The sequence below is a fragment of the Streptomyces sp. NPDC053474 genome (assembly GCF_044544845.1).
Lineage (GTDB): Bacteria > Actinomycetota > Actinomycetes > Streptomycetales > Streptomycetaceae > Streptomyces.
The window spans coordinates 227,609-285,279 of record NZ_JBITXV010000001.1; the positions used below are offsets into that span (position 1 = coordinate 227,609).

The window sequence follows — 57,671 nt, forward strand, 5'->3', positions numbered from 1 at the left end:
CAGCGCCCACAGGATCAGGGGCTTCCACTTGCCGCCGACGACGTCCACGGCCGCGTCCAGACCGCACACGTACGGTCCCCTGCCCTTCGCCATGCGCCAACTCCTCGTCCGGGTACGGCCACTGCCTCACTTACCGGATCGACAGTACCGCCGGACCGCGGGTCAGCGCTTGCGCGCGTCGAAGAGGTGCCGGGTGCTGTGGGCCACGAACGGCCCTTCCTCCTGGATCAGCTCGTGCAGCTCGCGCAGGCGCGGCCGGTACGCGTCGACGGTGAACCCGGGCACCATCCACACCACCTTCCGCAGGAAGTGGACGACGGCCCCGACGTCGAAGAACTCCATCCGCAGCCGCTCGGCGCGCAGCGACACCACGTCGAGCCCGGCCGCCTCGGCCGCGGCCCGCTCGCCCTCGGGGTCCCGCGCGTTCCTGACCTCCTCCGGCTGCTCCCCCAGGAAGTACTCGACGAGCTCGAACACGCTGCTCGGGCCCACGTGCTGGGCGAAGTACGTGCCGCCGGGCCGCAGCACCCGCGCGATCTCCGCGAAGTGCGGCGTGACCGGATGCCTGCTCGTGACCAGGTCGAAGGCGCCGTCCGCGAACGGCAGCGGCGCGTCCTCAGCCGAGGCCACGACGACCGCGCCGCGCGGGTGGAGGAGCGCCGTCGCCTTCGCCACGTTCGGCGGCCACCCCTCCGTGGCCACGGCGACCGCGGGCAACGAGGGCGCCGACGCCAGTACCTCCCCGCCTCCCGTCTGCACATCGAGCGCGGCCTTGGCCCTCCCGAGCCGCTCCCCCATGGCCCGCGCGTATCCCCACGAGGGCCGCGCCTCGGTGGCCCGGCCCTGGAACCAGGAGAAGTCCCAGCCTTGGGTGGGGGCGGCCGCGGCCTCGGCGACCAGGTCGTCGAACGTACGGGAACCGGTGGGCGCGCTGTGACGGGAGGTGCTCATGCTCCGATGCTCTCAAGCACGGCCGAGCCCTGCCCGGAATTACGTGCGGGCCGCCGAGAGGTGCCGGGTGAGCCGGTCGACGTCGCCCCAGGCGGCGGGGTCCGTGCCGTCGCCGAAGCGGTAGTGCAGCGCGGGCTCGGCCGCGGGCCCGAGCGCGGTGGGCCGCTGCGGCAGCGGTGCGCGACGGGCGTGGGCGCCGCCGACCGCGCGCACGTCGGCGGCGCCCAGGGTGAAGGAGACGGGTGCGGGCGGGTGCTGGAGATGGGCGGGGGCCGTGAGGTCGGCGCGGGCCGGGTGCAGCGTGACGAGCAGGGTGCGCAGACCGTGCCGGGTCACGAGGGCCTCGGCGAGCGGCTCGACCGCGTCCAGGGGCGCCGGTGTGCCGGCGGCGAGGCCGAGGGCGAGGGTGACCTCCTGGGCGAGGCCGGTCCTGGTGCGCTGGACGCGGAGGGTGGCGAGCGCGGGCCGGTCCCGGTGGCCGACGGCGAGCAGATGGCTGGGGTCCGGGGCGCGGTCGCGGGCCAGCGCGGTCAACTGCCGGGGCGACCAGGGCAGGTTGATGGGCTCGGCGGTGCCCCACCCCGCGGGGGCGGCGCCGGTGAGGTGCTGCCAGGCGGCCTCCAGGCCGCGGCCAAGGACGAGGTCGGGCGCCGGGGCGTGGTGGGTGCGGAAGGAGACGGTGAGCTGCCGCTCGGCGGTGGACCCGGGTGGCCTGAAGGCCTGCGCCACGGCGGGGCCGCCGTCCTGGTCGGGGGCGGGGGCGAAGGTGCCGTCCTGCCAGCGCAGCACGGCTCCGGACAGGCCGTCGTAGTAGCCGTCGTCGGGGTCCTGGACCACCCAGCGGTTCGGCGGTCCTGTGAGGGCCGTGCGCAGGGGCAGGCTCAGGCGGGCGTGCGGCGGCGTGACGATGTGCAGGGCGCGGCCGGAGGCGACGGTGGCGCGCAGCACGTGGGAGAGCCACGCGGTCAGCGCGACGACAGGCCGGTCGACGATGACGACCGCGGTGGAATCGGTAAGCACGTCGACAGCGGGCAGGGCGCCCTCAGGGGCCGGTGCCGCCGTGATCTCACCGTCGTCGGGGGTGTCGACCACCCGTACGGTGGCGGCGCCCGGGGGCCAGCTGGTGCCGCCGAGCAGCAGCGTGAGACGGCCGCAGAACGACCCGGCGAGGTCCTCGGCCTCCGGTACCGCCGTCGACGCGCGGGCCTCGGTCCACCAGAACGGCACCTCGGGCACCGCCACCTGGGAGCCGAGGAGGCGCTCGGCCTCGCCCGGGGTGTGGACGACGACGGGCGCCTCGACCGACACCAGCCGTCGGCCCGTGGGCGTGCACAGGTGGATGACCGCGTCGTCGGCACTCGTGGTCACGCCCAGGTCCGGACCGCCCGCGTGGAGCCCAGCCAGGAGGGCCATCGGGTCGGGCATCGCGGGCGTCAGGGCGATGACGTCCTTGGTCACGGCGTCTCCTCGGCACAGGCTTGCGGGGTCAGGGCCGTCTGGATGAGCCGGGGGCGGTGCCCGCGGCGGATGAGGGTGCCTCGGCCGGGGGGCTGCGGGGAGGGGTGGATTCCGGGGAAGAGCTGGCCTTCGCCGCGGTCGCCGGTCATCAGCAGGGAGGTGGCGCCGGTCTCGCGCAGGGCGGTCAGGAAAGGCTCGTACAGGGCGCGGGAGGCCCCGGCGACGCGTCGGGCCACGACGAAGTGCAGGCCGATGTCCTGGGCCGAGGAGACGTAGGGGAGGAAGGGCGCCAGGGGCTGCTGGCCCGCGGTGGTGAGGATGTCGTAGTCGTCGACGAGGATGACGATGCGCGGGCCGGTGAAGGCGGCCTCGCCGGTGTCGGGCAGGTCGGGGTCCGCGGTGTCCGGGAGGCGCTTGTCGAGCTCGCCCGCGATGCCGGTGGCGAGCGCGGCCGCCAGCTTGGCGTTGTGGGCGTAGCCGCCGCGGTAGGGCTCGGGGACGTGGCCGCGCAGGCCGCGGCGGGGGTCGAAGACGCCGAAGACGACTTCCTTGTCCCCGTACCGCGCGATGAGCTGCCGGGTGATCAGTTTCAGCAGGTTGGTCTTGCCGCACTCGTTGTCGCCCAGGACCAGCAGGTGCTGATCGCGGTCGAAGAGGTCGAGGCGGACGGGGCCGAGGGTGTCCTGGTCGACGCCGATCGGCAGGTGGTCCGGCTCGGCGGTGGGCGAGGGCAGCCGCGCGGCGGGCAGGCCGAGCGGCAGTACGCGGACGGGGGCGGCGGGTTCGCCGTGCCAGGTGGCCGCGACCGTGCGGGCCGAGGCCTCCAGGGCGGCGCCGAGGTCGCTCGTCCCGGTGCCGCCGTCGGTGCGGGGCAGCGCGGTCTGCGCGAAGAGCTTGCCGTCGGTCAGGGCCCGGCCGGGGGTGCCCGCCGTGAGCGTCTCCGCGAGCTTGCGGTCGACTGTGGAGTCGGTGGGGTCGTTGAGGCGCAGCTCGACGCGCGTGCCGAACAGGGACTGGGTGGCGATGCGGACGTCGTTCCAGCGCAGCATGCCCGCGACGACGTGGATGCCGTAGCCGCCGCCGCGCTTGAGCAGCTCGGCCACGGCGTCGTCGAGGTCGTCGAACTCCTCGCGCAGCGCGCCGAACCCGTCGACGAGCAGGACGAGGTCCGTGGAGCCGAGCTCGGGCAGCGCCCCCTCGGCGCGCATCCGCCGCAGCTGGTCGAGGGAGTCGATGCCGTGCGCGCGGAACAGCTCCTCGCGCAGGGCGAGCTGGGCGGTCATCTCGGCGACGGTACGGGCGAGACGCTCGCGGTCGGCGCGGGAGGCGACGCCCCCGACGTGCGGCAGGCCCGCAAGCGCCGAGAGCCCGCCGCCGACCAGGTCGAGGCCGTACACGGCGACCTCGGCGGGGGTGTGCGTGAGGGCCAGCGACAGCGTCAGCGTGCGCAGCAGCGTGGTCTTGCCGGACTGCGGGCCGCCGATGACGGCCACGTGGCCGCCCGCGACGTTCAGGTCGAGCGTCCACAGCCCCTGCCACTGCTCGGCCGGGTCGTCCAGGACGCCGAGCGGCACGCGCAGGCGGCCGCGGGACCGGGTGAGGTGCAGGCCGCGCTCGGAGACGCCGAGCGGTCCGGCCGCGGCGTCCAGGGCGACGGCGTCGGGCAGCGGCGGCAGCCAGATGCGGCGCACGGGCGGGGCGGCGGTGGCGAGCTGGTCGACCATCGTGGACATGACGGTGGGGCCGGTCTCCCGCTCGCGCCCGCCGGTCTCCCGCGCGGCAGTGGTGTCCCGCGCAGGCGCGTTGAAGGCGGAGTAGACCCAGGCGCGGGGCCGTTCGTCGGCGGCGTCCTGCGGGGCGGGGCCGGGCCGGGCCCCGGAGACGTACCCGGCCTTGAAGCGCGTGTACGTGGACGTGTCCACCTTCAGATAGCCGAAGCCGGGCAGCGGCGGCAGCTGGAAGGCGTCCACCGTGTCCAGGACGGTCCGCGACTCGTCCGCGGAGAACGTACGCAGCCCGAGGCGGTAGGACAGATACGTCTCCAGGCCCTTCAGCTTGCCGCTCTCGATGCGCTGGCTCGCCAGCAGCAGATGGACGCCGATCGACCGCCCGATGCGGCCGATGGACAGGAAGAGGTCGATGAAGTCCGGCTTGGCGGTGATGAGTTCACCGAACTCGTCGATGACCACGAACAGGTGCGGCAGCGGCTCCAGGCCCCGGCCCGGCTCCTTCGCGCGCAGCGCGGCGTAGTGCCCGATGTCGGCGACGTTGCCCGCGTCCTTCAGGACCCGCTGGCGGCGCTTGATCTCACCGGCGAGGCTGGTGTGGACGCGCTCGACGAGGTCGGCCTGGTTCTCCAGGTTCGTGATCACTCCGGCGACGTGCGGCAGGCCGGTGAACGGGGCGAAGGTCGCGCCGCCCTTGTAGTCCACGAGGACCATCGCCAGGTCCTCGGGCGCGTGCGTGGCCGTCAGGGCGAGGACGAGCGTGCGCAGCAGCTCGCTCTTGCCCGACCCGGTGGCCCCCACGCACAGCCCGTGCGGCCCCATCCCGAGCTCGGCGGACTCCTTCAGGTCGAGCAGCACCGGCTCGTGCCGGTCGTCGAGACCGATGGGAACGCGCAGGAAGTCCCGCTCCCCGCGGGGCGCCCACAGCTCACCGAGGTCCAGGTCGGCCGGATCGTCGACACCGAGGAGGGCGGGGAAGCCCACGGGGCCGGAGACGGGGGTGCCTTCGGCGGCGGATTCGGGGGTGAGGCGGAGGGGGGCGAGGAGACGGGCCAGGCCTTCGGCACCGGCGGCACTCACCTCGTCGGCGAGGCCGTGGGAGCGGCGGCGCTCGGGGGCACGGTGGCCTTCGGGGGCGCGGTGGCCTTCGGGGGCGCGGAGGTCCTCGACGGTGACCTGATCGCCGTCGACGGTGATGCGGACGCTCACCTCGTCCGGCTCGTGTATCTGCTCGGCCAGCAGGTGCAGCACGGTGATACCCATGTCCGCGATCCCCACGGCGGCGTCCGGGAGGGGCAGCTCCACCGCCGTCTCCCCGTGCACATCGCTGACGGCCAGCATCCGGTCCGCCATGAGCAGCGCCCGCTTGTCGGACAGTCCACGGCGTACCTCCGCGGCGTACGAGGCGCGGCGACGCAGGTCGGCGGCGCACAGCCGGGCGAGCCCGTCGAGGTCGGGGGCGATGCGGCGGACGGCGGCGGGGTCGTCGTACGCCTCCGGGGCAGCGTCCGGATCCAACACATGGGGCAGCCACTTGGCCCACTCCCAGTCGGCGATCCGGTCGCCGGGCACGCCCAGGGCGATCGCCACGTCGTCGGGCGCGTGCGTGACGGCCGTCTGCACGAGCAGGGCGCGAGCCACCCGCAGCACGCCGTCCCGGTCCCCGATCACACTCACGTTGCCCGCCCGGTCGAGGGGCACGGTGAGCGGGAAGTCCGGCGCGACGGCGAAGCGGGCCTGGAGCGCGCGGGCCTCGTTGAGCATGAAGGGGTCGGGGGGAGTGAGCACGCCGCTCCCGCTGTTCTGTCCGACCACGACGTCCTGCGCGGGGACGTCACCGGTACCGACGCGCACGTCCAGGAAGTCGGCGTCGGCTCGGCGGCGCTCCCAGCGGCGGGCGGGATCCCGGACCAGGTCGTAGAGGGCGGAGGGCGGGGGGTTGAGGAGGCGTGCCCGCGCCCGGGCGTCCCGTTCCCTGCCGCCGAGTTCATGGCGCTGCTCCTCCACGTACTCCAGGTACCGCTCGCGCTGGGTACGCCGGGTGCGCTGCGCTTTGCCACGCTGCGACAGGAAGAGGGCGACCGCGCCGAGCAGCGCGAACACGAGCACCACCGCGCCGAGCGCGGCGAACTGGCTGGAGCGGATCACGGTCATCATCACGACCGAGCCCATGACGCCCGCCATGGGCAGCAGGGCGGTGGCCGCGTTGCCCATCTTGCCCTCGGGCAGGTTCGGGGGCGGCTCGATGACGTGCTGGGCCGGGGCCGTCGGGGGGCGGGTGGAACGGGCCGGTCGGTGGACCAGGTGGTGGGTCATCGCGGGCTCCCGGCGGGCGTCGTGCACCTGCGTCGCGTCATCGTCGTCTCACCGCACCCGCACCGCGTGCCGCATCGCCTCGGCCGCGAGCTGGGCGGCGGCCCACCGGGTGGCGTCGCCGAGCCGGGCCGGATCGATGGCACCACCGCCTGCCAAATGGCGGTCGTACGGTACGAGCACGACAGTGACCCCGGTCTCTCGCAGATGCGCGGCGGCGGCCTTCGCGTTCAGTGTCGTGTCGGGAGAAGCGGCGGTGAGGGCGACGACAGTGGTGGCGAGGGCCGAGTGCGGCAATTGCCCGAGCCAGTCGAGGACCAGTCGTGTGCCGCCCACGCCCTCGGGCGTCATCGGAGCGACGACCACGCGGGCGTGCGCCGTGTCCATGGCGGTCCGCGCGACTGCCCCCGGAAGCGTCTCGCAGTCGACGACGGTCACGGCGAAGTAGCGGCGCAGCGCGAGGGTGACGGTGCGGTACGCCGATACGTCCAGCGGCGCGCCGACCTGCCCCTGGCTGCCGGGCAGCAGCCAGCCCCCGTCGCTGACCGGCACCAGATAGCCCGTGATGTCGGTGAGTTGCATGGCGGGCGTGAGGATCCGGGCGAGGTCGCCGCACGCCCAGCGGACCGACTCGGCGCCCATCCGCACCGGAAGGGTGCCGAGCGCGGCGTCCGCCTCCAGGGTGAGCACCGGGTCATGCCGGTAGTGGGTGAAGGCCCGGCCGAGCAACGCGGCGACGGTCGTCTTGCCGACGCCGCCCCGGATGGAGGTCACGGCGAGGACGCGCCCGGTGGTCACGGGCTGCTGGATCTCCTGGGCGGTACGGGACTCCTCGGCGACCTCCCGCGCGGCGGACGCCGTGAGCCTGCGGAGCGTACGCCCCGTCCGGCGGAGCGCGGAGTCACCGTGCTGCGGGCGGCCTTGGGCGAGGGCCAGGCGGGGGTCGAGGGTCGGCGTGGGCTGGGGGACGGGGCGAGCCGGGGGCGGCGGGACGGCCGGGGCCGAGGCCGGGTCGGGGGCGGGGGCACGCGTCGGGTTCACGGCCCCGGGGGCCGGGGTGACCGGAGCGGCCGGGGAACCCTCCGTCCCGGAAGCGTCCGTCGCCGCAGGCACGACCGGCGTGCTCTGCTCCGCCGTGCGTGCCACGGCCGTGCCCGCCTTCGGACCAGTCTGCTCCGAAGGCGCGTCACCCGGCCCCGCGTACGTGCTCAGCTCCCGCAGCACGTCGTGCTGCCAGTTCCGTCCCTGTGCCATGTCCGCCGCCTCCTAGGCGAAGGTGTCGAGGAGACGTCCGTACACACCGAACACGCCGAGCAGCAGCGGCACGAGGGCGATCACACCCACCGACTCCAGCAGGTCTCCGGCGCGCCGCAGCCGTACGCGTACGTGCTCGGCGGGACGTACGGCGAGGACGAGCAGCGGTGCCGCCACGAGCCCGGCGAGCAGCGCGAGCGGTCCGGCCGCACCCGACTGGTCGAGCCACACCCAGGCGAGCCGCGCGACGACGACGCCCGCGGCGGCCAGCAGGGCGGCCACCTCACCGACCAGCGGGAAGGCCCGCGCTCGCAGGGCGAGCACCAGAGCCGTCGCCACGGCGAGGAGCACCGACCACACCGACACCTCGCCGAGCACCAGCGCCGCGGCGACGGCCGCGGACCCGGCGAAGACGAGGCTCGCCAGGGCGAGACCCCGGTGCGTGACGGCGAGAGCGACGCCGACCTGGTACCGGCTGACCGAGACGCCTGCCGACCGCCGGTCGTCGAGCCCGGACAGCCCGGAGGTCATCAAGGCGAGCCGCGGCAGCACGCCCAGCACGACCACTGACAGAACAGCCAGCACGGCTCCGGCGCGCACCGCCCCGCCATCGCCCCGCGCACCGAGGGCGATCTCCCACGCCGTGAGACACCCGAGGAGCGCGCCACCGCCGACGAACGCGCCCCGCCCCAGCGGGGTGCACCACCCGAGCAACAGCAAGGCGCAGGTGAGGGCTCCGCCCACGGCCGCGAGCCGTTCGGGCGTCGACCATCCGTCGGCGTCCGCGAGGCACCAGGCTCCGAGGGCACCGAGGACACCGGTCATGCCGATCAGAGCGGCGGCGATCGCCGTACGCCGGAGCCGTCCGCACACCACGCCGCCCGCTCCCGCCACGGCCGCCGCCGCGAGCAGCCCGACACCCGCCCGCCCGGCGGCGAACTCCTGCCGGGCCAGCACCCCGGCGACCAGGGCCCAGGTGACGGCGGCGACCCCACAGACCACGCTCCGGGCCCGCGGCCCCCACCGCAAGGCGCGCACATCCACGTCGTCGGCGGCCTCGTCGGTGACGTCGTGTACGACGGGCGCGGAGGGCGCGTCCTCCGCGCGGACCAGCCGGAGCACCGCCCCGTCGGCGACACCGGCGGACTCCAGCGTGGCGTCCTGCGCGAGCGCGGTCCCGTCGACACCGACGAGATAGCGCAGTTGAGGTCGCTCACCCACCTGATCGCCGAGCAACCGCAGGATTTCGGGCAGCAGCAGTCCGACCGGCTCCCGAGAGGGCAGTACGAGATCCACCCGCCGCCGCTCCCCCACCAGGGTCACCCGGCTCAACGCCAGCGCCCCTTGACTCCGGCCACGGCTCAACGCCCCCGCAGATATCACAAGTTCGAACCTATCACCGAGAAGAAGGAGCCCGAGCGGGCGTTTCCGTCGCACCGGGCGGCGAAGAATGCGATACCGGCGACGAAACCCCCGGCCTCTCCTTCATCACCCGGTTCGAGACAAAGGACCACCCCACGCAGCCCGCACACAGCACGGCCGCGATCACGATCCCTCCGAGCACCTTCCCCAACCGCTCATCCACGGACCGCCGCTGCCGCTCCCGTCCGAACAACAACGCGTCCCGAAGCCGCCGCCGCCGAACCGAAACGGACTCCAGCAACTGACTGTCGTAGTCCTGGGCTGCCATACCTGTCCCCTCTTCACCCCAGCCCCGGCAAGAATGAGCGATTACTCGGGCGGCGTGGGCTGCTTCGCCCCACCCTCGAAGAGGTACGCATACATTCCCTGCAAGTATTCATACAGAGAGTCCTCGTCAGGGAACTCGATATCCGTCAACCGCTCATAATCAGCAAGGGTGACGCTGCGCTCCCGCAACAGGTCGACGAACCCCTTGCGCACCCCTTCCACAAAAGGTTCACCGAAAGCCAGCAGAGTGGGGCGCAATGCGCCGCTCACCTCGTAAGCCTGCTCATAATGCAGGTACGTCTTAACAAATCTCTCGAGCTCTGCGTTCACACGGCTCCCTCTCTGTACGCGCAACGACACCCCTAAGGGTGGCGACCAGGGGCTGGATTCGGATACATCGTATGCAACTCCCACTGCCCATTTCGCATATGATAGACCACCTTGATGGTCCCACCAGTGAAGTCAACTGGCAGAAATTCACTCGGATTTGCCGGATTCCGGTAGAAGCCGGTGAACCTCTCGTGCCCCTTGGGGCCCAAAATCTCCGCTATCGGCGTCTCCGCGGGAGGCACACCCTGCCGAAGCTGATTCCGGAAGTAGGCATCCGCGATGACCATATCCTCCGCGTCATCGAACCTGGTCGCGTAGGGCCCGACCCGGTGGGCCCTCCCACTCACACCATCCGTAGTGGTACCCGTCAACGGATCGATGTTGTTCTCCGACTTCAGCAGCCCGGGGGCTCCTGAATTGGGGCCGTAGAGCTTGGGTGCTCCGTTGGCATCAGTCTTCACCGTTCCCAGACGGTCGATCAGCGCTTGGTCATTCGGGTGGAGGTGACGCCCAGGCGCATGCCCTTCGCCTCCTTGCCGGTCATCCAATTCCTTGATGCGGTCGTCGACGGCCTGCGGCTCCAGGAGGGAGTGTTCCCCTGCGGGCATGCCCTGCGGCAAGGCGCCGTTCCCGCCGGAAGGCCCCCCGGTATGGGGTGCCGCCCCAGAACCGTGAGCAGTTCCAGCGGTCGGATCAGAGCCACTGCCAGACGCATGGGCGCTGTGGGACTGGGCCGCAGAACCGGACCCTCCATGGTGCGCCGAGGAGGAGTGGTGCGCCGAGGGCGAGTGGCCGTCGTGCGCCCCGCCCCCAGGTGCGTGTGGACCAGCCTCACCCGAAACGCCACGAGCCGCTTCGCCCCCAGGCAAACCGTCACTCGCCCGGCCGACCACACCGTCACCCGCGTTCGCTCCGGCCAGCGCCAGCTCACGCTCAGACGCACGCGCGGGGGCCAGCGTCCTTCCCTTGGACTCGGCGACCCGCTCCTTGGAGGAGAGTTCCGACGGAGCGTCCTCTGCCCTTTGAAGAACCTTCCCGTGCTTGTCGAGCACCGTCCCATCACTCGCCAGATAGACCGTGCGGCCCTTTTCCCCGACGTACGGCACCGCGTCCCGAGGCACAGCCGCAGGACGCACGGGAGCCCGCACGCCGTCATCCGCCAAGCTGGAGGAGCGGTCCCCCAAGTCCAGCCCCGTGCCCACCCGGCCATTTCGCAGGGGCCCGATCAGATCCCCGACCTTGGTCACCCCGAACTGAACGCCCTTCGCCGCGTACGTGAAGGGGTCCACCGCCCGGCCCACCTTGCTGACGGCCGAGATCGTCTTCGCTGCCGCGCCGCCCTTGGCCGCGGCGCCCGCGCCGCGGGTCGCCGCGATGGTGAGTGCGTTGAAGCCGACGAGGCCCGCGGCCCGCGCCGGGTTCTTGCTCCACTGGTCGTACGCGATCAGGCCCTTGCCGGTGTCGACCACGGCCCGGCGCGAGTCCCGTAGCCAGCCGGGCAGTTGGTCGTCCTTGGCGAGCCAGAAGACACCGGCCGCGGGGCCGATGCTGAGGGTCAGGCCGGTGGCGAGCTTGCCCAGGTTGGTCCACGCCTCCCCGGCCGCGCCCCAGCCGTCCGCGCCGCCCAGCGTGCCCAACGCCTTCGCCGCCCCGCCCAGGCCGTCGACGAAGAAGCCCTTGCCGACGTCCTTCGCCTTGTGGAGCAGCCAGTCGACGCCGTCGCGGTCCTTCTCGACCGTGCCGCCCCAGGGGAACTCCTCGGCCTGGTCGAGCACCTCGTCGGTGTAGCCGTACGTGTCGCAGCTGCTGGTGCCGTCGCTGCTGGGCCGCAACTGCACGCCACCGACGAGCCTGGTGATCTTGTTGTGGCAGTCGATCTCGGCCGCGTGGAAGGCCTGGGTGGCGGCCTTGACCTCCTCGACAAGGCGGTTGTTGTGGTCGCGCTTGTCGTCGTCCTTGCGCCAGTCGTCGTCGGTGGAGACCTCGTCGATGTAGAAGGCGCTGGCCTCGGTCTGGAGCTGCTTGAGCTTCTTCGCGATCGGCCGTACCTCGGTCGCGTACGCGCTCAGCGCCTGCGCCACCTTCTCCAGGTCGTCGGCGAACGCGTCCGTCTTCGTCTTCACCGGCTTCGTCGAGGCGAACAGCTGCTCGGCCTCAGGGGCCTCGTAGAACGCCGAGAGCCCCTGGAAGTCGGTGTGCACGTCCCCGCCCGCGTCCCGGAACCGCGACGCCTCGCCGCGCAGGTCCGAAACGTCCCGCTCCAACTGCTCCAGGTCACCGGTGAACTGCGGGATGGCGTTGGGGTCGATCGGCTCGTTGCTCACCTCTTGCCGCCCCCACCACCGCCGTGGGCGCCGGGCAGGTCGGGCACGATGCCGTTGATGGCGTCGCGGTTCCTGCTCGCGGCCATCTTCAGATCGCCCTCCACGTACTCCTTCGTGGCCAGGTGGGCGCCGAGCAGGGAGCTCGCGGCGCGCCGCGAGATGTACTCCAGGTCGTCGTTCCACCGCCGGGCGAACACCCCGAGGGCGGAGGCCACCGGGCCCTGCTTCCCGCCCCGGCCGGGCTTTCCGTCCCCCTCGTGCCCGCCCTCGGCGATCGTGCCCGCCGACGCCGCCGCGCTCGGCAGCGTCTTCTGCATCTCGCCCCCGGCCTTCGCCATGCGTTCGGCCGACGCCCCGGCCCGCCGCAGCACGCCACCGACCCCACCGGGCTCGATGTCCCACGCCGTCACCACACGCCCCCTAGATCCCCGTCATCCCCGCCGCACGGCGCCGTGTTCAGCCGATGTTGTTGACCGCGGCCCGCGCGCGCGACAGCGTCGTCTGGGCCGTGCCGTCGTTCTCCTCCAGCGTGGAGCGCACCAGCCGGATGATCTCGCGTACCTCGTTGGCCGCCTTGTTCCAGCGGACTTCCTTGCCGTGGTACTCGTCCGAGACGCCGTCGGCCTGGTAGTCGGCCATCGCCGCCTTCACCGCGCGGTCGCGGTCGCCGAGGACCCGCTCCAGCTGGCCGATGATGACGTGCAAACCGCCCTGCACATCCGCCGACGCACCCGTGTCGTACGAACGCCGGTCCTGGTTTCCCGCCATGACAAACCCCTTTAGCAGTACTGAAATGGGACCACTCAGCCGGAGAAGCGGGCCGCCTGGAAATTCGCCGCGCCCATGTTCCGCCGCGCGTTGTCCGACTGCTCCTGCGTGCCCGTCCCGAACGCCTCGTCCATGCCAGCCTGGCCGCCCAGGATCGACTGGAGCGAGCCGTTCAGCGCCGCCGTGATCTCGTCCGCCCGCAGCTTGAAGGAGTCGAACGTCGCCTTGCCCGCGCCGTTGAACTTCCCCTCCAGCGGCTCCGCCGCCGACACCAGCGCGCGGATCAGCGCGCCCAGGTCGTCGCTCGACCCGGAGGTGTTCTTGCCGAGGACGGCCAGTGTCGTCTCGCCCATGTCGAACTTCATGCGCCCAACCCCCGCTTCAGCCTGATCACGCTGCGCTCATGCCGCATAGCTCATCGAACATATTTCCCGACAATCCATTGCAGGCGCAACGCAGTTGTGGAGCCAGTGGCGCGATCCCGCCACGTGCCGGTCCGCGTCCTCGTCGCGTCGGCCCTTGCGACACCACTGCCTCCCCTTTCACCACCGGCTCGGGGGCACATTCCGCGTACGGGCACTATGGCCAAAAGTGTGCGCCGAGCGAACGGGGTGTGGCCGATCGGGGCACCGGCTTGTTTGCGGCCGCGTCGGATGCGCGTGCCCTGAGGGCGCGCGCCCTCAGGGCACGCGCCGCAGCATGCACCACGTGCGCGGGCCGCCGCCGGGGAGGGTGAGGTCGGCGGTGACCTCGAAGCCGAGGCGTTCGTAGAAGCGGACGTTGGTCTCGGCGGAGGTCTCCAGGAACGCCGGTACGCCGTCCCGTTCCGCCGCCTCCATGCCGGGGCGCAGGACGGCCCGGCCCAGGCCCGCGCCCTGCCGGTCGGGGTCGACTCCGACCGTCCCCAGGAACCACACCGGCTCCTCGGGCCGGTGCGGGCCCAGCGCCGCCTCGGCCTCCTCGTACGCCTGCGCGCGGTCTCCGGCCAGCTCCGCGAAGCGGGGGGCCAGTTCGGCGAAGACTCCCCCGGCGTATGTGGTCGTCGGCGGCCACCGTGTGCCGGGTCAAGGGGTAGTCGGCGAAGGCCCGGCCCAGGGTGCGGACCGCCCGGGGGACGTCGTGGGCGGTCGCCGGGCGCACGGTGGCGTCGTACTCGGGCACCTCGGTCTCCTGTCGGTCGCGTACGTACTCACTTACGTACGAGGAGAACGATCGAGGGCCCCTCTATGTCCCCGGGATGCCCGGTGTCCGGGGCTCGGTGTCCGGGGGCTCACGCTCCGCGCGGGAAGGAGATCTCCACCCGGCGGTTCTTCTTCCGCCCCTCCTCCGAGCCGTTGTCCGCGATCGGGTAGTCCTCGCTGTAGCCGCGTACGGAGTACGTGACCTGGGGGCCGAGGAATCCGGCCAGGCGGTCGTGGACGGCTTCCGCGCGGTCCTTGGAGAGCTTCTTGCCGTGGGCGTACGAGCCGAGGTCGTCCGTGAAGCCGAAGACCCGGACGTCGGTGGCCTTCTGGGCCTTCGCCTCGTCGGCGATGGCCTCGATACGGGCGTTCGCCTCCGGGTTCAGCTTCGCGCTGTCCTTGGGGAAGAGGACCTCCGCCTGCAACGCGAACTTCACGTCCGTGTTCGTGTCCTCCCGGCGCTCCTCGCCGCCGAGGTCCTCCACGACGGACTTGATGTCGAGGACCTTCGCGGGCGCGAGCGTCGCCCCGTCGGCGAGCTTCAGACCGGGGCTGTTGGAGTCGAGCTCGGGGGGTGGGGAGGTGGTGGCGGAACCTGGGGGGGTGCTGGGGTCGTCGTCGGCCCGGGCCTCGGGGGCGAGGAGCGTGAGGGCCGCGACGATGACCACGGCCGTCGCCGTGGCCGTCCTTCGGGGGCGGGGGGTCATGGTCACTCGCCCTCACTGATTTCGACCGCGGCGGGCGGCATCGTCGGCACCTGGAGTTCCACCTTCTTGGTGTCCTCCGGCGGTGCCGGGAACTGGGCGAACCAGTCGGCGGACTGGTTCTGTTCGATGCCGCCCTCGAATTTGGTGCACAGGCACCTGCCTGTGGTGTCCCGCAGCACCAGGTACTTCTTCTTGCCCGCCGCGTCGACGAGGGCGGCACCGGCCAACGAACCGCCGTTCTTCTTCAGTTCGGTCTCGTCACTCCGCCACTCACCGGCGAGCCAGATGCCCGAGGTGCCGTTCGTCACCCTGCCGCTCAGGGTCAGGAAGCCGCCTTCGTCACGCTCGGCGGACGTGACCGTCAGCGTGATGCCATTGCCCTTGACCTCGGCGAGCGCCTCGTCCGACGCGGAGTCCTCGGCTTCCTTGCCGCTGCCCCCGCCGTCGACGTCCTTGGCGGATTCCGAGGAGGACGACTTCTTGCCGGACTGGGAGTCACCGTCGTCTCCGCCGCCGCAGCCGGTCACCGTGAGGACCAGCCCAGTCGTGATCGCCACCGCGGTCATTGCCCTGCGGGTCGTCATGGTGCGCCGAAGCTTCATCTCAGCGGCTTCCTCTTCTTCTCTGTGATCGCTTGTCACTCGGCCAGGTGCACGGAGAACAGGACGGACGCGTCCGGTAGATCGTCCGGGTCGAAGTCGTCGGGGTCGATCTCGATGGGCCCTTCCTCGCCGTCGCAGAGGAATTCCACGGCGTCCTCCGGGTCGGACGGCGGATCGGCGTCGCACCGGGGCTTGATGACGGCGGTCGCCTCGGCCCTCGCGTGCTTCGTCTCCGTACCCGGGATGATCGAGTCTCCGACCGTGTAATTGGTCGTGACCTCCACGTGATAGCCCGGGTAGCCGTTGACCTCCGTGCCGCCGAAGCCGGTGACCTTGGAGTCGTTCTCGGCCGCCAACGCGTCGGCGGCCGCCTCCGCGCCTTCCCCCGTGAACAGGTCGCCGCCGAGCCAGTCCAGCCACTCGTCCCCGTCGCCGTCCTTGATGGCTTGGGACAGTCCTTTGAAGAGCTCGTCGCGCGTCTCCTGTGCCGCCGCGAGCGCGGCCGCGTCCGCCGCCGACTGCGCGCCGTTGCGGGCCGACGCCGCCTGAGCGAACGCGAAGAACGCGAATGCGACGAAGAGCAGAATTCCGGTCAGCCAGATGTAGATCGGCAGCGTCTGACCACCATCACCGTGTATCCGGCGTCGGATCAGCCGCCGATTACGTCGTTGACCGCGTTGCCGATCGCCTGGGAGATCTTGCCGTCCAGGCCGAGTTGATCGATGAGCGTATAGATCCCGGCAATCAGAATCATCAACCCCGCATACTCCACGAACCCCGCCCCCCGGTCCCCCTCGCTCTCCCGGGCCCGCCGCACCCGCGCGGACACCGTCAGGGTCCACGTGACCCACGCACCCAGTACGCGTTCCTTCAGCATGACGGACGACCTTTCTCTCCCACCCGATACCGAAACCGTCTACGTGACCGACTATCACAACCACTGCCCCAAGAGACCCCTCGCGCAACCGACTTCCCGTCCGGCGCGCAGGTTGGCCTATTTCACCGGCCTCACTGGGTATCGAATGCTTCATCGCCGCCCTTCCCTTCGGGAGGGTCCCATACGCGGTTGCATCAGCAAGGACATTTGGGGAAGCTCACCGCCCCAGAATCGAGCCGAAGTCGGATCCGGAGCCCAGGAACATTCCGGCGGCGATCAGGATCATCGTCGCCGGAAGCATGAACACCAGCGTCACCAGCGTGGCCTTGGGGATGGTCTTCGCGGCTCGGCGGCGGGAGTTCTGGGCGTCCGTGCGGCGCATGTCCGTGGCGAGTTGGATGAGGGTCTCGGCGATGGGGGAACCGAGTTCCTCGCCCTGTTGGAGGGCGGAGACGAACTGGGCGACCTGCTCGGAGGAGTTGCGGCGGCGCAGCTCGTCGAAGGCCTGGCGACGGCTGACGCCCATGTCCATCTGGCGCAGGGTGATGCGGAGTTCGTCCGCCCACGGACCCTCGTACTTCTCGGCCACGCGGTCGAGCGCCTGCCGGAAGCCGAGCCCGGCCGAGACGACGACGGCGAGGACGTCGAGGAAGTCGGGCAGGGTGCGGTCGATGACCTCGCGGCGTTCGCGGATGGCCTGCCAGATGAGGGCGTCGGCGGCCATCGCGCCGAAGGCGAACGTCATGACGGCGAACAGCGGCTGGCCGTTGGTGAGGAAGACCAGGCCGAGGACGAGGCCGAAGGCGCCGTACACCGCGCGGCGGGCGGCGTAGCGGTCGAGGGTGAGGCCGCCGGGGTTGCCCGCCATGTCGATCCGGCGGCGCTTGGCCGCGACCCGCTTCGGGCCCATCAGCCGCAGGACCAGGGGCGCGAACCGCATGCCCAGGCGGTCCACGGCCCCGCCCGCCGCCGAGACGCGGGTCGCGCCGACCTCCAGGGCGACGGCCAGGTCGGGCGGCAGCTTCGCCTCCGCGCGGTACATGCGGACGCCCTGGCAGACGCCCGCGACCGCCAGGCCCATCAGGAGGGCGAGTAACAACGCCGGCATCGTGTCCCCCTCCCTCAGACCTCGATCTTGCCCAGGCGCCTGATCACGAAGAAGCCCACCGCGTACAGGCCCAGCGAGATCAGGATCAGGGTCTGCCCCAGGGGCGAGCCCGTCACGCGCTCCAGCGCGCCCTCGTTCGAGGAGTTGATCAGCAGGAGCGAGCCGAGGCCGAGGAGCGGCACCGTGAAGGCCGTGGCGTGGACCTCCGAGAGCATCGTGCGGACCTCGCGCCGGGTCTCCTTGCGGTCCTCCAGGGTCTGCGTGAGGTTGCGGAGGGAGTTGACGACCGAGCCGCCCGCCTTGTTGGCCAGGACCAACGTCGTCACGAGCACTATCAGTTCGCGGGACGGCAGGCGCTTGGCCAGCTCCTCCAGGGTGTCGTCGATCGAGCGGCCGACCGTCAACTGATGGGCCACGTGCGAGAGTTCCTCGCCCGCGGGGGACTCCAGCTCCTCCGCCGCCATCGCGAGCGAGGTGCGCAGCGCGAGGCCCGCCGCCGTCGCGTTGGCGAGGATGCGGGCCACGTCCGGGAGCTGGTTGATGAACGCCTCGATGCGCTTCTGGCGCTGCCAGTTGAGGAAGATGACCGCTCCCCAGACGGCCACCACGCCCGCGATCGGGCCGAAGAAGGGGGCCAGGGACGCCGCCGCGATCAGCCACACGGCCGCCACGACGGCCGTGACGTACGTGAAGAACTCGCCGGGCGTCAGGTCGAGGCCCGTCGCCGAGAGCCGCAGGTGCAGTGCGCGGCCCAGGCGGGTGCGGCGCAGCCTGCGGTCGACCGCGGTGAACCGGCGCCTGCGCGCGCCGCCCTCCAGGGCCGCGGGCCCGCCCTCGGCGGACAGCCGGTCCACCAGGGCTTGGCGCTGGGCGCGGCCGGAGGCGTACGTCTGGACTCCGGCGACGGCGAGCGTGCCGGTGAGGAGCGTGGCGCCGAGGGCCAGGAGCGTGGGGTTGTTCATGGGGTGTCCTCAGGTCTCCTCGGGTCGCCCGGCATGTCTCTCGTCACGTCGCCCGTCATGTCTTCTCCTCAGCCGATCGCTTCGCGCGTGTTCAGTACGTCGATGGCCTCGGCCACGCCGTACGCGGGCGGCACCGGCTCCCCGGCGACGTACAGGCGCTCGGCGACGGGGCGCGGCAGCGGCAGGTGCTCGAAGTAGCCGTGCACGACCCGGTCGGGGCCGACGGGGTGCGGGACGAAGCGGGTGACGGGCGCGATGCGGAACTGCTGGCGGCCGTGCGAGACGAGCAGCACGATCTCGGCGACCTTGCGGGAGCCGTCGGCGTGCCGGGCGAGCTGGACGACGACGTCCACGGCGGAGTTGATCTGGTCGCGCAGCGCCTCGAAGGGGACCTGGACCTCCGACATGGAGCCCAGGGTCTGGAGGCGGGTGAGGGCGTCCTCGGCCGTGTTCGCGTGGACCGTGGCCAGGGAGCCGTCGTGGCCCGTGGACATGGCCTGGAGCATGTCGAGCGTCTCGCCGCCGCGGACCTCGCCGACGATGATGCGGTCGGGGCGCATGCGCAGCGAGTTCCTGACCAGGTCGCGGATCGTGATCTGTCCCTTGCCCTCGACGTTCGGCGGGCGGGACTCCAGGCGGATCACGTGGTCCTGCTGGAGCTGGAGTTCGGCCGAGTCCTCGATGGTGATGATGCGTTCGTGGCCCGGGAGGAGGCCCGAGAGGGCGTTGAGGAGCGTGGTCTTGCCCGATCCTGTGCCGCCGCTGACGATGACGTTGAAGCGGGCCCGTACGAAGGCCGCGAGGAGCATCAGCATGTGCTCGTCGAGGGAGCCGAGGCCGATCAGCTCCGGCAGCGTGTACGCGCGCGGGAAGCGACGGATCGTGAGGGTCGCGCCCGTGAGGGCGAGGGGCGGGATGATGACGTTGACGCGCTCGCCGGTGGGCAGGCGCGCGTCGACCATGGGGTTCGACTCGTCGACGCGGCGGTTGACCGTGGAGACGATGCGTTCGATCGTCTGCATCAGCTGGTCCTCGGACGCGAAGCGGAGCGGGAGCTGCTCCACGCGCCCCGCGCGCTCCACGAAGATCGAGTCGGGGCCGTTGACCATGATCTCGGTGATGGAGGCGTCGGCGAGGAGCGGCTCCAGGACGCCGAGGCCCAGGGCCTCGTCCACCACGCGCCGGATCAGGTGCGCCCGCTCGGAGGCAGAGAGGACGGGGCCCTCGCGGCTGATGATGTGGCCGAGGACCCGCTCCAGGCGGGCCCGGCGGTCGGAGGCCGACAGGGACGACATCTCGGCCAGGTCTATCTCTTCGAGCAGCTTCGCCCGGTACGTGGCCACGAGGCTGTCGTCGCGGCTCGGCGCGGCGGCGTCGGCGGGCGGCGCGATGCGGGAGCGCAGGCTCATGCGGGTCAGCCTCCTGTCCCGGGGGCGCCGGGTTCCGCGGGGTCGTCGTTGGGCATGGTCACGCTCTTCTCGACCTCCCAGTCCGTGTCGACGAAGGGCAGGAGCGTGGGGACCTGGACGGTGACCGTGGCGGTGGTGGTGTCGCCGCCCCGTCCGACCGATACCTCCGCGTCCAGGCCGGAGTCCATCGCGGCGTGCCCCGCGGCCTCGCCGCCGGTTCCCTCGCGGGACTCGACGCGGGCGGCCGCGCGGGCGCCGGAGCCCGCCTGGTTCGCCGCGTAGCCGACCAGGCCGAGCTGGATGGCGGCGAGGCCGACGAGGAGCAGGATGGGGAGGAAACCGGCGAACTCCAGCATGGAGACGCCCTTGTCGCCGCGGGGGCGCCTGCTCGGCCGGAGCTGCCGCTCGGGCCTGCGGGGCGCTGGCCCGCGGAGGAGGCCGGCGAAGTACCCCGCGTTCATGGCGCGTCATCCCCCTCCACCGCCGCACCGGCCTCCGCGTGGACCTCCCACCCCGTCGTGACACCGGGGAAGAACACGGGGACCTTGACGTCCACCTGGGCCTTCATCACGTCGCCTTCGGCCGCGCAGGAGACCCCGGCGTCCTGCCACGCGCCGGGCAGATGTTCCTTGGCCGCGGAGTCACAGGCCCCGGCGTCGCCGGAGACCACCGCGGCGGCGGCCGCGCGCGCGGCCTCGTCCGCCGCGTTCCCCGCCAGGGAGTACGAGTAGCCGTACAGCGCGCACTGCCACAGGATCCCGAGGACGGCGAGGAGCAGCGGGAACATGCCCGCGAATTCGAGGGTGACGGCGCCGCGGTCCGACTTCGGGGCGCGGCGCAGGCCGCGGCCGCCCTTGCGCGCGCCCCCGGTCTCCGCTTCCACGACGCCCAGTTCACCGGCGAGCCCCCACAGCGCCTGTTTGACGGTGGACTTGGCGTCGAGGTCGTGGAGGCGGCCCGCGTCGACGGCGCCGTGGAGTTCCTTGGGGACGTCCGGGACGGTGGTGCGGGCGGCGCGCGTGCCGGTGACGCGGGCGACGAGGGAGGGCTGGATCTCGGTGCCGCGCGTGTGCCGGTTGACGACGGTGACCGTCTCCTCGGCCTTGCGGATCTGGAGCCGGTCCCAGAGCCGGACCATGCGTTTGGCCGCGCGTACGGCGACGACGTCGGGGGTGAGCAGCAGGACGGCCTGGTCGGCCGTCTCCACGACGGCCGCGCCCGCGGGCGTGACGTACGTGCCGCAGTCGACGACCACGACGTCGTACCGTCCGCGGAGCGCGTGGACCGTCTGCCGGGCGACGCGTTCGGTGATCTCCTCGCCGCGCTCGCCCTCGGCGGGGGCGAGGAGGAGGCCGATGCCGGTCTCGTGGGCGTAGACGGCGTCCTGGACGACGCGCGGCGTGAGGTCGCTGATCGCGGCGAGGTCGGCGACGGAGCGGCGGAACTGCACGTCGAGGTACGAGGCGACGTCGCCGGACTGGAGGTCCAGGTCGAGCAGCGCGGTGCTGCGGCCCGAGGCCTGCGCGGCGAGGGCGAGCTGCACGGCGGTGAGGGTGGTGCCGACGCCGCCCTTCGCGCCGGTCACGGCGATGACCTGGCCGCTGCCGGGGGCGGCCGCGCCGGATCCCGGGCCGTACAGCTCGACGGAGCCGGTGCCGAGGTGGCGCCGCATGCCGGTGGCCCAGCCCGCCGCGGCCTGGACGCGCTCGGCCAGGGCGTCGTACGCCGGCGGATGGGTGACGATGCCGCGCGCCCCGCAGTCCATGGCGGCGGTGAGCAGGGCCGGGCTGGTGTCGGCCGTGACGAGGACGACGCCGACGGCGGGGAAGCGCAGGACCAGGTCGCGGATGAGGTCGAGGGCGGGGACGGGGGCGATGCGCTCGTGGACGAGGACGACCTCGGGCAGCTCGTCGACGGACTCGGCGGCGAGGCGGGCGAGGGTGTCGAGCAGCTCGGTGGAGTCGGCGACGGGCGCGGCGGGTTCGGCGTCCGGGAGCTGGGCGACGAGCCCGCTCAGGCCGCGGGCGGCCTCCGGGTCGCCGACGGCGGGGAGGATGCGGATGGTCATGGGCGGCCGCCTTCGTGCCGGGAGGCTCCTGGGCCCCCGCACCCGCCTGGGCCCCCGCGGCGGAGGGCGGGCGCGCCGCGGTGGCCGGGGGCGCCGGTGGCCCCTGGCGGGGTACGCGAGGCCTCCGACGAACGTAAGGCCCCCGACAGCCGCGGAAGACGCGCGGGGCGCAGGGGACGCGCGGGGCGCAGGGACCGCCCGGGGCGCCCCCGGAGCGGCGGCACCCCCGAGCACCGGCCGTGGCGCCGGGCATGAGCCAAGGGAACGTTCACAGCGGGCCCCCTACTTGTCCTCGTCCAAGGTGTACGTACGGTCCCCGCGCGGTACGTCCGCGTCGCCGCCCCGGCCGACGAGGGCGAGCCGGACGTGCGAGGCGAACGACTCGGCGTACGCGACGCGCTGGGCGTCCCGCGTGTCGAGGGCGAACGTGATGGGCACGGCCTCGTCGGTGCGGCGGCGGCCGCGGTCGTCGCGGTCGGGTTCGAGGGCCGTCAGCTTGCCGACGTCGATCACCTTGGCCTGCTCGACGATGACCTTCGACTGGTCCTTGCCGCGGTCGGTCTCGGCCTTGAAGGTGGCGTAGATGTTGACGGTCGAGCCGGGGGTGATCTTCCCGGCGACGCCGGTCGCCGCGTCGATCATGATGGCGATCTCCTGCTGCCCCGGTGCGAGCCGGGGCCGCTTCACGATCATGTCGCTCTGGAGCAGGGAGCCCTTCCGCAGCTGGGTGACGGCGATCTTCCCGCGGATCGCCCGGAGGTCGGTGACGGCGTTGTCCGACAGCCACCGCTCGGGCATCTCCACCTTCTTGAACTGGTCTGGCGCCAGCTCCTTGTACGGCGCGATGTCCGTCTTCAGCTCGTACGCCGCGGTCTCGGGGCCGACCTTCGAGTTCACGTCGCGGATCACCGAGAGGACGCCCGCGAAGGCGCCGATCGCGCACAGGACCGACAGGACCATCAGGATGACACCGCGGCGCTGGCGTGAGTTCATGGGCCGGACTACCTACCTCGTTCGATCGTGCAGCGAGTGCGTGTGGCTACGGACGGTGAGCGCGGTGGTGCGTGAGCCGGTGGGGCACGGGCCGAGGGAGTCCTAGGTGGCGCCGCGGGGCAGCGCCCGCGTCCCGGTGGTCACCTCGGGAGCGGCGGCGGTCCGCTCGGACGGCGCGAGCAGCGGCGCCGAACAGAACGCGCAGCGGTCTCCGATGAGTTCGAGACCGCACCAGTGGCAGTCCTCCCTCCGCACGGACGACACCAGTTGGTAGAGCACGGAGATGTCCGGGATGGCCGCGGCGAACTCGACGAGCTTGCCGGTGGCCCACCAGCGCGCGGACTCGCCGGGCAGCGGCACGTCGACGGCGCCCTGCACCTGCCAGACGTCCGCGAGCGTGTCGGTCACCCAGCCCGGGTCGAGCTGGCCGGTCGCGTACAGCAGCTTCGTACCGAACTCCGGCGCGGGCAGCACCGCTTCGGCGTGCGCCTTCACCATCGCGGTCCGCGGCGCGGCGAGCACCGCGAACTGCGTGCCCGGCACCCATGACTTGGTGTGCGAGCGCAGCGTGACGGGCACGCGGTCGAGCTTGGCGACGGAGCCGAGCAGGGCGCCCGCGTAGATGTAGTGACTGAGCAGCCGCGCGGCGGAGGCGAGTACCCCCGGGCTGAAGTCACAGATGGACAACTGCCGCAGCTGAAGGGCGAGTACGGAGAGCCCGAGCGGCGGCAGCTCACTCCGCACGAAAGCGATCCGGTCACTCTCCAGCACGGACCGGATCGCGTGCAGCCGATGCCGCACCGACTGAGGCGCGGACGCCGGACAGAGCACGATCACATACCCGTGGTACTCGATGAGCTGGTGCATCTCGGTGAGCGCCCGGTCGAGCGAGTACGTCTTCGGCGACTGCTCGGCGCTCTTCAGGACGGCGGCGGTCGGGGTGTGACGATCGGGCGAAGGCAGCACAAGGTCCGGACTTGTGACAGCTATCGCAGTCGGCATGCGCACACCCCCGGCTCCGAGTCCTCACGCTCCCGTCCGCGCACGCCAACGCTCACGTGCGCCCCTAGCTGTGCACCATATCCACGCGGGGGCCGCGCTAACACCCAACTTCCCACTGTTCACCTTGTGGTTGTCGTGATAGGACCGCGTCCCGATGCGACCAGGGCGACGCTTCCCGGGTCGGCCACTGCGAGGCCGCTCTACCGCGAGGCCTCGCCTCACCACGAAGCGCTCTCCAGTGATCCACCGAACACAGCCCTTGCCGCGGGAATCAGCGACACGGGTCCGCCTTCGCGCTGTTCGCCCCCTGGGCTTCAGATCCCCGAGTGCAAGTCCTTGACGTCCCGATTCCCCTTCAGGGCTGGATATCTCACTTCCAGATCCACCAGCGCCTCGAAAGGAAACTGCGACGGGCGGTCACCCTGCATGGGATAGACATCAGTGCCGTGTGGCAGCACAGCGGGCATGTGTTCGCCACTGCGCAGGGCGGACCGACCGCTCCGACCAACCTCACCTGCGCCTTCACCACGCTCCTCCGCAAGGCCGGCAGTCGCCCGCTGACGCTGTCGTCAACTACTGGCGCACAAAGCCCCTGAAGCCCCACCAGTCACACATGGTGGGGCTTCAGGTTTTCGAGGCACAGCTTCGAGATGCATTCAGGGTTGATCAATCCCGACCTCGGGAGTCCTTCGGGTGTCGCGTCACCTACCCGCCAGCGCCCCGAGCTTGATCCCGCAGTTCTGGCGGCAGCACCTCCGAGGCAGCCATTTTGACGAGAAGCATTCGAGTGGCCTCTTGATCAAACCCCTCTCGCCCAACCATCCCGATAGCCCAAATAGCGGCTAGCTCCATCCAGTATGACCGGCCGGACTTCCACGCCGTCTGCACTGTCAGTTCGATGAGCTTCTCAGGGGTTGGAATACCACCCTGACCGAGCTGCTCCCACGAGCGGGAAAATTCGGCCAAGCACGCGGAGAGGTCACGCTCCAAGTACGGCCACATGGGAACGAACCCCGATCCCTCAAGGGAGGATCGGGCTTCTGACTCCACACCTACGCCAATCCGACCATCGGGCATGACCCCGATCCACGCCCCATCTCCCCGATACACCACTGGAGTCCAGTGTCCCATCTCAACCCCACGGCCTGTAATCGAAGTCAATCCCTTGATCACTCATAAACTTCTGGAACTTCTGACGGGTAGCGTCCGTCCACCGATGGCCGTAGTGACCACTGTTCTCCGTGAACACTAGGCGACCGTTATCTCGGAAGAGCGTGCCACCCAGCACAGTCCCTCTGTCCATGCCTGCCTTTTCTGCTAGTTGCTCATGAGGGCTGAGGCCTCCGGGAATTCTTTCACGATCTCCGCCCAGAAACCTTCCGGCGTCGGCATCGAAGACGAACTCGGTCTCCGGCTTCGTGGAGGTGAAGCCCTTCAATGCGTCAGCAGATCCCTCGCCGGCCCCCAGAGCGACGTCAGCACAGTTGCTGTTATGAACCAGGATCGGCGTGACCCCCGCCAGCACATAGTACGTGTGAATGTCCGCAACCGTAAGGTTGTACGTACGCGCATGCTGTGCAAAAGCCAGGTTCTTGGTCACGAGGACGGTGTCGCCGTCATCCGTCCGCAACGTCATGCCGGGTTTCAAATCCCCGGCCTCTACCCAGCGGCCCTCGGATGGCGACCAGAACGGGTGGCCGCGGGTCGCAGTTAGCTTTTCGATCCCGTCGGCCGTCGCGATGGAGAGCTCATTGAAGGCTTTGTCGCTGTCCGTAACGATGAGGCGTGTTACTGCTTTTGGTACTGTTCTGCCGGTCTTCGGGTCCGTAGCAAGCACCTTGTCACCGAGCCTGACGGCTTCGATGTCCTTGGTCTTGCCGTCTGCCATGAGGACATCGGTTCCGGCGAGGAAGCACTTGCAGTCAGCCGCTGCTCTTGCTCCCTTCTTCGCCTTGCTTGCGCCCTTCTCGCCCCGCTTGGTCAGCTTGAGGACGCCCTTGCCCAGCTTGAAGGGCTTACCCGCCGGGGTATCCAGCAGAAGCACGCCGCAGCCCATGCTCAATTCCTTCGAGCAACTCTGCCATGCACCGAAATCGGGTGCGATGGCGCCGACCACAACGCCAATGGCTTTGGTGAACCAATTGCTGTTGTCGCTGGGGCCCTTTTTGGGTGCGTGCAGTCTGTCTATGCGTGGCCCGTAGCCCGTCGCCCCGCTACTTCCGCAACCAACGTACCCGCACTGGTATGCGTTCCTTCCGTTGGCGTAACCGGAATTGTTCGTGGGGAAGTTCGAGTAGGTGTTACTCCAAGTGCGACCAGAGGAGAAGTCCGGTGAGGCGTGGTCGTCGATGAAGTCAGCTACTCCACCACCGCACCCCTTACCCCTGCACTTGTAGGTCGACCCCAGACCCGACGGGTCGGATGCTGTGACGGGATTGTTCTCCGAGTAGCTGTAGCCATTGAGGCTGCCTGTCTTGGCCACCTCGAGCAGTGGGTCCACGCTGATGAACTGGCCGGTCGCGGGGTCGTACTCCCGTGCCCCCACATGCGTCAGCCCGGTCCCCTTGTCCTCCGGCTTGCCCAAGAAGCCCTTGTCGTCCGGCCAGGCAGGGGTCTTCTCCCCGCGCGGGGAGCCGAAGGGGGTCGTGTAGCGCTTCGTCACCGCGTACGTCTTCGCGTCCAGCGCGATGCTCGACGTGCCGTGATGGTCCGCTGCCAGGAAGCTGAGTTCCGTGTCCGTGGCGCCGCTCGTGCCGGTGCGGACCGCGATGGTCTGGCCGTTGGCGGTGTAGTAGCGGGTGCCGGTGAGGGTCTTCTTCGTGCCCTTCGTCGTCAGGCGGACTTCCGTGGCCCCGAGGTAGAGGACCGTGTCGCCGTCGCCCTTGGCACGGCGGATGAGGAGCTCGCCGTCCGCGTCGTAGAGGTAGGCGGTCTCAGCCGTTCCTTCGAGGGTCTTGGCCAGCTTGCCCTCCGTGTTCCACGTCAGGGTCTGCTGGGCCTTCGGCCCGGGGCGCTTCGTGGTGTTGCCGGTCTTGTCGTACTCGTACGTGGCCGCGCGCGAGCCCGTCGTCTTGGCGAGCGGATGGGGCTGGCCCTCCGGTGTGCCGTAGTCGTACGTCGTGGTCTCGTCGCCCGACGCCGCGTGCTGGGTCTCGGACTTGCGCTGGCCCGCGTCGTTGTACGTGTACGACGTCCAGTAGGGGGCCGCCCCGTCGATGTTGGCCTTCGTGCGCTTCGCCGCGGCGCAGTCCGCCGTCTTCGGGGTCCAGGCCTCGGTCAGGCGGCTGTAGCCGTCGTACTCGAAGCACTGGTGGTCGGCCTTGCTGGTGCCGCCCTGCGTCGTGGCGTCGAAGATGGAGAGGACGTTTCCGGCGTCGTCCCGCTTGAACTTGAGCTCCTGCGGCATGTAGCCGTGCACGTCATCGGTGACGTAGGAGCGGGTGAGGCGACGCGTCCCCGCCTCGTAGTCGTAGTTGAGGTAGGCCTTCTTCTCCGTGCTGGCGCCGCTCATGCCCAGCGTGAGCTGGCGCAGGTCGCCCTGCGGGGAGAAGGCGGCGCCGTGGAGGTAGCCCGTGGTTCCGTCCAGGCCGGTCTGCTGGCCCGTGGCGTTGTACTCGTAGCCGATCGTCTCGCTCTTGAGACCCGCCACGGCGGGCTGCGAGGCCTGGCTGATCGTGCCGTCGAAGCGGTAACCCGTGCTGAAGGACAGCTTCTGGGGGACGCCCGCCTTCACGATCGGGTCGTCGTCGGGCAGGCTGAGTTCGCTCTCCTTGACCTCGTAGAGCGGGGTGTAGGTGGTGACCTTCTGGGTGTACGCCTTGCCCGTCAGGCCGCCGTCGTAGCGGGTGGAGGTGTCCTGCTGGCCCTTGGCGAGGTCGTCGAAGGTCCAGGCGGCGAGCTTGTTGGCGTCCGTCTTCTCGGTGTGCCACATGCCCGTCTTGCGGCCGAGGTCGTCGTAGCCGTACAGCAGCTTCCGGTTCTCGACGTCCTTGGTGGTGAGAGGCCGGTCGAGACTGTCGTACGTCGTGGTCGTGACGCCCTTGTCCGGGTCGTCCGCGCTCACCTGACGGCCGAACAGGTCGTAGGAGTACGCCCACTTGGCCTTGTCGGGACCGGTGATCGTCTCCTGCTGTCCTCCGGGCGTGTAGGTGTAGCGGGTGCTCGTGAAGTCCGTTCCGGTCGGCTTCGGGCCGCCGTACTCGCGGCGCAGCACGACCTGGCCGCGGGCGTCGGTGACCTCGGCCGTGGCCTGGCCGCCCTCGGGCGCGCTGGAGGCCACCGTGTCGCCGGAGTAGGTCGTCGTGGTCGTCCAGCGCGTCACGCCGAAGTTCTTCGTGACGGCCTTCGTGGCGCGGCCCGCCGCGTCGTACGTGGTGTCGGTCTGGAGCGGCGCCTGGCTGCCCTCGGTCTGCACGGGCGTGCCGCTCGGGGCCGATGTCTCGTCCCAGGTGTCGCCCTGGGCGCTGACGGCGAGACCCCGCGTGTCGTAGAGCGTGATGTCGATCAGACGGCCGCCCACCGGCGTGGGGCGACTGCCTCGCCCGGGGCACCGGCTGCGGCTCCTTCAAGCCGTCCAGGGCCTACCCGGGCATCAGCGGCGCCGCGGTCACGCTCACAGGTCCCCTAGAAGAAGCTGCCCCAGTCCTGGTCCGTGATCTGCTTGACGCAGAGCACCAGGAACAGCAGGCCCGCGATCGTCAGCATGCCGTTGCTCAGCCAGCCGTTGCGCCACTCCGCTGGCGTGCGGGACGAGTTGAGGAGCCAGATCAGGGTCAGGGCGAGGAAGGGCATGAAGGCCGCGCCCAGGACTCCGTAGAGGATGATCAGGCGGAACGGCTGGCCCTGGAAGAGCAGGATGATCGGCGGGAAGGTCAGCCAGAGCAGGTACGCGCGGAAGGGGACCGAGCGCTCGCGGGCGCCCGAGGCCACCTCGGCGCCGGTCAGGGCGGCGCCGTCCGCACCGGTGCGGGACTTGCGGTAGCGCTCCACGAAGTCCGCGAACATCAGACTCACGCCGTGCCAGACGCCGATCAGGGACGTGAAGGACGTGGCGAAGAAGCCGATGAGGAAGAGCTTCGACGTGGCGGTGCCGTACTCCTTCTCCAGGATGCCGCTCAGCTGCACCAGGCCCTTGTCGCCGCTCGCGATCGCCACGTTCGCGGAGTGCAGGAGCTCCGCGCCGACGAAGAGCATCGCCACGACGAAGACGCCGGTCGTGATGTACGCGACGCGGTTGTCCAGGCGCATCACCTTCATCCAGCCCGTGTTGGTCCAGCCCTTGGCGTTCACCCAGTAGCCGTACGCGGCCAGCGTGATGGTGCCGCCGACGCCGCCGATGAGCCCCAGGGTGTTGAGGACCGAGTCCTTCTCGTCGGGCAGGACGGGCAGCAGGCCAGCGAGGGCGTCGCCGAGGTTCGGGGTCACGCGGATCGCCAGGTACACCGTGACGACGAACATGACGCCCACCAGGACGGTCATGACCTTCTCGAACACGTCGTACTTGTTGAACCAGACGAAGACCAGGCCCAGCACGCCGGTGAGCACGCCCCACCACTCCAGGTCCATCACGTCGGGGAACAGGGCCTGGAGGGGCAGGCCCGACGAGGACATCGCGGCGGCGCCGTACGCGTAGCCCCACACCACGACGTAGACGACGAAGAACCACGTCGTCCAGCGGCCGAGGCTGGCCCAGCCGTCGAAGAGCGTGCGGCCGGTCGACAGGTGCCAGCGGCCCGCCGCCTCGGCGAGGGAGATCTTCACGACGCAGCCGAGGACGGCGGCCCACAGGAGCGTGTAGCCGAAGTTGCTGCCCGCGATCAGCGTGGCCACCAGGTCACCGGCGCCGACCCCGGTGGCGGCGACGACGATGCCCGGACCGATGTACTTCCAACTGGACTTGCGGGGCGCGGACTCGACGTCCCCCGCGGCGGTGGGTCCACCCTTGGTTTCGGCCATGCGATCAAGAAAGCGCAAGGACGCCCGGCGCACAAGAGGTCGTGCGACAGCGGGCTGTGGGACACGAGGGGCGGCCGCGACGACCCCGCGGCCGCCCTCCGCCTCCGCCGAGCCCACGCCCCACACCGGCCCCGGGCCACCGCACCCCCACCGAGCCCACGCCCCACACCCGCCCCGGGCCACCGCGCCCCACCGCGCAGCCGCCGTCCAGCAGCCCGGGCGGCCGTCGCGCCCCCACCGCCCAAGCGCCCCGAAACCGCCGCACCTCGCCGCACCTCGCCGCCCAGCCACCCCGGAGCCGCCGCACCCCACCGCTCCCCCACCGCCCAGCCCCACAGCCAGCCCGGCCCGTGCCCCCACCGCACAACCACCGCAAAGCCGCCCCGGGCCACCGCGCACCCGCCGCGGCCCCACAGCCGCCCCACAGTCGGCTCAAAGGCGTGTTGACCAGAACATGCCATGCCGCGACCATGGGCCAGCACGGGCCTGCCCATCCGGCACCCCGCGCGCTCGTGCCACCCGCACCACATGCGTCGCAATGCACCACTCCCACCCCCACAGGAGCATTCATGCGACTTCGCATACGCGGAAAGAGATCAGCCGCTCTCGCGGCCGTGCTCGCCCTCGCGATCGGGGCGCCCCTCAGCGCCAACGCGTCCGACTCCTCGTCCCCCTCGGCCAGGAAGGCGGCGGCCGCCGCCGCGGCCGAGGACGAGATCCGCCAGTACTCCGTGCCCGGACCCGCCACGCGCGCCGCCCGTACGGTGCTCGCCGCGACCGGCGTGTCCATCGACGAGGCCGGTGACCACGGGGTCGTCGTCTCCGCCAACGCCGCCCAGGCCAAGAAGCTGCGCGCGCTCGGGTACACGCTCAAGGCGCTGCCCGGGCCGCCGAAGCGCACGGGCGACGGGCCGGTGCGGGTGCGGGACTTCCCGCCCGCCGACTCCCGCTACCACAACTACGCGGAGATGACCGCGGAGATCAACCAGCGGCTCCAGCAGTACCCGAACATCATGAGCAAGCGCGTGATCGGCAAGTCGTACCAGGGCCGGGACATCGTCGCCATCAAGATCAGCGACAACGTCGGCACGGACGAGAACGAGCCCGAGGTCCTCTTCACCCACCACCAGCACGCCCGTGAGCACCTGACGGTGGAGATGGCCCTCTATCTGCTGCGCGAGTTCGGCGCGGGCTACGGCAGCGACGCGCGCATCACCAAGATGCTCAACGAGCGCGAGATCTGGATCGTGCCGGACCTCAACCCCGACGGGGGCGAGTACGACATCGCCACCGGCTCCTACCGCAGCTGGCGCCTGAACCGGCAGCCCAACCCGGGCGGTGCCACCGGCACCGACCTGAACCGCAACTGGAACTTCAAGTGGGGCTGCTGCGGCGGCTCTTCGGGCACCCCGGGCTCCGAGACCTACCGCGGCAGCGCGCCCGAGTCGGGCCCCGAGGTCAAGGTCGTCGCGGACTTCGTGCGCGGCCGGGTGGTCGGCGGCAAGCAGCAGATCAAGGCGGCCATCGACTTCCACACGTACAGCGAGCTGGTCCTGTGGCCGTTCGGCTACACGTACAACGACACGGCGCCCGGTCTGACCCAGGACGACCACGACGCCTTCGCCACCGTCGGCCGCAAGATGGCCGCGAGCAACGGCTACACGCCCGAGCAGTCCAGCGACCTCTACATCACCGACGGCACCATCGACGACTGGCTCTGGGGCAACCAGAAGATCTTCGGCTACACCTTCGAGATGTACCCCCGGTCCGGCGGGGGCGGCTTCTACCCGCCCGACGAGGTCATCGAGCGCGAGACCTCCCGCAACCGGGACGCGGTGCTCCAGCTCCTGGAGAACTCGGACTGTATGTACCGCTCGATCGGGAAGGAACAGCAGTACTGCACCGGCCAGTGACCGGGCGCGCGTAGCCCCCTGGGGTCCTTGTTGATCACTCACAGGGGTTGATTCCCGACGCCGCATGCATAGCGGGGCAGTTCAGGCGCAGCCTCTCGGCGGGTGATCACAAAAGCGGATCACCCGCTGACCGGACTACGGAGAGGAAGTGCTCTGTGCGCGCTGTGTCCTCCATGCTCTCGATGCTCTCGGCGTCTCCCGGACCCTCGCGGCGACGGGCCGCGCTGGCCGTCGCGGGAGCCGTGACAGGAGTGGTCGTCGCCCTGGCGGCGGACGTCGCCAGGGCGGCGGCGACCACCGGCTCCCGGGCGGGCCGCTGCTGCGGAGTGCACCGCCCCCTGCGCGCCCTGCGCAGGCGGCGTAACGATCAGGCACGGTCGCTTCGGCGGCCGGGCCAGGAAGGCGTGGTGCTGCGCCAGTCGTGAAACGGCGCCGGAGCGGGGGCACTCGGTGATCCACCGGGTGCCCCCGCTCCGCCGTGCCGCGCGCGGTCGCCGTCTCGCCCGTGCGCGGCGGCCGTCTCGCCCGTGCGCGGCGGCCCGTCGTCGTGCGCGGCGGCTAAACGAAGAGGCTCACCACCGCCGCCACCGCGAAGCCCGCGACCGACAGGACCGACTCCAGGACCGTCCAGGACTTCAGGGTGTCGCGCTCGGTGATCCCGAAGTACTTCGCCACGATCCAGAAGCCGCCGTCGTTGACGTGCGAGGCGAAGATCGAGCCCGCGGAGATGGCCATGATGACCAGGGCCGTGAAGGCGTGCGAGTAGTCGCCCTCGGCGAGCAGCGGGGCGACGATGCCCGCGGTGGTGACGATCGCGACCGTCGCCGAGCCCTGCGCCACGCGCAGGACCAGGGAGATGAGGTAGGCGAGGACGATGACCGGCAGGCCCACGTCGTTGAAGGTGTCGGCGAGGGCGTCGGCGACGCCGCTGCCCTTGAGCACGGCGCCGAAGACCCCGCCCGCGCCGACGACGAGGAGGATGTTGCCGACGGGCTTGAGCGAGGCCGTCGACACCGTCTCCAGGGACTTGCGGGACCAGCCGCGCCGGATGCCGAGCAGGTAGTACGCCATCAGGAGCGCGATCGTCAGGGCGACGAAGGGGTGGCCGAAGAACTCGATCACGCTGCGAGGAGTGGACGGGTCGAAGGCGATGGAGGAGAACGTCGCGAGCAGGATGAGCAGCAGCGGGGTGCCGATGATCAGGAACACGGTGCTCAGCGCGACCGGCTCCTCCCTCGGGGTCAGGCCCTGCGCGCGCTGCTCCTCGGCGACGGCCGCCTTCGCCTCCTCGGAGGCCTCCAGCATGTCCTGCGGTACGGGGACGAAGATCCGCTTGCCGATCCAGGCGGCGTACGCCCAGGCCGCGAGCACGGCCGGGATGCCGCAGACGATGCCCATGAGGATGACCCAGCCGAGGTCCACCTTGAGCAGTCCGGCCGCCGCCACGGGCCCGGGGTGCGGGGGCAGGAAGGCGTGCGTCATCGACAGGCCCGCGAGCAGCGGCAGGCAGTACAGGAGGATCGACTTGCCGCTGCGCTTGGCGGCGGCGTACACGATCGGCGCGAGGACGAAGATGCCGACGTCGAAGAAGACCGGGATGCCGAAGATCAGACCGGTCAGGCCCATGGCCACGGGGGCGCGCTTCTCACCGAAGAGCTCGAGCAGGCGCCCGGACAACACCTCGGCCCCGCCGGAGACTTCGAGGATCGCGCCGAGCATCGTGCCGAGGCCGATGATGATCGCCACATGGCCGAGGATGCCGCCCATGCCGGTTTCGATGAGCGAGGTCGCACTCGACTTCTGGACCGTGCCGAAGAGTTCGGTGACCGACAGGCCGGCGGCGAGTCCGACGGCTATGGAGACGGCGAGCAGGGCCACGAACGGCTGGAGCCTGACCTTGATGATCAGGTAGAGGAGCAGCAGGATGCCGAGGGCCGCGACGGTCAGCAGTCCCGCCGTGCCGTCGATCAGGGCCATCAGGCCACCGGTGTGCGGGACCTTCTCCGGTTCTTCGGCGGCGGCGAGCGCGGTGAGGGCTCCGGCGGAGCCCGAGGGGGCGAACGGGGACATCGTTGACCTCGTAAGTGCATGGGGCTTTCTGGGCAGGGGGGGATCGCGGCGTGGTCCTCACGCCGGACGGGTGGAGCGGCATCGCGCTGTGCGCGCTGGTCCTCAAACGCCGGACGGGCTGGCCGGATCGTGCCGGTCCGCGGACGTTCAGCCCGTCCGGCGTTTGAGGACGAGGCGCGCAGCGCCGATGAACGGGGCGGCAGGAGACGGCGCGGCCTCGGGAAAAGCCTCAGCCGAGGACGGCCAGGGCGTCGATCTCGATGAGGAGGCCCTTGGGCAGGCCGACGTACACCGTGGTGCGGGCGGACGCGGGCGCCTTGAGGCCCTGCTCGTCGAAGTACTGGTTGTAGATCTCGTTCATCTCCGCGAAGTGGTCGACGTCCGTGAGGTAGACGCGCATCATCATCACGTCGTCCCAGGTGGCGCCGCCCTCTTCGAGGATGGCCTTGACGTTGGCGAAGGTCTGCAGGGTCTGCTCGCGCAGGGTGGGGCCCGCCGGGGTGGGCGCCTTGCCCTCCTCGGCGGGGAGGAAGCCGACCTGTCCGGCGACCTGGAGGATGTTGCCCTTCTTCACGCCGTGCGAGAACTTCGCGGGCGGGGCGGTGTGCGTGGAGGGAGTGATCGCGGTCTTCTGGATGTTCTCGCTCATGAACTTGCTTCCTTGATAGGGGCCTTGCCGGAGTACTCCCGGCTGATCGCCTCCGCCGTGCGGCGGACCAGGGGGAGCAGGGTGAGGAGTTCCTCCGCGGTGACGACGACGTTCGGCGCGGACACCGACATGGCGGCGACGACGCGGCCGTCCGCGCCCCGGATGGGCGCGCCGACGCAGTTGATGGACTCCTCGTGACCACCGAGGTCGGTGGCCCAGCCCTGTTCGCGCACCTGCGCCAGCTCCTTGAGGAAGGCGGCGGCGTTGGGCGTCGAACGGGACGTGTACGTGGGGTAGTCGAGCTTCTCGGCGAGCACGCGGCGCTCGCCCTCGGGGAAGTCGGCGAGCAGGAGCTTGGCGACCGCGGCGACGGTGATGGCGACGGACTTGCCGATGCGCGAGTACATCCGTACCGGGTAGCGGCTCTCGACCTTGTCGATGTAGACGACCTCGCCCTCCTCGTACACCGCGAGGTGGACCGTGTGGCCGCACTTCTCGTTGAGGGCGAGGAGGTGGGGGTGGGCGATCTCGCGGACGTCGAGGTGTTCGACGGCCTCCTGGGCGAGCGCGAAGAGCCGCGCGCCCAGGCGGTAGCGCTGGTCGGACTGGCGGAAGACCAGGCCGTGTTCGTGCAGGGTGCGCAGCAGGCGCAGGGCGGTGGACTTGTGCACTCCGAGGCGGTCGGCGACCTGCCCCAGATCAGCGGGGCCCTCGGCGAGCAGGGGCAGGATCGTCAGGGCTCGGTCGACGGTCTGGCTCATGGCGTTGGTACCTCCTCGTTGGCCCCGGGGCGGCGCGGCTCTGCCGTCCAGCCGGGGCCAAGGCGCAGTGTCTCCCAGGCGGCGGGGTCCAGGGCGGCGAGCGCGTCGGCGTGCTCGCGCGCCGGGGGCGTGGCCAGGTCGCCCGGCACGGTGAGGGCGGCGGCGGCCATCAGGTGGCCGTGCCGCAGCCGCTGCTCGGCACCGAGGCCGCGCAGCGTTCCTGACAGGTACCCGGCCGCGAAGGCGTCACCGGCGCCGACCGGGGCGACGACGTCGACGCGCAGGGCCGGGACGAAGGTGGCGGTGTCGCGCCCGGTGTCGGGGTCGGTGACGAAGGCGGTGGCGCCCTCGGACCCCTGCTTGACGACGAGTTGGGCGGGTTCGGGAAGTGCGGCGCGGATGGCCGCGGGGCCGCCGGTGACCTGCCAGGCGGCCGCGGCCTCGTCGACGCCGACGAAGACGAGGTCGGCGCCGCGCGCCAGGTCGAGCAGGACGGCGGGGCCGCGGCCGCCCTCGGGCCACAGGCCGGGGCGGTGGTTGACGTCGAAGGAGACGAGCGAGCGGCGGCGGCGTCCGGCCGCGCGGGCGCACAGGGCGCGCACGAGCTCCAGGCAGTCGGGGGACAGGGCGGCGGTGATCCCCGACAGGTGCAGGACGCGTCCGCACCACAGCGCGTCGGCGGCCAGCGTCCGGGGCGACATCGCCGAGGCGGCGGAACCCGCCCGGTAGTAGACGACCTCGTGGGCGTCGGTGTCGCGGTCGTCGGCGGTGCGGAAGTAGATGCCGGTGGGCCGGCGCGGGTCGCGCCCGACCGCGGAGGTGTCCACTCCGTACGCCCCGATGGCCTCGACGAGGTGGTCGCCGAAGCCGTCGGACCCGACCCGGCTGACCCATCGGGCGCGGTGCCCGGCGGCGGCGAGGGCGCAGGCCACGTTGGACTCGGCCCCGCCGATGCCCCGTTCGAACGCGGGCACGTCGGCGAGCCGCCCCGGCCGCGTGGGCAGGAAGGTGACCATGGACTCCCCGAGCGTGACGACGTCGACGTCGACGCCGACGCCGTCGTCCGCGGCACCGCCGTCCGCGCCGCCCTGCGCGCCGTCCGCGCCGCCGTGCGCGCCCTCGGCGACGCCGGGCGGGGCACCGGGCGCGGTCACGCCCTCGGGCACCTCGCCGGTCGCGGCCTCGGTCGCGTCTCGGTCTGCTCCGGTCACGCTCGTGTCAGCCCTTCATTCGTCGTTCGCCGCACGCTCGACGGCCGGGTGGGGGCACCGGATTCAGCCGGTCCGCAAGGCCCGTGAGCCGGGCCGAACCCCGGTGCGAGGACCGGGCCCGGATCCGTTGACCCGGCGTTGGCTCGGATGTTAGACAGCAGTAAGCGACATACGCAATGAACGTTGCAGTATATGCAACGCATCTCCGAGGAGGCGCCCATGGCTGCCGACACGCCCACTGGCACACCCTCCGGCGCGCCCGCCGAACGCGCCGCGACCGCCCTCGCCCGGCTGGCCGAGGAACGGGTCGACCACCGCTTCAAGGGGCTGCCGCCGGACGCCGCGGGCCTCACCGTCGGCGAGCTCGCCGCCCAGCGCCGCAACCTGTTCACGGACGGCTTCACCACCCCCGTCCTCGCCCTCTCCGCCGAGCGCCTCGAGCACAACCTCGCGCTCATGGAGGAGTACGCGACCCGCCACCAGCTCGCCTTCGCGCCGCACGGCAAGACCTCCATGGCGCCGCAGCTCTTCCAGCGCCAGCTGGACCACGGCGCCTGGGGCATCACGCTCGCCGTGCCCCACCAGGTGCGCGTGGCCCGGGAGTTCGGCATCCAGCGGATCTTCCTGGCCAACGAGCTGGTGGACGCCGCCGCCCTGCGCTGGATCGCCCAGGAGCTGGCGCACGACCCCGACTTCCGCTTCGTCGCCTACGTGGACTCCGTACGCGGCGTCGAGCTGATGGACGCCGCGCTGCGCGACGCCGGGGCCGGGCGCCCCCTCGACGTGGTCGTCGAGCTCGCCGCGGGCGAGGGCGCGCGCACCGGCGCCCGCACCGAGGCCGACTGCGCGACCGTCGCCGACGCCGTGGCGGCCACCGCGACGCTGCGGCTCGTGGGCGTCTCCGGGTACGAGGGCGAGGTCCCCGACCCCACGCCGGAGCGGGTCCGCGCCTATCTGCGGCGGCTCGTCTCGCTCGCCGCCGACTTCGACGCGGCCGGGCGGTTCAAGGCGGGCGGGCTCGACGAGATCGTGGTCAGCGCGGGCGGCTCCGCCTGGTTCGACGCCGTCGCCGACGTCTTCGCCGACGTCCCCCGGCTCTCCCTGCCCGTCCTGAAGCTGCTGCGCTCCGGCGCCTACGTCTCGCACGACGACGGCCACTACCGCCACCTCACGCCCTTCAACCGCGTGCCCGACGAGGGGGCCCTGCACCCCGCCTTCCGGCTGTGGTCCCAGGTCGTGTCGCGGCCCTCGCCGGAGCAGGCCTTCATCAACGCGGGCAAGCGGGACGCGGCGTACGACCTCGACCTGCCCGAGGCGCAGGCCGTCCGCCGGGGCGGGGCGGAGCGGCCCGCGACCGGGGTCGAGGTGCACGCCCTCTCCGACCAGCACGGGTGGGTGCGGACCTCCGCCGAGGCCGACCTGGAGGTCGGCGACTGGCTCGGGCTCGGCCTCTCGCACCCCTGTACGTCCTTCGACAAGTGGCAGCTCATCCCCGTCGTCGAGGCGGACGGGACGGTCACGGACTACATCCGCACGTACTTCTAGCCCGCGGTGGGACGCCCCAGACCCGCCCCTTCCCGAACCGGGGGCTGCCGCCCCCGCACCCCCGCTGCACGGCAGGGTTTCAGCCCCTCCGGCGTTTGAGGAGCGGGGGTCTGGGGGCGGAGCCCCCAGGAAGCGGGAAGGGGCGGGTCAGGGGCGCCCCGCGAGGGACCACCCACCCCCACCAGAGAGGCACCCCATGGACCTGGTCATCCGCGGAGCGCGCGTCGTCGACGGCTCCGGCGACGCCGCGTACACGGCCGACGTAGGGATAGCGGACGGACGGATCACGGAGATCCACCGGGAGGGGGAGGCCGGCCCCCGCCCCACGGGCGCCCGGCTCCTGGACGCCGAGGGCCTCGCCCTGGCCCCCGGCTTCATCGACATGCACGCGCACAGCGACCTCGCCCTGCTCCGCGACCCGGACCACAGCGCGAAGGCCGCCCAGGGCGTCACCCTGGAGGTCATCGGCCAGGACGGCCTGTCGTACGCTCCGGTGGACGACCGCACCCTCGCAGAGGTCCGCCAGGCGATCACCGGCTGGAACGGCGACGGCGGCGACATCGACTTCGACTGGCGCTCGGTCGGCGAGTACCTGGACCGCCTGGACCGCGCGCACGGCGGCCGCGGCATCCCGGTCAACGCCGCGTACCTCATCCCGCAGGGCACCGTCCGGATGTACGCGATGGGCTGGGAGGACCGCGAGGCCACCCCGGCGGACCTGGAGCGGATGAAGGAGCTGGTCGCCCAGGGCATGGAGCAGGGCGCCGTCGGCATGTCGTCCGGCCTGACCTACACCCCCGGCATGTACGCCAAGGACGCCGAACTCACCGAGCTGTGCCGCGTCGTGGCCTCGTACGGCGGCTACTACTGCCCCCACCACCGCAGTTACGGCGCGGGCGCCCTGGAGGCGTACCGCGAGATGGTGGAGCTGACCCGGACCGCCGACTGCCCGCTGCACCTGGCGCACGCCACCATGAACTTCGGCGTGAACAAGGGCAAGGCCCCGGACCTGCTCGCCCTCCTCGACGAGGCGCTCGACGACGGCGCCGACATCACGCTCGACACGTACCCCTACACCCCGGGCTGTACGACGCTCGTCGCGATGCTGCCGAGCTGGGCGAGCGAGGGCGGGCCCGAGGCGATCCTGGCCCGGCTCAAGGACGACGCGACCGCCGAGCGCATCCGGCACCACATGGAGGTCATCGGCGCCGACGGCTGCCACGGCGTGCCGATCGAGTGGGACACCATCGAGATCTCCGGCGTCTCCGACCCCGGGCTCGCGTCCTGCGTCGGCAAGACCATCCAGCGCGCCGCCGACATGCGCGGCGAGGAGCCGTGGGTCACCGCCCGGCGGCTGCTGATCAACGACCGCCTCGGCTCGACGATCCTCCAGCACGTGGGGCACGAGGAGAACGTCCGGGCGATCATGCGGCACCCCGTGCACACCGGCGGCAGCGACGGCATCCTCCAGGGCTTCAAGCCGCACCCGCGCGCGTACGGGACGTTCCCGCAGTACCTCGGCAAGTACGTACGGGAGTTGGGGGTGCTGTCCCTGGAGGAGTGCGTCGCGCACCTCACCTCGCGCGCCGCCGCCCGGCTTCGCCTTCCCGACCGCGGGCACGTGCGCGCGGGCTACCGTGCCGACCTCGTGCTCTTCGACCCCGACACGGTCGCGGCGGGGTCGACGTTCGACGCGCCGCGCACGCCGCCCGTGGGCCTGCCGCACGTCCTGATCGACGGGAAGTTCGTGATCGAGGACGGGCGGCGCACGGACGTCATCGCGGGACGCGCCGTGCGCCGCACCGCCTAGCTCCGGCGGCGCTCAGGCCCGGGTCAGCGGCGCGCGGCCGCCGCGGGCTTGGGCAGGGTGCAGCCCGGCCGGTTCAGGTCGATCTTGTTGCCCGCGCCGACGCAGGGGACGATGGTGTACGTCTGCTGGCCGTAGTTGATGCCCTGGCGGACGGTGACCTTGCCGCTCTCGTCGACCTCGCAGGGGTTGTTGTCGGTGCAGCGCTGGCCGTCCTCGTTGCCGGTGTTGTTGACGGCCACGACCTTCCCGGTCTGGTCGTCGATCACCGGCGATCCCGAGGTGCCGCCGATGGTCTGGCACGCGGAGGTGTAGCGGACCGAGTCCTTCCAGGTCCACTGCCCCTCCTTCAGGCGGTAGACGAACCCGTCGATGTTGCACTTGTACATCCGCTTCCAGTAGCCGGACGCGACCGTGATGGCCCGGCCCGCCTGCGGGTGCGCGGAGTCGAGTTCGAGGGCCTTGATGCCGTAGCGGCTCTCTATGTCGCGGTAGGTGCTGGTCAGCTCGTACAGCGAGACGTCCGTGTCCGTCATCGTGCCGTACGCGATCTTGCTGGCGCGCACGGTGCCCGCGTTGCCGCCGCTGGCGTTCAGGAGCGTGAAGCTGCGGCTGGAGGCGCGGTTGACGATGACCTGGCCGGGACCGGGGAAGCCGGTCTCCAGACAGTGGCCGTTGGACATCACCAGGGCGCGGTCGGTGGGCTGCGAGCTGGGCACGCGCACGACAGAGCCGGAGCAGTTGCTGAGCGCCACGGTGCCCGCGAAGGTCACGGCCTTGGTCTTGACCTTGGCCTTCGTCTCCGCGACGGGCTGCGTCCGTACCACCTGCTTGTCGGCCGTCGGCGCGTCATTGCTGACGGCGGCCGCGGGCAGTGCCGTCGCGCCGAGGAGCAGCGCGGTGAAGACGGCACCGACGAGAGGCTTGTTCATGTGGGGGTCCCCTCTGCATGACTACGTGACCGGAGGACCAACCGACCCCCCAGTTTTGTCATGCGCATTCTTGAGCCACCCAGCCCCCGGGAACAAGGGTGCGCCCCGAAGGGGCGCGGGGAACTGCGCGAGGACGGACCACGGCCCGCACCCGAGAGAACACCGCCCCCACCCGAGCCATCACCGTCCAGGGCGCCCCCGCCAGAGATAGGCTCGGGGGCATGCAGGTGATCCAGTCGACCAAGCTCGCCAACGTCTGTTACGAGATCCGGGGCCCCGTGCTCGAGGAGGCGATGCGGCTCGAAGCAGCAGGTCACCGCATCCTCAAGCTCAACACCGGCAACCCCGCCGCCTTCGGCTTCGAGTGCCCGCCGGAGATCCTGGAGGACATCCTCCGCAACGTCGGCGACGCCCACGGGTACGGCGACGCCAAGGGCCTGCTCGCCGCCCGCCGCGCCGTGGTGATGCACAACCAGACCCTCGGCATCGAGACCGACGTCGAGCACGTCTTCATCGGCAACGGCGTCTCCGAACTGATCGTGATGGCCATGCAGGGCCTGCTCGACGACGGCGACGAGGTCCTGGTCCCGGCGCCCGACTACCCGCTGTGGACGGCCGCGGTCTCCCTCTCCGGCGGCACCGCCGTGCACTACCGCTGCGACGAGCAGGCGGACTGGATGCCCGACCTCGCCGACGTCGAGCGCAAGGTCACCGACCGCACCAAGGCGATCGTGATCATCAACCCGAACAACCCGACCGGCGCGGTCTACGACGAGGCCGTCCTGCGCGGCCTGACCGACATCGCCCGCCGCCACAACCTCCTCGTCTGCTCGGACGAGATCTACGACAAGATCCTCTACGACGGCGCCCGGCACACCCCGACCGCGGCCCTCGCCCCCGACCTCCTCACGCTCACGTTCAACGGCATGTCGAAGGCGTACCGGGTGGCCGGGTACCGCGTCGGCTGGATGTCCGTATCGGGCCCGAAGGCGCACGCCTCCTCGTACATCGAGGGCCTGACGATCCTCGCGAACATGCGCCTGTGCGCGAACATGCCGGGGCAGCACGGCGTGGTCGCCGCCCTCAGCGGGCGGCAGACCATCAACGACCTCGTCCTGCCGGGCGGCCGCCTGCTCGAACAGCGGGACACAGCGTACGACCTGCTCACCCAGATCCCCGGCGTGACCTGCGTGAAGCCGAAGGGGTCCCTCTACCTCTTCCCGCGCCTCGACCCGAAGGTCTTCAAGGTCAAGGACGACCGGCAGATGGTGCTCGACCTGCTGCGCGCCGAGAAGATCATGGTCGTCCACGGCACCGGCTTCAACTGGCCCGAGCCCGACCACTTCCGCATCGTCACGCTGCCCACGGCGACGGACCTGGCGGAAGCGGTGACCCGGATCGGGGCGTTCCTGGACGGCTACAGCCAGCCGTGACGCCGCGCGGGCGGGGCAGCGCGGAGGGCCCGCCTCAAGCTCCACCTCAAGATCCGGCTCAACTTTAGACAGGATCTAACTTAAGAGCTACGATGGGTGCTCGACAGCTTGGAGACCCATCTCATGTACGAGCCGATCCGCACCAAGTCGGTCCACACGATGGCCGACCCGGGCGACTTCCCGCACCGCAGCCGCGAGGAGGAGCTGGACATCCAGCTCGCCGGGCACCTGGCCGCGCTGCTCGCCGTCACCGACGAGCTGCGCGCCCTCGCCCCCGACCCCGCTCTCGACGCCGCCGCCGAGCGCCTCGCGGCCCAGGTCGCCCGCCTGCGCGGGGGCCTGCCGCCGGTCCGCTCGGCGGTCGCCGCCGCCATCCACGAACCCCATCTGTACGCCCTGCACCAGCGCGCCCACGCCCTCGCGGGCCGCGCCCTGGTCGTCGCCGCGTCCCGCGCCGACACGGGGGCGGCGATCCTGGCCGCCCAACGCATGGAAGCCCACGCCCAAGCCACGGCACTGGTCGGAGCCTGACTCCTCCCCCGCCACGCCGGGCCCCGGCCCCACCCACCCGCAAGCCGCTGGGGCAGGAACGGGTGGGCGGGTGGGAAGGGAAGGCGTCAGCCCAGTCGCGCGACCAGCGCCCGGTACTCGTCCCACAGCTCCTTCGGCGTACGGTCACCGAAGGTGTCGAGGTGGTCGGGCACGAGCGCCGCCTCCTCACGCCAGACCTCCTTGTCCACCGTGAGGAGGAACTCCAGGTCGCCCGCGGGCAGTTCGAGCCCGTCCGTGTCGAGGGACTCGGGCGTCGGCAGCACCCCGATGGGGGTCTCGACGCCCTCGGCGGTGCCCTCCAGACGGCCCACGATCCACTTCAGGACGCGGCTGTTCTCGCCGAAGCCGGGCCACACGAACTTGCCCGCGTCGTTCTTGCGGAACCAGTTCACGTAGTAGATCTTCGGCAGCTTGGACTGGTCCTTGTCCTTGGCCACGTCGACCCAGTGGGCCATGTAGTCGCCCATGTTGTACCCGCAGAAGGGCAGCATGGCGAACGGGTCGCGGCGCAGCTCGCCGACCTTGCCCTCGGCGGCGGCCGTCTTCTCGGAGGCCACGTTGGCGCCGAGGAAGACGCCGTGGTTCCAGGTGAAGGACTCGGTGACCAGCGGGACCGCGGAGGCGCGGCGCCCGCCGAAGAGGATCGCCGAGATCGGCACGCCCTTGGGGTCCTCCCACTCGGGCGCGATGATCGGGCACTGCGCGGCGGGCGTGGTGAAGCGGGCGTTCGGGTGGGCCGCCGGGGTGCCGGACTCCGGCGTCCAGGAGTTGCCCTTCCAGTCCGTCAGATGCGCCGGGGTCTCCTCGGTCATCCCCTCCCACCACACGTCGCCGTCGTCGGTCAGCGCGACGTTCGTGAAGACGCTGTTGCCCCACAGCGTCTTCATGGCGTTGGCGTTGGTGTGCTCGCCGGTGCCGGGCGCGACACCGAAGAAGCCCGCCTCGGGGTTGATCGCGTACAGCCGCCCGTCCTCGCCGAACCGCATCCAGGCGATGTCGTCGCCGATGGTCTCGACGGTCCAGCCGGAGACCGTGGGCTCCAGCATGGCGAGGTTGGTCTTGCCGCAGGCCGACGGGAAGGCCGCGGCCACGTACTTCGGCTCCCCCTGCGGCGGGGTGAGCTTCAGGATCAGCATGTGCTCGGCGAGCCAGCCCTCGTCGCGGGCCATGACGGAGGCGATGCGCAGGGCGTAGCACTTCTTGCCGAGCAGGGCGTTGCCGCCGTAGCCCGAACCGTAGGACCAGATCTCGCGCGACTCCGGGAAGTGCGAGATGTACTTCGTGGAGTTGCACGGCCAGGGGACGTCCGCCGATGGGGCCTCCCCTGCTCGAGCGGAGCCGAGAGCTTGGGGAACGGGCTCCAGCGGGGCGCCGAGGGTGTGCACGGCCTTCACGAAGAAGCCGTCGGACCCGAGCTCGTCCAGGACCGGCTGGCCCATGCGGGTCATCGTGCGCATGGACACGGCGACGTACGCCGAGTCGGTGATCTCGACGCCGATCGCGGACAGCGGCGAGCCGAGCGGGCCCATGCAGAAGGGCACGACGTACAGGGTCCGGCCGCGCATGGAGCCGCGGAAGATCCCCTTCTCCCCCGCGAAGACGTCCCGCATCTCCGCCGGGTCCTTCCAGTGGTTCGTCGGCCCCGCGTCCGCCTCCTTCTCGGAGCAGATGTAGGTGCGGTCCTCGACGCGCGCCACGTCCGAGGGGTCGGAGGCCGCGTAGTACGAGTTCGGCCGCTTGATCGGGTCCAGCTTCTTGAAGGTGCCCTTGGCCACGAGCTCCTCGCACAGGCGCTCGTACTCGGCCTCGGAACCGTCGCACCAGACCACGCTGTCCGGCTGGGTCAGTTCGGCGATCTCGTTCACCCAGGAGATGAGCCCCTGGTGGTCGGTGGGGAGGGTACCCGCGGACTGCGAGGACTGCGAAGAAGGGGGAGCCGCGATATCGCGCGCCACGATTGCTCCTATACGAGGGGTTTTAGGTTGGGGCCCCGTGGGGGCTGCGACCCGGACGCTTCACTGCATTTCGATCTTCTGGCGCTCATCCGGTGCCGACCGCACTCATTTGATCATCCGTCCCGCTCGCGCATCTGTCCAGAGGGCTTCACACGTGAGCGGAGTGAGCATGGCCACTTGTAGGATGGGATTTCACCGCTTTGATACGTAACTTACGGTTCCGTAGGTACGATGCGGCGCATGACCGCTCCCGTCCCCGACGCGATCACTAGCTCTGCCGCAGGTGGCTCCGGTTCCGCCGTTCCCGCAGGCGAGGTCGCCGCCGCAGTCGTCGAGCCCGTCGCCGCGGCCGTGCGCCCGGTGAAGCCCAAGCTGCGCGGCTGGCTGCACCTCGGCATGTTCCCGGCGGTGCTGGTGTCCGGCCTCTTCCTGACCGCGCTCGCCGACTCCACCCGCGGCCGCGTCGCCTGCGGGATCTACGTCCTGACGGCGTGTCTCCTGTTCGGCGTCAGCGCGCTGTACCACCGGGGCGACTGGTCACCCCGGATGGACCGCGTCCTGCGCCGCCTCGACCACGCCAACATCTTCCTGATCATCGCGGGCACGTACACCCCGCTGACCATGCTCCTGCTGCCCGGCGCCAAGGGGCAGTGGCTGCTCTGGGGCATCTGGGCGGCGGCCGCCGCGGGCATCGTGTTCCGCGTCTTCTGGGTGGGCGCCCCGCGCTGGCTGTACACACCCTGCTATCTGGCGATGGGCTGGGCCGCCGTCTTCTTCCTGCCCGACTTCATGCGCGCGGGCGGCATCGCCGTCCTCGTCCTGGTCATCGTCGGCGGCCTGCTCTACAGCGCGGGCGGCGTGGTCTACGGCTTCAAGCGCCCCGACCCGTCCCCGCGCTGGTTCGGCTTCCACGAGGTCTTCCACTCCTTCACCCTCGCCGCCTTCGCCGTCCACTACGTGGGCATCTCCTTGGTGGCCTACCAACACGCCTGACGCCCCCTCGGGGCGCTCGCCCCCCCCCTGCAGCCCCCCTCAAACGCAAAAACCGGGGTTCGAAAGGCCGCCGCCTTTCGAACCCCGGTTGCGCGTTACGGGCTAGTTGCCCCAGGTGCCCTGGTTCACGGCGCAGTTCCAGCCGTTGCCGCGGACCTGGAACTTCACCTTGTAGCTGTTCTTGTTCAGCAGCCGGGTGCGGACCTGGACGCCCAGCTTGGCCTTGCCGCTGAACGACTTGTCGAGGACGGTGATGGTCCGCGACGTCTTGTGGGTGATCTTGCCGCCCTTGGCGGTCGCCCGGCCGAAGCGGATGTTCTTGACGTTCGTGACCGTGAACTTCACGTTCGTGAACTTCTTGTTGCTCTTGTTCTTGATGCCGAAGTACAGGCCGTTGCCCGTCACCCAGCCGCCCTGGCCGATGTAGAAGCGGGACGTGTAGACGATGTCGATCGGGCAGCCGGAGCTGGTCGCCTTGGCGAACGGCGCGGCGCTGCTCGGCTTGTCGGCGGACGCGGAGCGCTGGGTGGCGTCACCCGCCGCGGAGGCGGTCCCGGCGAGGCCGAGCTGGGCGGCGGTGATGAGCCCGGCCGTGCCCAGGGCTGCGGCGGTCGTACGCGTCATGCGGTTCACTGCGGTGAGTACCTCTCCCCCGGTGCCCCAAGTGCTGGGGCCAACTGACAGAACGATGCCAAACATTCACAGCGGTTTCTTACGCCACTGCGACGCCCGTATTGGTATCACGCCGATGGTCACACAAGGAGCACAAGGTGGCCGCTCGGCCCCGGCCGTGACAGAAGCAGGACAATTGCCAGGCATCCCCGGGCGGCACTTCACCGTCCGGGCCGCGCGGGACCGCCCGGAGCCGCGCGGCGGTTCAGCGCAGCGCGCCGAGGGCCGCCGCCAGTTCGGCCGGGTCCGTCGTCGGCCGGTCGCACACGAAGTCCCGGCACACGTACGCCGTCTCCCGGTCCGCCACCGGGACGCGGTCCGCGAGCAGCGGCAGTTCCCCGTCCGCGGGGCCGACGGCCACCGCGGCGCCGGGCGCCGTGCCGAGCAGCGCGACCCGGTGCATCGGGCCGTCCACCGCCCCCACCACGGCGACCTCGCGCGGCCCGTCGAGCGCGGCCTCGGCGACGGCGAGCCCGTGCCCGATGAACCGCGGCGCGCGCGGCGCGAGGGCCTTGACCACGCCGAGGGCCCGCTCGGCGGCGCGCCGGTGCGGTGCGGCCCCGGTGTGCGCGGCGTAGCTGAGCAGCGCCCCGGCGGCGGCGGTCCAGCCGGAGGGCGCCGCGTTGTCGGTGGGGTCCTGGGGCCGCCGGATGAGGCGCTCGGCGTCGGCGGCCGTGTCGTACAGGGCGCCCGTCTCCTCGTCGGTGAACTGCACCAGGACGTGGTCCAGGAGCAGGCCCGCGAAGTCCAGCCAGACCCCCTCGCCGGTCACCGAAGCGAGCGCGAGGAAGCCCTCGGCGACGTCGGCGTAGTCCTCCAGGACACCGGCGTTGGCACCGACGCGGCCGTCCTTGGAGGTGCGGGCGAGCCGGGCCCGGTCGTCCATGTGGAGGCGGACGAGCAGATCGCCCGCGCCGACCGCGGCCGCCACCAGGTCGGGCCGGTCGAAGTAGGCGCCGGTCTCGGCGAGCGCGGCGACGGCCAGGCCGTTCCAGGCGGCGACCACCTTGTCGTCCCTGCCCGGGGCGGGGCGCAGGGCGCGGGCCGCGAGGAGGCGCTCGCGCACGGAGGCCACTCGCTCGGCGTCGGCGACGGCCCCGTCGCCCTGCGGCAGTTGGAGGACGGAGGCGCCCTCCTCGAAGGTGCCCTCCTCGGTGACGCCGAAGTACGCGGCGGCCAGCTCGGCGTCCGCGTCGCCGAGGACCTCGCGCAGCTGCTCGGGGGTCCAGACGTAGTACGCGCCCTCCACCGAGCGGCCGGTGGCGTCGGCGCTGTCGGCGTCCAGCGCGGAGGCGAAGCCGCCCTCGTTCGTGCGCAGCTCGCGGACCATGAAGTCGGCCGTCTCCAGGGCGACCCTGCGGGCCAGTTCGGATCCGGTGGCGCGCCACAGGTGGGCGTAGGCGCGGCACAGCAGCGCGTTGTCGTACAGCATCTTCTCGAAGTGCGGCACGACCCACTCGCGGTCCACCGAGTAGCGGGCGAAGCCGCCGCCGAGCTGGTCGTAGATGCCGCCGCGCGCCATGCGCTCGCAGGTGTCAGCGGCCATCTGGAGGGCGCCTTCCGCGCCGGTGCGGGCGTAGTGGCGCAGCAGGAACTCGATGACCATGGACGGCGGGAACTTGGGCGCGCCGCCGAAACCGCCGTGCCGGTCGTCGTAGTCGCGGGTCAGGCCGAGCAGGGCCTTGGCGAGGTCTGCCTCGCCGGGCCGCCGGTCGTCGCCGAGGGCCAGTTGACGCTCCGCCAGGTCCTTGACGATCTTCGCGGCGACCTCGGTGACCTCCGCGCGCCGGTCCTCCCACGCCCGCCGCACGCCGTCGAGGACCTGCGGGAAGGACGGCATGCCGTGGCGCGGCTCGGGCGGGAAGTACGTGCCGAAGTAGAAGGGCTCGGCGTCGGGCGTCAGGAAGACGGTCATGGGCCAGCCGCCCTGCCCGGTGGCGGCCTGCACGGCCTCCATGTAGACGGCGTCGACGTCGGGGCGCTCCTCGCGGTCCACCTTGACGTTCACGAAGTTCTCGTTCATCAGGGCGGCCGTCGCGCCGTTCTCGAAGGATTCGTGTGCCATGACGTGACACCAGTGACAGCTCGCGTACCCGACCGAAAGGAATACGGGGACGCCGCGTCGCCGCGCTTCCTCGAAGGCCTCCGGCGTCCAGGGCCACCAGTCGACCGGGTTGTCAGCGTGCTGGAGGAGGTAGGGGGAGGTCTCGTGGGCCAGTCGGTTCGGCATGGGCCCATCCTCGCGCACCCGGCGCCCGATGACGGGGTTCCCTCGGCGCGGCGCCCCTCTTCGGGGCGCTCCCTCGCGTCCGTCGCGCGTTCGCAGGACACTGACACGTACATGTAGAGGTGACGGGGTACGTGCACCCGTGCAGGGCGGGGCGCGTGACACGTGCCGCGCGACGGTACGCGGGCACGGGCACGCGCGACGGCGGTGTCACGTGCTCCTCTTTGAGGGGGACCACATGCGGGACAGCCACCGGGCCGAAGCCGAGCGCCTGTTGGCACGGGCGGTCGAGGAAGAGGTCCGGCGCACCGGCGGCCGCACCGACGGGAACGTGCTGCTCTCCCGGGCACGGGCCTCCCTCGACGCCATGGAGCAGACGGCGGCGGAGGAGTACGCGGCGTACACGCGGGCCCTGGACGAGTCGGCCGCCGGGCAGCTGACGTTCGGTCAGCGGTATGCGAAGGAGGCGGCCGGGACGCCCCTGCTCGTCGTGGCCGTCGCCGCGGTGGCCGCGTGCGTGGCCGACCTCGTGCTCGGCACCGGCGGCGGCACCGCGCTCGGCGCGGGCGGGGCCGTCGCGGTCGCCGGGTTCGCCGCGACCGTGGTGAAGGTGACGGCGTCCCACGTCCCGGCGGCGCAGCGGCACGCGGGCACGGTCCACCAGCCCGGCGGGCCCGAGCAGCTGAGGCTCCAGTGGCTGACGGCCCTGGAGGTGCGGGGCATCCGGCCGTTCCTCGACCAGCAGCGGGTGCTCACGGCGGCGACGGCGGGCGGGGTCGGCGGCGCCCGCTCGGGGCAGCAGAAGCGGGCGCCCCGGCTGCGCGGCGCCGACAAGAGCGCGGCCGCGCGGCGGCGCACCGTACTGGAGCAGTCGTTCACGCAACTCCCGCAGCCAGGTGGGGAGTTCGCGGGCAGACGGGCCGAGCTCGGGCAGATCGCGCAGTGGGTGCACGCGGCCCGGGCCAGCACCCGGACCAGGCCGACGGTGGTGGTCCTGCACGGCGCGCCGGGCGCGGGCCGGTCCGCGCTCGCGGTGCGGGCCGCGCACGACCTGAAGGACCAGTTCCGCGGGGCCTGCGTGGTGGACCTGCGCGGCGAGAGCCCGGACACGCCGCCGCTGTCCACGCGCGACGCGCTCCTGCACCTCCTCAACCGCCTGGGCGCCCCGCGCGAACAGCTCCTCTTCCGTGAGCGCTCGACGCAGGAGCAGCAGGTCAAGCGGCTCAGCGAGCTCTACCACCAGCACCTCACCGGCCTTGAGGTCGTCATCGTCCTGGACGACGCGAGCGACCCCGAGCAGGTGCGCACGCTGGTGCCGGAGCGCTCCGACAGCCTCGTCCTCGTCACCGCCCGCGGGCCCCTGGACCTGCCCGCCGACCTGCCCGCGCGGGTGCACGAGATCGCCGTGGAGGCGCTGGACGACGCCGGGGCCGAGCAGCTCATCCGGCAGGTGGCGCAGGACCTGCCGGAGCCGTACGACGCCCAGTCCCTCGACCGGCTTCGGGAGCTGTGCGCCGGGCTGCCGCTGGCGCTGCGCGTGGCGGGCTCCGCGCTCGGGCCGCGCACCCCCGAGGCGCTCGTCGCCGACCTCGCCGCGTACGGGCCCGTCGAGCCGGTCGAGCGCACCCTGTGGCTGCGCTACACCGACCAGCCCGAGGCCGCGCGCCGCCTCCTGCGCCGCCTCGCGCTCGCCGGGCGCGCCTCGCTCGGCACCGCGGCGGCGGCCGCGCTGCTCGGCGCCGACGAGCAGGAGGCGGCCCGGCAGCTCACCGCGCTGTCCCGCGCGGGCCTCCTCGACCAGGTGCGCGCCAGCCGCTACCGGCTGCACGACAGCGTCCGCTCCTTCGCCCAGGCCCGGCTCGCCGACGAGGAGGAGCCCGCCGAGCGCAGCGCCGCGCAGGAACGTCTCATCGTCAGCTACGGCGAGCTCGCCGACTCCGTGATCCGCCTCGTCGACGGCAAGACGTCCACGCGCGCCGACCAGTTCGGGCAGCACGGCTTCACCTCCCTGGACGCGGCCCTTCGCTGGCTCGACGACGAGTCGAGCTTCATCACCGCGGCCCTGCGGCACGCCGAAGGCGTCGAGCCCCGGGCCGTGCTCGGCCTGCTCGGCGCGCTGTGCGACTACTGCCTGCTGCGCGGCGACCTGTACCGCCTGGGCGAGATCAGCGAGCTCGCGCAGACGGTCGACCAGGGCCTGCTCGGCCGGAACGTGAAGTGGCGCACCGGCATAGCGGCCCGCCACCTGGGCGAGCTCGACCAGGCCAGGTCCACGCTCACCTCGGTCGTGGACCTGTACTTCGAGGCCCGCCAGGACGCGGGCGCGGCCCGCGCCCTCGGCTCCCTCGGCATCACCCTGCACCACCAGGGCAACCTCTCGGAGGCCGCCGCCCGGCTGCGCGAGGCCCTCGACCTCCAGGTCGCGGACGAGCTCGCGGGCGACCGCGGCTGGACCCTGCACGCGCTCGCCGCCGTGGAACGCGACCGCTCCCGGCTCTCCGAGGCGCAGGAGATGCTGCTCACGGCCCTCGACCTGCACCGCGACAGCGGGTCCGTGCACGGCGAGGCCTGGGCGCACTTCCAGCTCGGCCAGGTGTGCCTGCGCATGGGCGACGTACCGCGCGCGGAGAGCGAACTGCGCCGGGCGATCGAGCTGTACGGGCGCACGCGGGACGCGCGCGGCGAGGCCTGGGCGCTCACCCAGCTGGCCCGCGCCCGGCTCGTCGCGGGCGACCCCTCCCCCGCGGTCGACGGCCTGCGCCAGGCGGTCTCCCGGCACCGCGACAACGAGGACGCGCGCGGCGAGGCCTGGTCCCTGTACTACCTGGGCCAGGCCCTGGAGGAGACCGGCGTCCTCGACCAGGCGGTACGCGAGCTCGAGCGGGCCCGCACCATGTTCTCCCGCATGCGGGACGTCTACGGCCTGGCGTGCGCCCGGCACCACTCGGCCCGCGTCACCCGCGACCAGCGCGCCGCCCAGACCGGCTCGCTGCGCAACTCCGGCTTCGCCCGGCAGCTCCTGGTCGACGCCCGGGCCGACTTCCAGCGCATCGGCGTCGCCCACGGCGAGGGCTGGACGTGCCTCGAACTCGCCGTCATCGACGCGGGCAACGCCCGGACGCAGGCGGCCCTCGCCCTGTGCGACGACGCCATCTCCCTGTTCGCCTCCTACGGCGACCGGCGCGGCGAGGACTGGGCCCACTTCCTGCGCGCCACGCTCCTTCCGTACGCGTCCCCCGGCGGCTGGGACATCGGCGTCGCCGTCGCCCAGGAGGAACTGGCCCAGCTCACCCGCACCGCGCACCCCCTGCGGGACGCCAAGCTCGACGGCTACACGGAGGCGTACCAGCTGTTCCTGGAGCGCAAGGCGGAGCTGGAGACCGGCTGGCAGGGGTGGCGGCTCGGCATGACGCCCGACCGGCACGCCAGGGAGATCATGGGCGTTTCGGTGACGCACCCTCAGTGAGGGCGCGATAGTGGGGAGTTGAGTGGTCTGGCCGTCGGAGGGGGGGTGGGCGCGGTGGGCGGCTGGGTGCCGGACGCGCGCGGGCCGTTCCTGGGGCCGCGGGGCGAGAAGGACCTGCCCCCGCCGGTGCGCGCCTTCCTGCGGCGGCCCGAGGGGCCCGCTCTGCTGGAGCTGTACGGCCCCGAGCCGCGGCGCACGTCGGCGTTCGCGGCCCGGCTCGCGCGCTTCGCCCGGGTCGCGCCGTGGCGGTCCGATCCCGTGTGGCTCGCGGTGGGCCCGACCGACGTGGCGGCGCCGGAGAGGCTGTTGCTGCGGCTCCTGGAAGAGACCCTGAAGGAGAACCCGCCGTACGGTGACCCGGCGGACGGGCTGCCCCACTTCCGGGCGTCCGGGCCCGAGCGGCTGCCCGAGGCGCTGCCCGTCCTGTGTCGCGCCCGCCTCGCGCGGCATCGGTGGACGGTGGTGCTCGACGGCGTGCCCGACGGGGAGCCGGGAGACGAACTGCTCCTGCTCGCCGAACGGCTCGTCCTGGACACCCCGTCCCGCGTCGTCGCCGTCGCGCACCACCCCCATGCCGAGGCCGGGTGGGACTGGTCCCGGAGCGAGGTGAGGGCGGCCGCCCCCGACGCGCCGGGCAGGCCGCTCGGTCCCGTCGCGCAGCAGCTGCTCGCCGCCGTCGAGCCCTGGGAGGGCGACGAGTTCGACACGACGGTGGCCGGAGCGCTCTGCGCGGAATCGCCCACGACAGACCGGCAACGTGACGCGGCGCTGCGGGAGCTGACCGCCCACGGGCTGCTCCAGCAGACGCGGCCGGGCTGGTACCGGCGCACCGGCAGCCGCTCCCCGCGCGGCGGTGCGGCGAAGGACCGGGCCCTGGCCCGCGCCGTGCTCGACGGGACGGCGGACCCGCGCCACGGCGTCGACGCGTACGTCGATCTGGTGGTACGGCTCCTGCGCCGGGACGACCCGGAGGGCGCGGCCCTGCTCGAACGCCTCGAACCCCAACTGATCACCCAGCAGGGCCTCTTCCGGCTCCTGCGGGCCAAGCAGACCCTGTGGCGCGCCACCGGCGCGTGGCAGCCCCTGTGCGTCACGGCGGCCGTGGCCATCCGGGAGACGGGCGCGCCTCAACAGGCCCTGGACGCCCTTGAGCGGCTCAGCGCCCCGCGCGCTGTCCGGGAAATCGCCGTCACCCTGCGCCACTTGGGCGAGCTGCCCCTCGCCGTGGGCGCGCTCGACGCCCTTGAGGCGTCCGAATCCGGCCCCCGTACCGCCCCGGACGGCTGGGTCCTGCACACCCGGGCCGCCATCCAGTGCGACCAGGGGCGGCTGAAGGGCGCGGAGCGGCTCCTGCGCCGGGCCGTGGAGGCCCATCAGGTGCGCGGGGACGTGCGCGGCGAGGCCTGGGCCGTGTACCACTACGGCCGTCTTCGGCTGCTGCGCGGCGACGCGGAGGAGGCCCGCAAGGTCCTGGAGGACGCCCGGAACAGGTTCACCGGCCTCGGTGACCTCCAGGGCGAGGCCTGGACCGGGACCGAGCTGGGCAAGGCGGCCCTGGTGCGCGGTGACTTCCTGGCGGCCGTCGAGAGCCTGACCGAGGCGAGGGGGGCGCACCACGCGAACGGGGACGTGCGGGGCAGGTCGTGGGCGGAGCTGTATCTGGGGGTGGCCCACGCGGTCTCGGGCGGCCCGGAGGAGGCCGTACTGACGCTCGGCCGGGCGGGCGGCGGGTTCTCGAAGGCCTCCGACCGGCTGGGGCGGGCGTGGGCCGACCACTGGCTCGGGATCCTGCCTGCGGACCCCGTCGGGGGTCGGCAGGCGGTGGAGACGGATCTGTCCTCGGCACTGGAGAAGTTCCGGAGGGCCGAGTGTCCCCACGGAGTGGCGTGGACACTCCTGGAACAGGCAGCACCGTGGCGGCACTTCGAGTTCCTCGCGGGCGAACGGCTCGCCGACGCCCTGCGCCTCTTCGAGAGCCTCGACGACCCGTCCGGACTGCGCTGGAGCGACGGCTGGCTGGCGGGCCGCACCGCGCCCGGCCGCATCCCCCTCACCGCCCGCCTCACCATCCCCGAGCCCGGCACGGACGTCGACCCCGGCGCCCTGTCCCCCGCCACGCACGCGCGCGTGCACCTGACGCTCCTCGACGACCGCTCCACCGCGGGGGCGGCGTCCCGGATCGCGCTGCGGGTGCTGCCCGGCCCCGAGCACCCCTGGTCGGACCAAGCCTCCGCGCTCCCCTGGCTCACCGTCCGCGCCACCCCGCTCACCGGCGCCGACATCGAGCCCGCGCACGCGGTCACCCTGCGGCCCTCGCCCCGCGAGGCGGACGCCGCCGAGTTCCTGTTCACGCCCCGGCGCGCGGGCCGCCACCGGCTGCTCTTCACCGTCGAGCACCTGGAGACGGCGACCGTGCTCCAGGAGGTCGAGACGTACATCGACGTCGTCGAGGGCGACGGCGAAGGACCCCGTACGGGCCAGGCCCCCGAAGCGCTGCGGAGGTCCTGAGTCCCCATGGCCCACGACCTGCCCGTCCACGTCACGCAGGACCCCAGCCACGGCTACACGCGGCTGCCCCGGCACGTCGTCCGCCATCCCGACCTCGTCGTCGGCTTCGACGCGCGGCGCGAGGACGAGCCGATCACCGCCCGGATGTACGGGCCCGCCGTGCCCGCGGTCAGCGGCTCCGAGCACACGGTGACGCTGCGGGTGCTGCCGGGCGAGGCGCGGGCCCTCGCGGCGCGCCTGCGCCGGGTGTGGAAGGACGAGTTCGTGGCGCTGCGGCCGGTGGGCGCGGACGGGCTCCCGCGCGGCGTGCCCTTCCCGTACGCCAGCCGCGTCGACCTCACCGGCGAGCCAGGGGACGAGCTGCGCGCCGCGCTCGACCGGCTCGCCCTGTACGGCTCCCAGCTGCTCTTCGACGTACTGCTCGGCGGTGAGGACGAGACGCTCAAGCTGTTCCGCGGCTTCCTCACGGACGCGCTGAGCCGGGCCACGCCGCTCCGCGTCCGCTTCCACTCCGACCTGTTCCTGCCGTGGCCCATGCTGTGTCTGCCCGCCGCGTGCGAGGAGCCCGAGGACCCGTCCCTGGCGGCGGTGTTCGCCCGGTTCCTCGGCTACCGGCACCAGATCGAGCAGACCGGCGGCCACGCCTACGCGTGCGTCGCCGACGACCGCGAGCCGCCGCCCCGCGCGGCCCCGGCCGTGAGCCTCAACCACGACACCGCCGTGGACGCGGCGGGCCTGACCCGGGCCGCCGAGGTCGCGGCGGCGCTCGCCGCGGGCGGCGACCTGGTGGAGCGCACCACCCGGGACGAGCTGGAGCGCGCCCTGCGGGACCGGAGCCTCGACGAGCAGCTGATGTACTTCTGGTGCCACGGCCACTTCACCGCCTCCGGCGACGAGGCCCCGTACCTCGTCCTGAAGCTGACCGACCAGCTCGCCATCGACGGCTACACGCTGCGCGCCCACCGCCCGCCCCCGCGCGCCTGCGTGCCCTTCCGCCCCTTCGTGCTGCTCAACGCCTGCTACGCGGGCCTGCCGGGCAACGCCGACCTGGCCTATCTCGGCCGGGCCCTGTTCGACGCGGGCGCGTGCGGGGTGCTGGGGCCGCAGATCGAAATGCCGCAGCGGTTCGCCGCCGAGTACGCCCTCGCGTTCGTCACCCGCTATCTGACCGGCGAGGAGACCGCGGGCGCGATCGCCCACTCCCTGACCCGGCACTTCGCCGACACCTGGCACAACCCGCTGGGCCTCGCGTACGCGCTGCACAGCGGCATGGACAGCAGACTGGAGCGGACCGCGTGACCGGGAGCGGGGACGACGGACACGTCGGGGACGGCGGACACGTCGGGGACGGCGGACACGTCGGGGACGGCGGACACGTCGGGGATCACGGGGACGACGCGGGCGCCGTCGTCGACCTCGACGAGCGCGGCTGGCCGCTGCGGGACACCCGCGCCGGGCCGCGCCCCGTGCCGCCGCCCGGGCTCCTCGACCACTTCGCCGCGCGGCTCACACCGCCGTCGTGGGCGACAGACGTCGTCGTGTACGTCCACGGGTGGCAGACCTCGCGCACGTCGTCCCGGCAGGCCGTGCGCGAGCTCCTGGGCCTGGCGGGGCGACAGCTCGCGCGACGGCCGGAGCTGTATCCGGCGCTCGGCGGGGCGGGCGGGACGTGGCTCGGCGGGGCGGCGGGGCGGGGCTTCGCGCCGTGGCCGGTGCTGATCCGCTGGCCCTCCCGGTCGCTGCCGTCCCTCGGCGGCTACCGCCGCGTCCGCGACCGCGCGCACGCCATGAGCACGACCGGGCACGCGGCCGACGTCATCGGGCAGCTGCTCGGCTATCTCGACGCCCGGCGCGGCGACCCGCACCAGGCGCCGGTGCTAGCAGGCCGGGGCGGCCAGTATCTACACCTCGTCGGGCACTCCTTCGGCTGCCGCTTCCTGTGCGAGGCGGTGCAGTGGGCGGCCGGGGCGCCGGGCGGCACGCTTGGCTGGTCCACGCCCGCGCCACCGGGGCGGCCGTTCACCGTGGACTCGATGCTGCTCTTCCAGATGGCCGCGCCGCGCGACGCCTTCGCCGAGACGTTCACGGAACTCGCCGGGGCGCCGCTGCGCGGCCCGGTCGTGGCGACGTACGCGCAGGGCGACCGGGCCACCGGCTTCTGGCACCTGCGGGCCGAGAAGCGCACCGGCATCGGGCACGCGGGCATCGGCACGGCGCCCGCGCCCGTCTCCGGCATCCGGATGCGGGGCACGGACGACGGCTATCCGCACGTGGTCCTCGACCACCGGTTCGTCAGCGTCGACGCGAGCCACGTGTTCGTCCGCGGGCGGGGCCCGGCGGGCGCGCACTCCGACCATCTGCGGCCGGAGTCCGCGCACCTGCTGCTCTCCCTGGCGGACCACTCGCGGTGAGTCCGCGGGCCGGGCCCGGGGGATCAGCCCCGCTCGGCCTTGGCCTCACCGGCGTCGACCGGCTCGCGGGAAGGGGCCGCCGGGTCCGGCGCCTCCTTGAAGTCGACCTTGCTCATGTGCCGGTTCATGCTCTTCATCAGCCGCCACACGGCAAGGGCCATCACCGCGAAGACGATGAAACCGAGGACCCCGGGGGTCACCTTGTTCTCGTCCACCTCCTTGGCGAGGGGGACGAGATGCGTCATTGCCAGGCTTGCGCTCATTTAGGCATTGTCGCGGATGCCCGCGAAGAGGTCGTCCTCGGGGAGGGAAGTATCGACGAGGGACTTCGCCAGCTCGTACTCCTCCGTGGGCCAGACCTCCTTCTGGATGTCCATCGGGACCCGGAACCAGCCGCCGTCGGGGTCGATCTGCGTGGCGTGCGCGATCAGCGCCTTGTCGCGGATCTCGTAGAACTCCGCGCACGGCACGTGCGTGGTGAGCGTGCGCTCGACCCGCTCGAACTCGTCCCAGCGCTTGAGCCACTCGCCGTACGGGGACTCCAGGCCGCGGTCCAGCATCGCCTGGTGCAGGGCCTCGGTGCGGGGGCGGTTGAAGCCCTGGTTGTAGTAGAGCTTCTGCGGCTGGAAGACCGGGCCGAACTCGCCCTCCGGGTACTTCTCGCCGTCCGCCGCGCCCTCGAAGGCCACCATCGAGATCTTGTGGGTCATGATGTGGTCCGGGTGCGGATACCCGCCGTTCTCGTCATACGTGGTGATCACCTGCGGGCGGAACGAGCGGATCTGCTTCACCAGCTCGCCCGCCGCCTTGTCCACGTCCTCCAGGGCGAAGCAGCCCTCCGGCAGCGGGGGCAGCGGGTCGCCCTCGGGCAGGCCCGAGTCCACGAAG

General features: G+C 71.9%; 46 protein-coding genes and 2 pseudogenes (2 of these 48 running past the window's edge). 11 read left to right on the forward strand and 37 right to left on the reverse strand.

Going from position 1 to position 57,671, the window contains the following annotated elements; genetic code table 11:
• The 27 genes and pseudogenes from ACIG3E_RS01000 to ACIG3E_RS01130 all read right to left on the reverse strand — a co-directional run.
• Positions 1-93 carry the 5' end (the start) of a winged helix-turn-helix transcriptional regulator gene (locus ACIG3E_RS01000; RefSeq protein ID WP_399609694.1) on the reverse strand. The gene continues 282 nt to the left of window position 1, outside the view, so 93 of the gene's 375 nt are visible here — the first part of the coding sequence; the start codon lies at positions 91-93; its stop codon lies beyond the left edge, outside the window.
• A gap of 69 nt (positions 94-162) precedes the next feature.
• On the reverse strand, positions 163-951 hold the full coding sequence (locus ACIG3E_RS01005; RefSeq protein ID WP_399609696.1) for a class I SAM-dependent methyltransferase: 789 nt from the start codon (positions 949-951) through the stop codon (positions 163-165).
• 39 nt (positions 952-990) lie between these two features.
• On the reverse strand, positions 991-2,409 hold the full coding sequence (locus tag ACIG3E_RS01010; protein WP_399609698.1) for a DUF6177 family protein: 1,419 nt from the start codon (positions 2,407-2,409) through the stop codon (positions 991-993).
• Positions 2,406-6,452 carry a type VII secretion protein EccCa gene (gene eccCa / locus ACIG3E_RS01015; RefSeq protein WP_399609700.1) on the reverse strand — a complete coding sequence of 1,349 codons (4,047 nt, stop codon included), beginning with the start codon at positions 6,450-6,452 and terminating at the stop codon, positions 2,406-2,408. Before eccCa ends, ACIG3E_RS01010 begins: the two co-directional genes overlap by 4 nt.
• A 48-nt stretch (positions 6,453-6,500) precedes the next feature.
• The gene (locus tag ACIG3E_RS01020; protein WP_399609702.1) at positions 6,501-7,703 is read right to left on the reverse strand and encodes a hypothetical protein; all 1,203 of its coding nucleotides are present in this window, start codon (positions 7,701-7,703) and stop codon (positions 6,501-6,503) included.
• Between the two features lie 12 nt (positions 7,704-7,715).
• Entirely contained in the window at positions 7,716-9,041 is a 1,326-nt protein-coding gene (eccD, locus tag ACIG3E_RS01025) for a type VII secretion integral membrane protein EccD (protein WP_399610724.1), read from the reverse strand.
• Positions 9,042-9,099: 58 nt separating this feature from the next.
• Positions 9,100-9,393, reverse strand: a complete 294-nt coding sequence (locus ACIG3E_RS01030) for a hypothetical protein (RefSeq protein WP_399609704.1) — start codon at positions 9,391-9,393, stop codon at positions 9,100-9,102.
• Between the two features lie 41 nt (positions 9,394-9,434).
• The gene (locus ACIG3E_RS01035; RefSeq protein ID WP_399609706.1) at positions 9,435-9,722 is read right to left on the reverse strand and encodes a hypothetical protein; all 288 of its coding nucleotides are present in this window, start codon (positions 9,720-9,722) and stop codon (positions 9,435-9,437) included.
• Between the two features lie 32 nt (positions 9,723-9,754).
• Entirely contained in the window at positions 9,755-12,046 is a 2,292-nt protein-coding gene (locus ACIG3E_RS01040) for a hypothetical protein (protein ID WP_399609708.1), read from the reverse strand.
• Positions 12,043-12,456, reverse strand: a complete 414-nt coding sequence (locus ACIG3E_RS01045) for a DUF6507 family protein (protein ID WP_399609710.1) — start codon at positions 12,454-12,456, stop codon at positions 12,043-12,045. The genes ACIG3E_RS01040 and ACIG3E_RS01045 overlap by 4 nt, the downstream gene beginning before the upstream one ends.
• 46 nt (positions 12,457-12,502) lie before the next feature.
• Positions 12,503-12,814 carry a pore-forming ESAT-6 family protein gene (locus tag ACIG3E_RS01050; RefSeq protein WP_399609712.1) on the reverse strand — a complete coding sequence of 104 codons (312 nt, stop codon included), beginning with the start codon at positions 12,812-12,814 and terminating at the stop codon, positions 12,503-12,505.
• A gap of 35 nt (positions 12,815-12,849) precedes the next feature.
• Positions 12,850-13,179 carry a hypothetical protein gene (locus ACIG3E_RS01055; RefSeq protein WP_399609713.1) on the reverse strand — a complete coding sequence of 110 codons (330 nt, stop codon included), beginning with the start codon at positions 13,177-13,179 and terminating at the stop codon, positions 12,850-12,852.
• A 315-nt stretch (positions 13,180-13,494) separates the two neighbouring features.
• On the reverse strand, positions 13,495-13,731 hold the full coding sequence (locus ACIG3E_RS01060) for a GNAT family N-acetyltransferase (RefSeq protein ID WP_399609715.1): 237 nt from the start codon (positions 13,729-13,731) through the stop codon (positions 13,495-13,497).
• A gap of 353 nt (positions 13,732-14,084) precedes the next feature.
• The gene (locus tag ACIG3E_RS01065; protein ID WP_399609717.1) at positions 14,085-14,702 is read right to left on the reverse strand and encodes an OmpA family protein; all 618 of its coding nucleotides are present in this window, start codon (positions 14,700-14,702) and stop codon (positions 14,085-14,087) included.
• A gap of 2 nt (positions 14,703-14,704) precedes the next feature.
• Positions 14,705-15,304 (reverse strand): hypothetical protein, encoded by a 600-nt coding sequence (locus tag ACIG3E_RS01070; protein ID WP_399609719.1) that lies wholly within the window; start codon positions 15,302-15,304, stop codon positions 14,705-14,707.
• Positions 15,305-15,339: 35 nt separating this feature from the next.
• Entirely contained in the window at positions 15,340-15,660 is a 321-nt protein-coding gene (locus ACIG3E_RS01075; protein WP_399610784.1) for a hypothetical protein, read from the reverse strand.
• 138 nt (positions 15,661-15,798) lie between these two features.
• Positions 15,799-15,957: pseudogene (locus tag ACIG3E_RS01080) on the reverse strand (pilus assembly protein TadG-related protein); the annotation flags it as partial.
• The gene (locus ACIG3E_RS01085; RefSeq protein ID WP_399609721.1) at positions 15,954-16,181 is read right to left on the reverse strand and encodes a hypothetical protein; all 228 of its coding nucleotides are present in this window, start codon (positions 16,179-16,181) and stop codon (positions 15,954-15,956) included. The pseudogene ACIG3E_RS01080 and the gene ACIG3E_RS01085, both read right to left, overlap by 4 nt.
• Before the next feature lie 217 nt (positions 16,182-16,398).
• Positions 16,399-17,289 carry a DUF5936 domain-containing protein gene (locus ACIG3E_RS01090; protein WP_399609723.1) on the reverse strand — a complete coding sequence of 297 codons (891 nt, stop codon included), beginning with the start codon at positions 17,287-17,289 and terminating at the stop codon, positions 16,399-16,401.
• Positions 17,290-17,303: 14 nt separating this feature from the next.
• Positions 17,304-18,251, reverse strand: coding sequence for a type II secretion system F family protein (locus tag ACIG3E_RS01095; protein WP_399609725.1), 948 nt, complete (start codon positions 18,249-18,251; stop codon positions 17,304-17,306).
• 68 nt (positions 18,252-18,319) lie between these two features.
• Positions 18,320-19,660, reverse strand: a complete 1,341-nt coding sequence (locus ACIG3E_RS01100; RefSeq protein WP_399609727.1) for a CpaF family protein — start codon at positions 19,658-19,660, stop codon at positions 18,320-18,322.
• Between the two features lie 5 nt (positions 19,661-19,665).
• Positions 19,666-20,121, reverse strand: a complete 456-nt coding sequence (locus tag ACIG3E_RS01105) for a TadE family protein (RefSeq protein WP_399609729.1) — start codon at positions 20,119-20,121, stop codon at positions 19,666-19,668.
• Positions 20,118-21,728: a CpaE family protein gene (locus ACIG3E_RS01110; RefSeq protein ID WP_399609731.1), complete on the reverse strand. Its 1,611-nt coding sequence runs from the start codon at positions 21,726-21,728 to the stop codon at positions 20,118-20,120. Before ACIG3E_RS01110 ends, ACIG3E_RS01105 begins: the two co-directional genes overlap by 4 nt.
• Positions 21,729-22,010: 282 nt before the next feature.
• Positions 22,011-22,721 (reverse strand): Flp pilus assembly protein CpaB, encoded by a 711-nt coding sequence (gene cpaB / locus ACIG3E_RS01115; protein WP_399609733.1) that lies wholly within the window; start codon positions 22,719-22,721, stop codon positions 22,011-22,013.
• Between the two features lie 102 nt (positions 22,722-22,823).
• Positions 22,824-23,723 carry a hypothetical protein gene (locus ACIG3E_RS01120; protein WP_399609735.1) on the reverse strand — a complete coding sequence of 300 codons (900 nt, stop codon included), beginning with the start codon at positions 23,721-23,723 and terminating at the stop codon, positions 22,824-22,826.
• A gap of 1,132 nt (positions 23,724-24,855) precedes the next feature.
• Positions 24,856-28,251, reverse strand: a pseudogene (locus tag ACIG3E_RS01125) (polymorphic toxin-type HINT domain-containing protein); the annotation flags it as partial.
• Between the two features lie 95 nt (positions 28,252-28,346).
• A complete protein-coding gene (locus ACIG3E_RS01130) occupies positions 28,347-29,678 on the reverse strand; it encodes an Nramp family divalent metal transporter (RefSeq protein WP_399609736.1) in 1,332 nt (443 codons plus the stop codon).
• A 569-nt stretch (positions 29,679-30,247) separates the two neighbouring features.
• Here ACIG3E_RS01130 and ACIG3E_RS01135 point away from each other — a divergent pair.
• Positions 30,248-31,591, forward strand: coding sequence for a M14 family metallopeptidase (locus ACIG3E_RS01135; RefSeq protein ID WP_399609738.1), 1,344 nt, complete (start codon positions 30,248-30,250; stop codon positions 31,589-31,591).
• A 155-nt stretch (positions 31,592-31,746) separates the two neighbouring features.
• Positions 31,747-32,016 carry a hypothetical protein gene (locus ACIG3E_RS01140; protein ID WP_399609740.1) on the forward strand — a complete coding sequence of 90 codons (270 nt, stop codon included), beginning with the start codon at positions 31,747-31,749 and terminating at the stop codon, positions 32,014-32,016.
• A gap of 133 nt (positions 32,017-32,149) precedes the next feature.
• Here the strand turns inward: ACIG3E_RS01140 and ACIG3E_RS01145 are convergent, their stop codons facing one another.
• The 4 genes from ACIG3E_RS01145 to ACIG3E_RS01160 all read right to left on the reverse strand — a co-directional run bounded on the left by ACIG3E_RS01145 (position 32,150) and on the right by ACIG3E_RS01160 (position 36,225).
• The gene (locus ACIG3E_RS01145) at positions 32,150-33,661 is read right to left on the reverse strand and encodes a GntP family permease (protein ID WP_399609742.1); all 1,512 of its coding nucleotides are present in this window, start codon (positions 33,659-33,661) and stop codon (positions 32,150-32,152) included.
• A gap of 229 nt (positions 33,662-33,890) precedes the next feature.
• Positions 33,891-34,310, reverse strand: coding sequence for a RidA family protein (locus ACIG3E_RS01150; protein ID WP_138961538.1), 420 nt, complete (start codon positions 34,308-34,310; stop codon positions 33,891-33,893).
• Positions 34,307-35,071 carry an IclR family transcriptional regulator gene (locus ACIG3E_RS01155; RefSeq protein ID WP_399609745.1) on the reverse strand — a complete coding sequence of 255 codons (765 nt, stop codon included), beginning with the start codon at positions 35,069-35,071 and terminating at the stop codon, positions 34,307-34,309. Before ACIG3E_RS01155 ends, ACIG3E_RS01150 begins: the two co-directional genes overlap by 4 nt.
• Positions 35,068-36,225: a sugar kinase gene (locus ACIG3E_RS01160; protein ID WP_399610726.1), complete on the reverse strand. Its 1,158-nt coding sequence runs from the start codon at positions 36,223-36,225 to the stop codon at positions 35,068-35,070. The genes ACIG3E_RS01155 and ACIG3E_RS01160 overlap by 4 nt, the downstream gene beginning before the upstream one ends.
• A gap of 276 nt (positions 36,226-36,501) precedes the next feature.
• Here ACIG3E_RS01160 and ACIG3E_RS01165 point away from each other — a divergent pair, with 276 nt between their 5' ends.
• Together ACIG3E_RS01165 and ACIG3E_RS01170 are read left to right on the forward strand one after the other, a co-directional pair.
• Complete coding sequence (locus ACIG3E_RS01165; RefSeq protein ID WP_399609747.1) at positions 36,502-37,827, forward strand: amino acid deaminase; 1,326 nt, start codon at positions 36,502-36,504, stop codon at positions 37,825-37,827.
• Positions 37,828-38,023: 196 nt separating this feature from the next.
• On the forward strand, positions 38,024-39,637 hold the full coding sequence (locus tag ACIG3E_RS01170; protein ID WP_399609749.1) for an amidohydrolase family protein: 1,614 nt from the start codon (positions 38,024-38,026) through the stop codon (positions 39,635-39,637).
• A 23-nt stretch (positions 39,638-39,660) separates the two neighbouring features.
• Here the strand turns inward: ACIG3E_RS01170 and ACIG3E_RS01175 are convergent, their stop codons facing one another.
• Entirely contained in the window at positions 39,661-40,566 is a 906-nt protein-coding gene (locus ACIG3E_RS01175; protein WP_399609750.1) for a serine protease, read from the reverse strand.
• 221 nt (positions 40,567-40,787) lie between these two features.
• On the opposite strand from ACIG3E_RS01175, the gene ACIG3E_RS01180 reads away from it, so the two are divergent.
• Both ACIG3E_RS01180 and ACIG3E_RS01185 read left to right on the forward strand, forming a co-directional pair.
• Entirely contained in the window at positions 40,788-41,999 is a 1,212-nt protein-coding gene (locus ACIG3E_RS01180; protein WP_399609753.1) for a pyridoxal phosphate-dependent aminotransferase, read from the forward strand.
• A gap of 123 nt (positions 42,000-42,122) precedes the next feature.
• The gene (locus ACIG3E_RS01185; protein WP_399610728.1) at positions 42,123-42,530 is read left to right on the forward strand and encodes a hypothetical protein; all 408 of its coding nucleotides are present in this window, start codon (positions 42,123-42,125) and stop codon (positions 42,528-42,530) included.
• An 86-nt stretch (positions 42,531-42,616) separates the two neighbouring features.
• On the opposite strand, the gene ACIG3E_RS01190 is transcribed toward ACIG3E_RS01185, so the two are convergent.
• Positions 42,617-44,506: a phosphoenolpyruvate carboxykinase (GTP) gene (locus ACIG3E_RS01190; RefSeq protein ID WP_399609755.1), complete on the reverse strand. Its 1,890-nt coding sequence runs from the start codon at positions 44,504-44,506 to the stop codon at positions 42,617-42,619.
• A 240-nt stretch (positions 44,507-44,746) separates the two neighbouring features.
• Here ACIG3E_RS01190 and ACIG3E_RS01195 point away from each other — a divergent pair, with 240 nt between their 5' ends.
• The gene (locus tag ACIG3E_RS01195) at positions 44,747-45,499 is read left to right on the forward strand and encodes a hemolysin III family protein (RefSeq protein WP_399609757.1); all 753 of its coding nucleotides are present in this window, start codon (positions 44,747-44,749) and stop codon (positions 45,497-45,499) included.
• A gap of 102 nt (positions 45,500-45,601) precedes the next feature.
• On the opposite strand, the gene ACIG3E_RS01200 is transcribed toward ACIG3E_RS01195, so the two are convergent.
• Together ACIG3E_RS01200 and ACIG3E_RS01205 are read right to left on the reverse strand one after the other, a co-directional pair.
• Positions 45,602-46,123, reverse strand: a complete 522-nt coding sequence (locus tag ACIG3E_RS01200) for a hypothetical protein (RefSeq protein WP_399609759.1) — start codon at positions 46,121-46,123, stop codon at positions 45,602-45,604.
• A 253-nt stretch (positions 46,124-46,376) separates the two neighbouring features.
• Positions 46,377-48,401, reverse strand: coding sequence for a thioredoxin domain-containing protein (locus ACIG3E_RS01205; RefSeq protein ID WP_399609761.1), 2,025 nt, complete (start codon positions 48,399-48,401; stop codon positions 46,377-46,379).
• Between the two features lie 235 nt (positions 48,402-48,636).
• Between ACIG3E_RS01205 and ACIG3E_RS01210 the strand changes: the two genes are divergently transcribed.
• From ACIG3E_RS01210 to ACIG3E_RS01225, 4 genes are read left to right on the forward strand one after another with little or no spacing between them, the layout of a single operon-like run.
• The gene (locus tag ACIG3E_RS01210; RefSeq protein WP_399609762.1) at positions 48,637-51,864 is read left to right on the forward strand and encodes a tetratricopeptide repeat protein; all 3,228 of its coding nucleotides are present in this window, start codon (positions 48,637-48,639) and stop codon (positions 51,862-51,864) included.
• Between the two features lie 18 nt (positions 51,865-51,882).
• A complete protein-coding gene (locus tag ACIG3E_RS01215) occupies positions 51,883-54,372 on the forward strand; it encodes a tetratricopeptide repeat protein (RefSeq protein WP_399609763.1) in 2,490 nt (829 codons plus the stop codon).
• A gap of 6 nt (positions 54,373-54,378) precedes the next feature.
• Positions 54,379-55,671: a CHAT domain-containing protein gene (locus ACIG3E_RS01220; protein WP_399609765.1), complete on the forward strand. Its 1,293-nt coding sequence runs from the start codon at positions 54,379-54,381 to the stop codon at positions 55,669-55,671.
• Entirely contained in the window at positions 55,668-56,783 is a 1,116-nt protein-coding gene (locus ACIG3E_RS01225; protein WP_399609767.1) for a hypothetical protein, read from the forward strand. Before ACIG3E_RS01220 ends, ACIG3E_RS01225 begins: the two co-directional genes overlap by 4 nt.
• A gap of 23 nt (positions 56,784-56,806) precedes the next feature.
• Here ACIG3E_RS01225 and ACIG3E_RS01230 read toward each other — a convergent pair whose 3' ends face one another.
• Complete coding sequence (locus ACIG3E_RS01230) at positions 56,807-57,046, reverse strand: hypothetical protein (protein ID WP_242721940.1); 240 nt, start codon at positions 57,044-57,046, stop codon at positions 56,807-56,809.
• Positions 57,047-57,671: the 3' portion of a mycothiol conjugate amidase Mca gene (gene mca / locus ACIG3E_RS01235; RefSeq protein ID WP_399609768.1), read on the reverse strand. The gene runs 257 nt beyond the window's last position; only the last 625 of its 882 coding nucleotides appear in the window; the start codon falls outside the window, past its right edge — the gene reads right to left on this strand; the stop codon is at positions 57,047-57,049. It abuts the gene before it with no gap.

Excerpts from the sequence above, each read along its gene's own strand:
- ACIG3E_RS01005 (WP_399609696.1), bottom strand. The coding sequence starts at position 951 with ATGAGCACCTCCCGTCACAGCGCGCCCACCGGTTCCCGTACGTTCGAC.
- eccCa (WP_399609700.1), bottom strand. The coding sequence starts at position 6,452 with ATGACCCACCACCTGGTCCACCGACCGGCCCGTTCCACCCGCCCCCCG.
- ACIG3E_RS01020 (WP_399609702.1), bottom strand. The coding sequence starts at position 7,703 with ATGGCACAGGGACGGAACTGGCAGCACGACGTGCTGCGGGAGCTGAGC.
- ACIG3E_RS01030 (WP_399609704.1), bottom strand. The coding sequence starts at position 9,393 with ATGGCAGCCCAGGACTACGACAGTCAGTTGCTGGAGTCCGTTTCGGTT.
- ACIG3E_RS01050 (WP_399609712.1), bottom strand. The coding sequence starts at position 12,814 with ATGGCGGGAAACCAGGACCGGCGTTCGTACGACACGGGTGCGTCGGCG.
- ACIG3E_RS01055 (WP_399609713.1), bottom strand. The coding sequence starts at position 13,179 with ATGAAGTTCGACATGGGCGAGACGACACTGGCCGTCCTCGGCAAGAAC.
- ACIG3E_RS01065 (WP_399609717.1), bottom strand. The coding sequence starts at position 14,702 with ATGACCCCCCGCCCCCGAAGGACGGCCACGGCGACGGCCGTGGTCATC.
- ACIG3E_RS01070 (WP_399609719.1), bottom strand. The coding sequence starts at position 15,304 with ATGAAGCTTCGGCGCACCATGACGACCCGCAGGGCAATGACCGCGGTG.
- ACIG3E_RS01085 (WP_399609721.1), bottom strand. The coding sequence starts at position 16,181 with ATGCTGAAGGAACGCGTACTGGGTGCGTGGGTCACGTGGACCCTGACG.
- ACIG3E_RS01090 (WP_399609723.1), bottom strand. The coding sequence starts at position 17,289 with ATGCCGGCGTTGTTACTCGCCCTCCTGATGGGCCTGGCGGTCGCGGGC.
- ACIG3E_RS01095 (WP_399609725.1), bottom strand. The coding sequence starts at position 18,251 with ATGAACAACCCCACGCTCCTGGCCCTCGGCGCCACGCTCCTCACCGGC.
- ACIG3E_RS01100 (WP_399609727.1), bottom strand. The coding sequence starts at position 19,660 with ATGAGCCTGCGCTCCCGCATCGCGCCGCCCGCCGACGCCGCCGCGCCG.
- ACIG3E_RS01105 (WP_399609729.1), bottom strand. The coding sequence starts at position 20,121 with ATGAACGCGGGGTACTTCGCCGGCCTCCTCCGCGGGCCAGCGCCCCGC.
- ACIG3E_RS01110 (WP_399609731.1), bottom strand. The coding sequence starts at position 21,728 with ATGACCATCCGCATCCTCCCCGCCGTCGGCGACCCGGAGGCCGCCCGC.
- cpaB (WP_399609733.1), bottom strand. The coding sequence starts at position 22,721 with ATGAACTCACGCCAGCGCCGCGGTGTCATCCTGATGGTCCTGTCGGTC.
- ACIG3E_RS01120 (WP_399609735.1), bottom strand. The coding sequence starts at position 23,723 with ATGCCGACTGCGATAGCTGTCACAAGTCCGGACCTTGTGCTGCCTTCG.
- ACIG3E_RS01130 (WP_399609736.1), bottom strand. The coding sequence starts at position 29,678 with ATGGCCGAAACCAAGGGTGGACCCACCGCCGCGGGGGACGTCGAGTCC.
- ACIG3E_RS01135 (WP_399609738.1), top strand. The coding sequence starts at position 30,248 with ATGCGACTTCGCATACGCGGAAAGAGATCAGCCGCTCTCGCGGCCGTG.
- ACIG3E_RS01145 (WP_399609742.1), bottom strand. The coding sequence starts at position 33,661 with ATGTCCCCGTTCGCCCCCTCGGGCTCCGCCGGAGCCCTCACCGCGCTC.
- ACIG3E_RS01150 (WP_138961538.1), bottom strand. The coding sequence starts at position 34,310 with ATGAGCGAGAACATCCAGAAGACCGCGATCACTCCCTCCACGCACACC.
- ACIG3E_RS01155 (WP_399609745.1), bottom strand. The coding sequence starts at position 35,071 with ATGAGCCAGACCGTCGACCGAGCCCTGACGATCCTGCCCCTGCTCGCC.
- ACIG3E_RS01165 (WP_399609747.1), top strand. The coding sequence starts at position 36,502 with ATGGCTGCCGACACGCCCACTGGCACACCCTCCGGCGCGCCCGCCGAA.
- ACIG3E_RS01170 (WP_399609749.1), top strand. The coding sequence starts at position 38,024 with ATGGACCTGGTCATCCGCGGAGCGCGCGTCGTCGACGGCTCCGGCGAC.
- ACIG3E_RS01175 (WP_399609750.1), bottom strand. The coding sequence starts at position 40,566 with ATGAACAAGCCTCTCGTCGGTGCCGTCTTCACCGCGCTGCTCCTCGGC.
- ACIG3E_RS01180 (WP_399609753.1), top strand. The coding sequence starts at position 40,788 with ATGCAGGTGATCCAGTCGACCAAGCTCGCCAACGTCTGTTACGAGATC.
- ACIG3E_RS01185 (WP_399610728.1), top strand. The coding sequence starts at position 42,123 with ATGTACGAGCCGATCCGCACCAAGTCGGTCCACACGATGGCCGACCCG.
- ACIG3E_RS01195 (WP_399609757.1), top strand. The coding sequence starts at position 44,747 with ATGACCGCTCCCGTCCCCGACGCGATCACTAGCTCTGCCGCAGGTGGC.
- ACIG3E_RS01200 (WP_399609759.1), bottom strand. The coding sequence starts at position 46,123 with ATGACGCGTACGACCGCCGCAGCCCTGGGCACGGCCGGGCTCATCACC.
- ACIG3E_RS01205 (WP_399609761.1), bottom strand. The coding sequence starts at position 48,401 with ATGCCGAACCGACTGGCCCACGAGACCTCCCCCTACCTCCTCCAGCAC.
- ACIG3E_RS01210 (WP_399609762.1), top strand. The coding sequence starts at position 48,637 with ATGCGGGACAGCCACCGGGCCGAAGCCGAGCGCCTGTTGGCACGGGCG.
- ACIG3E_RS01220 (WP_399609765.1), top strand. The coding sequence starts at position 54,379 with ATGGCCCACGACCTGCCCGTCCACGTCACGCAGGACCCCAGCCACGGC.
- ACIG3E_RS01230 (WP_242721940.1), bottom strand. The coding sequence starts at position 57,046 with ATGAGCGCAAGCCTGGCAATGACGCATCTCGTCCCCCTCGCCAAGGAG.